This is a genomic window from Haloarcula ordinaria (assembly GCF_029338275.1).
Classification (GTDB): Archaea; Halobacteriota; Halobacteria; order Halobacteriales; family Haloarculaceae; genus Haloarcula; species Haloarcula ordinaria.
The window spans coordinates 1,172,443-1,227,019 of the sequence record NZ_CP119789.1 but is presented as its reverse complement, the minus strand read 5'-3'; the positions used below and the strand labels follow the sequence as shown (position 1 = coordinate 1,227,019).

Here is a 54,577-nt window from a genome sequence, read left to right as displayed (position 1 = left end):
GCAGATGAAGCTCGTCGAGCTGGCCCGGGCGATGCTGGCCGAGCCGGAGCTCCTCTTGCTGGACGAGCCGGCTGCCGGGGTCAACCCGACGCTGCGCAACAAGCTCGCAGAGCAGATCCAGCGACTCCACGAGCAGGGCACCACGTTCTTGCTCATCGAACACGACATGGACTTCGTGATGAAACTCGCCGACCCGGTCATCGTCTTAGACCAGGGCCACGTCCTCATGGAGGGGCCGCCGAGGGCGGTCCAGACCGACCAGCGCGTCATCGACGCCTATCTGGGAGGGAACGTATGAGCGACGCCCCCGTCCTCGAACTGACGCACGTCGACAGCGGCTACGGCGAGGTCCAGGTGCTCGACGACCTGACGCTCCATCTGAACCCGGAGGAAATCGTCTGTCTCATCGGCCCGAACGGCGCGGGGAAGTCCACCGTACTGAAGACAGCCTTCGGCATGTTGACCCCGTGGGAGGGGACCGTCACGTACCACGGCGACGAAATCGGCGGGATGGCCCCCGAGGACATCGTCCGCGAGGGTATCGGCTACGTCCCACAGACCGACAACGTGTTCGGGAGCCTCACCATCGAGGAGAACCTCCGGATGGGCGGCGTCGCCCGGAAAGACGGCCTCGAAGACGTCATCGACCGTCTGTACGACCGGTTCCCGCTGCTCGACGAGAAGCGCTCGGCGAACGCATCGACCCTCTCCGGTGGCCAGCGCCAGGTGCTCGCGTTCGCCCGCGCACTGGTGATGGAACCGGACGTGTTGCTCATCGACGAACCGTCGGCCGGCCTGGCACCGAACACCGCCGACGAGGTGTTCGGCCACGTCCAGGCGGTCAACGACCTCGAGACGGCCATCCTCATGGTCGAGCAGAACGCGACGAAGGGACTGGGCATCTCCGACCGCGGCTACGTCCTGGACCAGGGGACCGTCCGCTTCGAGGACGAGGCCTCGGCGCTGCTGGACAACGACGACGTCTCGAAGCTCTACCTCGGCGGCTGAGTCGGGTCGACGGTCCGCAGCCGGGACGCCTATTACCGACCCGGTGATTTTTCCGCGTATGTACGACACGATTCTACTCCCGACCGACGGGAGCGAGGGCATCGGAGCCGCAGCGAGACACGCCGCGGCCATCGCCGAGCGCTTCGGCGCCACCGTCCACGTCCTCTCGGTGGTCGACACGCGCAATCGCTTCGAGAGCCCGACGAGCGGTCTCTCGACGGACGCGTGGCTCGAGGCAGAGCGCGAGCGGTCGGCCCACGCGATCGCCGACACCGTCGACGCGCTCCCGGACGACATCGAAGTCGAGCAGGTCCGCCGCGAGGGGGTCCCCAAGTCGGTCATCGTCGACTACGTCGAAGAACAACCAGTCGACCTCGTGGTGATGGGGACCCACGGCCGGACCGGGCTGGACCACTACCTGGTGGGGAGCGTCGCGGAGGCGGTCGTCCGGCGCTCGCCGGTACCGGTCGTGACCGTCCGGTTGGACGAGAACTAGCGCTCGACGAACGCGACCAGGTCCTCGGTCGGGACGAAGCCGTCGGCCATGCGGTCGATCAGGTCGCCGTCGTCGAACAGCAGGAAGGTCGGGACGCTGCGCACGTCGAACTCGGCGACGGCGTCGAGGTCGGCTTTCGGGTTGAAATCAACCACCGCCACGTCCGTCGCGCGAGCGACGTTGTCGATGATGGGGTCCATCGACTTGCAGATGGCACAGCCGGCGGTCCGGACCATCACGAGCACCCGCGGGTTCGAGGCGAGCAGCTCGTCGAGTTCGGCGCGCGATTCGATCGTGACCGGTCGGTTCGCTTCGGCACGCGACATGCGCTATATACGTCATCGCAACAGTAAGCGTTGACGACCGCCGGTCGACCGCTACGAGCAGTCTGGATGCGACCGGGAGTGGACCGTGACGCGGACTTCGGCAGTCAGGCGCCCGTCGGCTGCGCGTGTCTGGACCAGCAGGTGGTCGACCGCCGACTCGAAGGTCACCGTCGCCTCGACCGTCTCGCCGGGCCAGACGAACCCGTCGAACGGTCGCGAAGCGTCCTGCCGCGGGACGAATCGTCCGTCGTCGAGTCCGGTGACCGTCGCGCCGTCGAGTGGGTCGTCCAGCCGGTTCGTGAGCCGGACTGCGACCGGATTGCCTCTGTTGGTCTGTGCTTTGGGTTGGCTGTTGGTCGATGCTTCGGACTGGCTGGTGGTCGGTGTTCTGGGCTGGCGCTGACAGGCGTTCGCACCGACGTAGGCCTCATCAGCGTCGACCACGCGGACGCTCACGTCGCGATCTGCGTCGACGGCACTGACGCCGCCAGTGCTGACGACGAGGGCGAGCGCCACGGCCACCGCGAGGGCACCGAACGCCCGCCGTCGCATCACTGACGCACCTCCGGCGGCTGGCTGTCCGAACCGAGTCGCATCCGGCGCGTGCGGAGGTAGTGAGCCACCGCCGAGACGGTCAGCGTGGTCAGGACGAACACCGTCCAGCCGCTGAACGGGACGGCCGCGAACGGTTCGACCCCGACGGCCGAGAGCGCGACCATGACGCTCCCGATGGCACTCAGTCCGACGTAGTAGAAGCTCCAGGGGATGTCGTAGCTGTCGACGACTTCGAGGTAGATGTCGAGGTCGGTCGCGGCCTCGGTGAGCGCCACCGTCCCCTCGCGGCTGTCGTAGCTGACCACGCCGATCTCGTCCATCTTCGGGAGGTGAAACTGCTGGAGCGACGTGTAGACGGTCTTGCGTTCGCTGGACGAGACCGCGTCCACGGTGGAGTCGTTCTCCCACGCGGCGACCTGTTCCGCGATTTCAGAGAGCGGCGCCGACTCGTCGGCGTCCTGGAGGTGATGCAGGACGAACCGCCGCCGCCGATTGCTGAGCGTCTCGAACACCTCGTCTCTGGAAAGTGTCTCGGACGCCGAATCCGACTGCGGCTCGGCTCGCACCTCGTCCCCCTGCTGTTCCCCGGCTCCTGCTGGATGTGACTGTGTCCTGCTCATGAAGTCGACCCACCCCCGTGGGTACCGTCTCCACGACAACCGTGGAGGATGTGGATTACGTTCCAATCGTCGAACTTCAGGCTATTAAACATATTGACGCTTCAATCGAATCCCGAGGCCGTCCGTCGATTGTTGAGCGAGTCCGGCGACGACGTGTCGGATTTGTCGCTACCTACAGAAATCAACAGTTTGAGCGGTTTCAATCACTGTTTTCCAGCCAGTCCCAAGAGCGCGACCGGCGGATAACAGTGATAGATGCCGGCGGTGGTCGGAGAAACGACTCTATGCGTCTGTTCAATCAGTGCCACCCGTCCTATCAAAGACATGACTACAACGGGGATGCCGCCACTGGGCTCAGATAGCACGTCCGACCCGCGGACGACTCGTGGGGGTGGGCGTGCAGGCGAGGTAGAACAATGAAACGACGCAAATTCCTCATCGGTGCGGGATCGCTCGCGGCCGGCTCGGCCGCTGCAATGGGTACTGGTGCGTATTCGTATGCCGAAGCCGACCGTACAGTTACGGTCGACACGACCGGCGACAATTCCGCGTATCTGAAACTCGATGGTGACGGCAAGTACGTCACCGACAACAACGGCGAGCTGACTATCAATCTCGGTGGCACGTCGAACAACGGCAACGGCGGTTCGGCGTTCAATCAAGATGCAGCGACGCGGGTCCTGGGAGTCGTGACCATTACGAACCAGGGGCCAAACTCGCTGACGGCCTCTGTTCAGGGTGATGGCGGAAACGTCCAGCAGGTCAACGACGTGGCCAACGTCGACCTGAGCGACGGCGAGGGCATCTACTTTGCCGTCCGCAACCCGACGATGGGGTCGGGCGGAACTGCGAATATCGACGTGGCCGTCGTCGAGTCACCAAACGATAGTAACGGCAACGTCGGAGGCGGCACGCTCACCATCAAGGCCGAGTGAGCAGTTCCGCTTTCGGGTTCATTGCTTCGCTGGGAGTCGGTCTGTACAGTCACGTCCCGACGGGACCCTGACACTCGTCGCGGACATCGGGTTCGTAACCGAACAGACCCTGTCGATTTTTTACAGGTCAGTACGATACAGTGTATGTCTGGGTGGCAGTTCAGGGATGGGGTCGAACGCTCGGAGCGCGCTCGTCGTCGGCGTGGAGGCAGTAGTCGCACTGACCGTCCTCGCGCTCGTCGCGGGGAGCGTCCTCGGCCAGCCGATTCTCCTCGGCTACGTCGAGACGGGGAGTATGTCGCCGACGCTAGAGCCGGGTGACGGCTTCGTGGCCGTGCCTGCGGACGTGGCAGGTGAGGTCGACCGGGGCGACGTCGTCGTCTTCGAGGCCGAAGAACTCAACGGGGGTGGGCTGACGACGCATCGCGTCGTCGGTGAGACGGACCGGGGGTTCGTCACGAAGGGCGACGCGAACCCCTTCACCGACCAGGAGGGCGACGAACCGCCGGTCAAGCGCGCACAGGTCGTCGCCGTCGCGTGGCGGGCCGGCGGCGACGTCGTGGTGATTCCGGAGCTCGGGACGGTCGTCGAGACCACTGGCGGCGCACTGACCGCCGTCCAGACGCGACTCGCGGCGGCGTTCGGGACCCGGTCGCTCCTCGGCGTCCAGGGGCTGGCGTACCTGCTGTTCGGCGCGTCGGTGCTCGCGTACGTCCTGCTCGGCCTGTTCGAGGACGGGACGGACCGCGAGCGGCAGCGACAGCGCGAGACCGGGACGAGCACGGTTCTCGTGGTCGTGGGGCTGATGGCGCTCGTCGTCGCGGGCGCGACCGCCGGCATGGTGGCACCGAGCGGGACACAGCAACTGGGCGTCGTGAGCGCCGAGTCCGATTCGCCGGGTGCGCGGGTCATCGCTGCCGGGACCAGCGAGACAGTCGAGTATTCGGTCCACAACGCCGGACTCGTCCCGGTCGACGTCTTCCTCGAGACGAGCGACGGCGCGACGGTCGCCCCGAACCAACTACGAGCGGGGTCGCAAACGACGGTCAACGCCACCCTGACCCTCTCGGCACCGCCGGAGACGGGCTACTATCGGCGGTTCGTGACCGAGTACCGGTACCTGTCGGTCCTCCCGCCAGCCCATCTCGAAGCGCTGTACGACGTCCATCCGTGGGCACCCATCGTCGTCATCGACGTCCTGCTCGCTGTTCCTGTCGGGATATTCGTCGGCACCGGCCTCGGGCGGAGCCGCCTCCGGACGCGCTCCCGGGAGAAGCAGTCGAGACTCCACCAACTCTACACTCGGGTCAGGTAGTATCGCAAACCAAATAATTACCAATCTGCAACCAGTAGTGGACACAACATGGGCTGGGGGAGGTGGCTCCGGAGAGCGGCGGCCGACAACCTCCGGGTCGTCGTCGTGGCCGTGGTTCTCGTCGCCGCACTGGGCGGGTATCTCACGTACGCGGCACACGTCGACCCGGGGAGCACGATGGAGACGCGGGAGACCGCGCGCTGGGAATCGAGCGGGGCGTTCGACCACCGCGCGACAGTCGTCAACGGCACGGACGTGTACGAGACGGGAACGGTCCTCGAGAACCGCTCGGTGTACTACACTCGGCTGACGCCGCGGCTGAACGGGAGTTTCACGTACGGCTACACGGCGAGCGATGGGGGCTCACTCGCCACCAACACGACCGTCTCGCTGGTCATGCGGTCGGTCTCGACCGACCGGGACGGCAACCGGACGGTCTACTGGTCGGTCGAAGAGCGGTTGAACCAGCGCCGGGCCGAGTCGCTCACGCCGGGTGACCGGGCGCGAACGCCGTTCTCGACGAACGTCACGGGGGCTATCGAGCGGGCACAGCGCATCGACGAACGACTGGGCGGGACGCCCGGCGACGTCGGCGTCGCGCTGGTCGCTCGGACGACGGTCACGGGGACCCGGAACGGGCAGCAGGTGGACGCGACCAGAACCTATCGGCTCCCCATCGTCGCGGAGGGCGGCACCTACCGGGTCGAGGACCCCGGGTTGGTGACCGAGTCGGAGGTCCAGACCGAGCGAGTGCGCGTCGCGGTAGACCGCGGGCCGCTGTGGACGGTCGGCGGGCCGCTGCTCGGTGTCCTCGCCGTCGGGGCACTCGCTGGCCTCGTGGTGGGGAAACGCCGCGGCACGTTGTCCGTGTCGACAGGGGAGCGAGCGTGGCTGGCCTACCGGTCGGAGCGTGACGAGTTCGACGAGTGGATCACCACCGGACGGGTCCCGGAGACCGCGGTCGGCTCGACGGTCGTCGACGTGGACTCGCTCGAGGGGCTCGTCGACGTGGCCATCGACACGAACAACCGCGTCATCGAGGACGAGCGACGGAACGCCTGTCTCGTCCTGACCGAGAACTGCTGGTACCGGTACGAGCGCCCGACGGAGCCCGACCGTGAGACGGCCAGCGACGAGCCGGCAGACCCACTGGACGACGCCGACCAGCACGAGGAGTGACCCGGCCGACCGTGGAGTATTTCCCCGCCGCAGTCAGGAAGTGACGTATGGACGCAGCGCTTGGCCCGCCCGAGCAGATGGCCGAGCTCGAGGACGAGCTGACGCCGATGATGGCACAGTACTTCGAGCTGTGCCGGCAGTACGACGAGTCGCTGGTGCTCTTCCAGGTCGGAGACTTCTACGAGGCCTTCTGTGACGCCGCCGAGCGGGTCGCCCGCCTGTGTGAGATTACGCTGACTCAGCGGACGGACTCGACCGGCGAGTATCCGATGGCGGGCATCCCCATCGACAACGCCGAGTCGTACATCGAGACGCTGCTGGACGCGGGCTACCGGGTGGCCGTCGCCGACCAGGTCGAAGATCCCGAGGCAGTCAGCGGCGTCGTCGAGCGGGCGGTGACCCGCATCGTCACGCCCGGGACGCTCACCGAGGCCGAACTGCTCGCCGGCGCGGACAACAACTACGTCGCCGCGCTGGCCGCCGGCGAGGACTACGGTCTGGCGCTGCTCGACGTCTCGACGGGGGACTGTTACGCGACCAGCGTCGGCAGCGAGACGGCGGCCGGCGACGAGCTGCGACGCTTCGGGCCCGCAGAGGCCATCGTCGGCCCCGATGTCGACGTCGACGAGGACGCCGTCTTCGGCCCGGCCTGTCTTGTGACCGCGTACGACGAGACGGCCTTCGGGCGCGAGCAGGCCGGCGAGCGCGTCGAGCGGTACTTCGGCCCGCCCGACCGGTTGCTCTCGGGCGACAGCGAGTTGCGGGCGACGGGCGCGCTGCTGGCCTACGCCGAGTACACCCGCGGGAGCGCCGGGGCGGTCGGGCCCGACGGCGAGCCGGTCGACCCCGATGCCGACCCCGAGCGGACGCTCGACTACCTCAACCACCTCACGCGCTACGACCCCCGCGAGTACATGCTGCTGGACGCCGTCGCCGTCGAGAGCCTGGAGCTGTTCGAGCGCCGGTCGGTCAGTGGCCACGAGAACCTGACGCTCGTCGAGACGCTGGACGAGACTGCCTGTGCGCTCGGCCGGCGGAAGCTCACCGACTGGCTCCGCCGGCCGCTGCTCGACGAACAGCGCATCGAGGCCCGCCACGGGGCCGTCGCGGAACTCCAGCGCGACCCGGCGACCCGCGAGCGCCTCCACGACCTGCTGACGGAGGTGTACGACCTCGAACGCCTCATCTCGCGGGTCTCGCGGGGGCGAGCCAACGCCCGTGACCTGCGCTCGCTCGCGTCGACGCTCGCCGTCGTCCCGGACGTGCGCGACGCTCTGGACGGGGCCGACGCCCGACTGCTCGCGGACCTGGGGGCGACGCTGGACCCGCTGGCCGAGACGCGTGAGGAGGTCGAGGCGGCCATCCGCCCGGACCCCCCACAGCAAGTGACCGAGGGCGGGGTCGTCCGCGAGGGGTACGACGACGAACTGGACGCGCTGCGCTCGACGGAACAATCGGGCAAACAGTGGATAGCCGACCTGGAGGAGAGCGAACGCGAGCGCACCGGCATCGATTCGCTGAAGGTCGGCCACAACAGCGTCCACGGCTACTACATCGAGGTGACCGACGCGAATCTCGATTCGGTGCCCGACGACTACCAGCGCCGCCAGACGCTCAAGAACAGCGAGCGGTACTACACGCCCGCGCTCAAGGAACGCGAGGACGAGATTCTGCGGGCCGAGACGGCCGCCGACGACCTGGAGTACGACATCTTCTGTGCGGTGCGCGACGACGTCGCCGCAGAGGCCGAGCGGGTGCAGGCGCTCGCCGCCCGGCTCGCTCGGCTCGACGTGCTGGTCTCCTTCGCCGAGGTGGCCGCCCGCTACGACTACTGCCGGCCGACGGTCGGGAGCGAGGGCATCGACATCACCGCGGGCCGTCACCCCGTCGTCGAGCGCACGCAGGACGCGTTCGTCCCGAACGACACCCACCTCGGGAGCGGCCCACGCGCCGACGGGGACGACCCGCAAGACCCCTTCTTCGCCGTCGTCACCGGCCCGAACATGAGCGGGAAATCGACCTACATGCGCCAGGTCGCCCTCGTCTGCCTGCTGGCCCAGGCCGGGAGTTTCGTCCCTGCGCAGTCGGCCGACCTCCCGATTCTGGACCGCATCTTCACCCGCGTCGGGGCCAGCGACGACATCGCCGGCGGCCGGTCGACGTTCATGATAGAGATGACCGAACTGGCGACCATCCTGGACGCGGCGACGGCCGATTCGCTCGTCTTGCTCGACGAGGTTGGTCGGGGCACCTCCACGGCCGACGGCCTGGCCATCGCCCGCGCAGTGACCGAGTACCTCCACGACGAGGTGGGGGCGTACACGTTGTTTGCGACCCACCACCACGACCTGACCGACACGGCCGCGGACCTGCCCGGCGCGACCAACCGGCACTTCGAGACGAGCCGAGAGGGAGGCGAGGTGGTCTTCGACCACGAGCTCGCGCCCGGCCCGGCGGCCGCCTCGTACGGCGTCGAGGTGGCGAGCATGGCCGGCGTCCCCCAGTCGGTCGTCGAGCGGTCCCGGGCGCTACTGGACGACGCTGCGGGGACGGACCCGGCGACGACCGGCGACGACAACACCCGGGCCGAATCAACCCCGGTCACCGAGGCAGCCGACAGCGTCGAGGCCGCCCTCCGCGAGGCCGACGTGGCGACGATGACGCCGCTCGAGGCGCTCAACACGCTGGCGGCGCTCAAAGACGACGTCGAGTGACTGGCCGGCGGGCGGAGCGGGTTCCGTGTGAGGTGAGTTAGTGGTATACGTCAGGTGGTAGCGTTCTGCATGGAACGAACATCGGAACACGAGTCGACGACAGCCCAGACCGACACCGAGCAAGGTCCCCCGCCCTCTGTCGCGGAAGCGGTCGTCAGGACAGTCGCCGACGTCACGGTCGACTGAGCCACCGTCGTTCGGTCGCTCCGTACTACCGACCGGGGGGTTCGACCGCGACGAACTCGAGCCCCTTCTCCGCCAGTAGCTGTCGCGCGCGGTCGGTGACCGACGGCGCGACCAGGATGCCACGGACGTCCGTATCGGCGTGTAAGTCCCGGCGGAGTGCGCCCACGTACCGGTCGAGCTGGCCGACGGCGTCCGGCCCCACCCGACGGCGTTTGAGTTCGACGACGACGGTCCGGCCGGCGTCGTCCTCGCCGTAGATGTCGACGGCTCCCGCCGGCGTCTCGCGTTCGGTCGCGAGCGGCGTGAACCCGGCCTCGACCAGCGCCGGGTCCTCGAGGATGCGGTCCTTCAGGTCCGCCTCGGTCCCGGTCAGCGCGAGGTCCTCCGGGTCGGTGCCGTCGAAGGCGGCGGCGTGGGTCACCGTCTCGAAGGTCACCTCGAGGTGCTCGTCGGGGGTCGACCGGTCGGAGGTGACGACCAGCGCGTCGTCGGCGAGGGCGACGGCGTGGTCACACCCCGGCGGCTGCCAGTTGACCGGCTGCTGACCCTCGTCGGTGTGGACCAGCGCCGCACCGTCGGGCTTGAGCATCACGTGGCGGTCGCCCGGGCCGAGCGAACTGGCCGCGCGGCCCTCGTACTCGACGGTGCAGGTGCCGAACAGCGTCACCAGCGCGCCGCGTTCGAGGCCGCGTTCCACGAGGTCCAGCGCCGTCGCTGGGGCGGGGTACGAGAGCGTCTCGACGGCCCGGTCGGCTGTCACGGCTGGCGGTTAGCGGTCGTCCCGTAAAAAGGACGCGTCGTCGACGTGGACGGCGTCGGCCCGGCGACGGAGCGCCGCGAGCAGCCCGGCGCGGGCGACCTCGGGGGCCACGCCCGCGGCGACGGCGTCGCAGGCGCGACTCTTCGCCACGGTCCACCAGTCCCGGAGAGCGTCGACGTCGTCGGTTCTGGCGAGTGCGACGTCGTCGAGGTCGGTCACCGCCGGGTCGAGCCAGCAGACGCAGTACGTCCGCATGTCCCCATCGAGGACCACCAGCGTCTCGACCGTCGCGTCGAGCGCGTCGCACACCTGTGAGGGGGACAGCCCGGTGTCGAGCGGGCGCGACTGAGCGACCGGGTCGGCGTCGACGCCCCAGTGAGCGAAGCGGCAGTCGAACCGGCCGTCGGCGCGGGCGACGGCGACGAGCGTCCGCGCCCCCATCAGTGACCACCGGCCGGTACGCGGTCGAGCATACGCGGCCCTGGTCCCGTCCCCGTACTTGAACGCTCGGCCGAGTGGCGGGCACACTACCCCCGACAGCAGCCCATGATAACACGGCACAACCCTCAAGTGTCGGCTCGTCGTACTATCACGTATCATGGTGAGCGAATGGCTGTACGGGGCGATCGCCCTCCTCGTCGGCGTCCACGTCCTGACCATGCTGTACGCCTACTGGCGGAACAGCGACGTCGCCGACACTGCTGCGCAAGCAGAGCCACGCCCCACCACGAGTGACGACCACAGCACAGAGCGCGTGACCTGTCCGCACTGTGGCGTTCCCAACCAGTCGGGCTACCGCTTTTGCAGGCAGTGCGTGTCGAACCTCGACAGCAAGACGGCAGCCCGGCCCCAGGTCGAGCAGGGACAGCCACACTGACGCCGTCCGCGGGATGTAGGGACGGCCGAACGCGAGGGCACCGCCGTCGCCGCTCGTGACGCGCTGGCCCGGAGCGCCCGGACCGGTGAGCCCGGCGACGTCACCGAGCCGGACCTATCGCCGGTCACCGGCTGGCGTGCCGACCGGGGCGTCGGCCGTCGGCTCGCTGCGACCGCTCGCACTGCCGCCGGCGGCCGACGCACTCGAGACGCCGAACCCGCCACCGCTGTTCTCGTCGCCGAAGTACCCGCCGACCAATCGGTCATCGTGGGTGATGACCAGGGTGTAATCCTGTGGTTGCGAGAGGTTCAGCGAGACGTTGTACCGGACCTCGAGGTGGCAGTCGGCCGTCTCCACGCCCGGCTCGCGGTCGACGGCGAGGACGTACCGTCCCGGTCCGAACTCGTGGAGGCGCACCGACACCGAGGAGTCGCGGGCGTCGACGGCGATGGTGTCGTTGATGCTCATCACGCGGCCGCCGGGGACCGGGTGGCTCCGGGTGGAACTGTTCGACGTGCGCGGGTCGCTGCAGTACGGGTCGGTCGTCTCGACCGAGCGAATCGACGTCTCCTCGAAGGCGGGGTCCTGGCCGAAGTCGGTGAGCATCACCGCCCCGACGGCAGCGGTCGCGAGGCCACCGAGCAGGAGGAGGGCAACGACTCCGAGGAGGGCGTGTTCGACTTCCATACGCGTCCCGTCTCGCGGACACCGAAAAGAGATAGCGAACGCTCAGATACGGTTTTGAGTCACTCGAAGGCCCCGAGCGTCGTATCGCGCGTGTCCCGCAGGTAGGCCCGCACCCGGTCGCGGTCCCAGCCCAGCGGCGAGACCACCTCGCCGGCCGCCCGGACGAGGCGCTCGCGGTAGAACCCGGCGTCGTAGTCGCCGCCGGCCTCGAAGTCCAGGCGGACCCGTTCGCGCGAGCGGACGCCGTCGTCGACGACGACGTAGCGGACGTCCTGGCCGGGGTGGCGCTCGATACCGTGGTCGCGGTAGCGTTCGAGCGCCGCGACCGTGCGAGAGCGGCGGTCGTACCCCTCGAGTGACTTCGAGACGCGCGTCCGGACGACGAGGTCCGCGGCGTCGACGGTCCCCGCTTCGAGGCGGGCGACGTGCCGGGCGAGGCGGTCACAGACAGCACCAGGGTCGCGGTGGGCGTCGAGCGTCCGCAGGAGGTCACGCTGGGCGGTCGCGACGAACCCGCAGATTGAGCGCCGGCGGGCGGCGAGTCCGCGAATCTTGAACTCGTCGCGGCCGGCGACCTTCCCGACGTAGCTGGTGAGCGACCCGCCGCGGCCGTCCTGTTTCGGAACGAACGCGACCCACGAGAAGTCGTTCTCGTGTTCCAGCGGGATGCCAGCGTCGGCGGAGATGGCGGTCGTGAGCTCGGCGATGGGCGTCGGGTCGGTGACTCGGGGCGTCACCCAGAGGCTGTCGACGATGCCGTGCAGGACGCGCCAGCCGCCGGCTTCCAGGGTGTCTTTCGCGTCCAGCAGCATCTCACGAGCGTGGGCATTGATGGCCTCGTGGCACTCGATGCGCCCGAACTTGCTGTTGCGATAGCCCTGGTAGCCGAAACAGGTCACGAGAATCCACTTCAGCGCGCCCGAGCGGGCCTCCAGTCCGTCGGCTTCCACCGAGTCGGGGTCGGCGTCGGCGAGGCGGGCCTTGATCTCGGCCCGGTCGTCGAGGATGGGGCGGAGGACCGAGGGGACGAAACCGGGGTCGCCACAGACGCTGTAGCCCAAGCCCGGCACGTCCGACTCGTCGTGGCAGTCACACCGGACCGTCTCGGGACTGAGGTTGTACTCGCACATGATACGGGGGTACAGCGAGGCGAAGTCCACCTCGACGACGTCCTCGTGAAATCCGACGTGGGGTTCGAACGTGAACCCGCCGCGGTCGGCGTCGTGGAGCGTCCGGGCGTCCTTGAACGCCTCCGGTTCCCAGGCCCGCCAGGGGACCAGCACACCACGCTCGAAGGCCTCACGAATCTGGATGCCGGTGAACACCGTCCCGATAGAGGAGCGCGAGAGCGCCTGCAACGGGAGCCACGACCGTTCGACGAGGTCCAGTAATCCCGGTAAGCCGCCCTCGTCCCAGAGAAAGCTGTTCGAGCGATCGACGATGGCCCGGCCTGGGACCGCGTACCGCGCCGGCGAGTGCCCGACGCGGCCGTAGCTCTGGTAGGTGTTCGCGCCGGCGAGTCGCCGGTAGCCCGGTTGTCGGCCCAGCGAGACGTCGACACCCTGTTCGTCGGCCCGGTCGGAAAGCAGGGGGACGAGGTCGGCGCTCGACAGCACCAGCACGTCGGGGTCCCGCGTGGCGAGGCTGTCGGCGAGCGCCCGGAGCACGGCCCGGTCGCTGGTGGCGTCGGGAGCCAGCGCCTCGCTCTCGCAGGTCAGCGCCGTCAGGTCCCCGTCGGCCAGCGCGGCCGTCGGCAGCGACAGCGAGAGCGAGCGGAGGTCGGCCTCGGGGACCGGACTCGTCTCCGTCTCGAGACAGTAGCGGGCGGTCGGGTCCAGGTCGACGTTGTACAGGCAAACAGTCCCGGGCGCCCACGCGTCGGGTTCGTGGACGCAGCGTATCTCGCGGGCGACCTGCCGAACCGACCCTGGCACGGTGTCGACCCGGAGAACGTCGCTCGGCGCGTCGTCCCGGAGCGAGGTGTACCGGGACGCGACGCTCGTGGCCTCGACTTTCGGGTCGCGGGCCAGGCGCGCCTCGAGGGTCGTCAGGGCGTCGTCGGGCCCGGCGGCGAACAGCGAGGGGCGATACGCGCGGTCGGTCCGGACGGTGGCGTCCTCGTCGGGGTCGCGGCTCCAGACGCGGACGCCGTCGGCGGTCACCTCGAAGGCAAACGCCATCGGTTGTCACGCCCCATCGTCGCCCTCAGCGGCCGCCTCGAGGGCCACCACCCGCTCCCGGAGCCGCCGGAGTTCCGTCTCGTGGGCCAGCAGCATCGAGACGACGACCAGCAGTTCCCGGTCGGGGTCGTTGGCGTACCCCGCCGCGTCGGCGTGCCGTCGGGCGCGCTCGAACAGGCGGTCGAAGTCCTCGCCGGTCTCGTGGCGCAGCGCGCGGCGGTAGTCACGCCAGCGGCCCTCGTAGTCGGACAGGAAGTCACGGAAGGTGGGATTCGTCCGGCCCATCGTCACTCGACGGCGAGCGCCACGGGGTCGGCCGTGGTCGCCTCGACGTGGTCGACGGCCCCACACACCTCGACCCAGTAGGGGATGGTCGTCTGCCACCAGCCCGCGCCCCAGTAGCCCGACTGGGTGAACCCCGGCGCGTCGACGGCGTAACCGAACGCCGTCGGCCGGCACGTGATTTCGTGAGCAGACCGCTCGCGGAGCGTCTCGCGGTGGGCGTCGGTGGCGTCGGGCGCGCCGGTCAGGACCGGTATCTCCATCGACGCTGCGAGCGCGGCGAGCAGCGAGCAGGTGGCCTCGTACAGGCGGTCGCGTTCGGACTCGGGGCCGTCGGCCGCCTCGTACAGCGCCGCGAGGTTCGGGGCGACGAGGAGGTCGGTCCGCGCCGAGGCGGCGTCGACGGTCCGGCTGACGAGTTCGTGGTGCTGGTGGGCGGTGAACGCGCGGGCGACCCGGAGCCCGCGGAGCGCGCCCCGGTCGGCGTCGGCGGTCAACGCGTAGGTTGACGCCGCCCCGCGGGCGTCGACCCACAGCGTCTCGGTGGCGTCGGCGTGCCGGGCGAGTGCCGCGACTCCCCCGCGCCCGTCGGGCTGGGCGACGAACGTCAGTCCCGGTTCGAGTGAGGGCATCTCCATAGTCGGTCGGCCGGTTTCGACCCGACGGCCCTAAAGTCGAGCCATGGATGGGGAGCGGAAGTGAAAGTGGAACGGGCGGCGAGCCCAACGGTTTTGACTGCGGGGGGTGTGGCCACGGATATGACGCAACTGACGAAGACACTACCGAGCGGTGACGAACTGCCGATGGTCGGACTGGGCACGTGGAACATCGGCGGGGAGACCGTCAAGGACTCCGTGCGAGCCGGGCTCGACGCCGGCTACACCCACATCGACACGGCCGAGGGGTACAAGAACGAGGCCGAGATCGGCGAGGTACTGGCCGATTACGACCGTGAGGAGCTCTTTCTCACCTCGAAGGTGCTACCGAAGAACCTCGACTACGAGTCGGTCATCGCCTCCTGTGAAGCCTCGCTGGAGCGACTGGGCACCGACTACCTCGACCTCTACCTGGTCCACTGGCCCAACCCGGCCATCTCGCTGCGGGAGACGCTGAACGCGATGGCCCACCTCCACGAGGAGGGGCTGGTCCGGAACGTCGGCGTCTCGAACTTCAGCGCCTACCAGCTGAGCGCGGCCCACCACGTCTCGGACGTGCCCATCGCCGTCAACCAGATCGAGTACCAGCCCTGGCACACCCAGGACGACGTCGTCGAGTACTGCGATGAGACCGACACCGTCGTCGAGGCCGCCGCGCCGCTGGGCCGGACCGAGGTGCTGGGCGACGAGACGGTCCAGGACATCGCCGAGCAGTACGACAAGTCGCCGGCCCAGGTCGTCCTCCGGTGGGCCGTCGAGAACGACGTGGTCGTCCTGCCGAAGTCGACCTCGGCCGAGCACATCGAGCAGAACCTCGACGTCTTCGACTGGGAACTGGACGACGCCGACCACCAGCGCATCGACGACATCGACCGGGAACAGCCGGTGTACGCTACGCCCGCCCGCGACTGGACGGGGAGTACGTACGGTATCTCGCAGTAGGGAGATGGTCTCGCCGCCGGGCCTGAGTCGGTACGACTACGCGGCCGCCGCCAGCATCGGCGGCCTGCTCCTCGTCGCGTACGTCCTCGTCCCGACACCGACGGTCCAGTACACCGCCTGGCTCGCCGTCTTCTGTGTCTGGATGGCCTGGTTCGTCTCCTACGGCGCGAAGTGGCTCTACCGCGCGAACTGACGAGACGTACACGGAACTGAGTGAACTTCTTCGTGAGCGATACCCGACAGACAGCGTCGGGTTCGGTGTGTCCGCGTCGAATCGTTTACTCGCTTCCGTGTCAGATACAATTTATGTTCCCACAGTCAGTATGGACAGGTGATGCCCCGAATCGATGTCCCGGAGAACCTGTACCGACAGATCGAGAGCGAGGCGACCGACGGCGATCTCAACGACACCCTCTGGAAGATGGTCGGCACCTACCGGCGGACGAACAACCCCGAAGCCGACCAGACCTGAGACGGTACGCACTGTTCTCCGACGGACTCGCCGAGCAGTCGGGCAGTGGCGACGAGTCGCGTGGTACCGGTCCTGGTAACACCGATGTCAGCACGAATTGAAGTCCGTCCAGCCCGTACTACGGGTGATGACTGACCCGAACACCACACCCGGTATCCACCACGTCACCTGCATCGCGGGCGACCCACAGCGGAACATGGACTTCTGGGTCGAGACGCTCGGCCTCCGGCTGGTCAAGCGCTCGATCAACCAGGACGACCCCGGCACCTACCACTTCTTCTTCGCGGACGCCGAGGGCACCCCCGGAACGAGCATGACGTTCTTCCCCTGGGAAGGCATGCGCCAGGGGAAGGTCGGTTCCGGCCAAGTCTCCAGAACGGCCTTCCGCGTCCCCGAGGGCAGCCTGGACTACTGGGAGGACCGCTTCGACGAGTACGGCGTAGACTACGACGAGCGCGTCGAGCGGTTCGGTGGCGAGTCGCATCGCGACTCGGGAGACGCGAGCGGTGACGAACCGCGAGCAGAGACGGTCCTGCCCTTCCGTGACCCCGACGGCCTCCCGGTCGAGCTGGTGGCAGTCGAGATTCCCGACGACGACCCGACGGTCCCCTGGACCGAGTTCGTCCCCGAAGAACACGCTATCCGCGGGTTCCACTCCGTGACGCTCTGGCTGCCCGACCCCGAGCGGACGGTCGAGGTCCTAGAGACGATGGGGCTCGAAGAAGTCGGCACCGAGGAGTCGCCGGGTGACACGCCGGGCGACGAGCGGACGCGCTTCGCCGCCGCGGGCCCGGTCGGCAAGTACGTCGACGTCCTCCCAACCATCCAGGGCGGCCGCCAGGGCCACGGCACCGTCCACCACGTCGCCTTCCAGACGCCGACCGACGAGGACCAGACGGCGATGCGCGACGCCATCCAGTCGCTCGGCCTGCGGCCGACGAACCAGATCGACCGCCACTGGTTCCGCTCGGTCTACGTCCGGGAGTTCAACGGCGTCCTCTTCGAACTGGCGACGAGCGGCCCGGGCTACACCAGCGACGAGCCGCTGGACGACCTCGGTGGCCGGCTCGTCCTCCCCGGGCAGTTCGGGGACCGCCGCGAGGAGATCGAGGCCGGACTGACCGACGTGACGGTGCCGCGTGCGGAGTCGGCCGAAGCCGACGACTGACGCCGCCGAGACCGCTCTTTTCAGACGTCCAGATGCGTCGTATCCCCCGAGAAGTCGAGTCGCCAGCCGTCGCCGTCGCGTTCCAGTCGGGTGAGTCCACAGAGCGGTGCATCGGCCCCGTCGGCCGACCCGACCAGCCCCTGGACGACGCCGCCGATAGTGAGACCGTGGCCGACGAGGAGGAGTGTCCCCGGGACGTGGTCGGCGAGCGAGCGGGCGGTTTCGCCGGCCCGGTCCATCGCCTCGGCGTGGCTCTCGGGGAACTCGGGTCGGAGATAGGGGTCGTGGTCCAGTCGAACCGGGTCGAACCGCTCGGCTAACTGCTCGTGGGACAGGGTCTCGGGCTCGGCGTCGAACCACTCGGGATTGCGGTGCTCCCCGAGCCCGGGTTCGAGCCACATCTCGTGACCGGTCTCGGCACAGATCTCCGCGGCCGTCTCGACGGTCCGGAGGAACGGCGAGGCGAACACGGCGTCGAACCGCGGGCCCGCGTCGGCGAACCGGCGACCGACTCGCCACGCCGCCCAGCGACCCAGTTCCGTCAGCGGTGGGTCGTGGAGTCGCCCGGCGTGGTCCGCCCAGTTCGGGTCGACGGTGTCCTGTCGTTCGCCGTGCCGGACCGCCCAGACGACGTCTGCCATACCTGTCACCAGCAGCGCCGGATAGATGGCTCTGTTGAAACCCTCAGTTGGGGATAGGTTTCAGGAGTCGTGCTGAATATAGGGCACGAGTCGGTCATTCTGGTTGGTACGGATTGGTAGCAGTATCGAGGCGGTAGACGTCCTCAGCAGCGTCGAAGTCGTCGTCGAACGCATAGAGGTAGCCGAGTCCTTCGGTCTGCATGTAGGCGACGATGCAGGCATCGACGAACGAAAACTGCTCGTACCGCCGGAAGAGTGCTTTTCCCGTCGCGAAGGCGTCCCCCGTGAGTGAGTCGATGTGGAACCGGGTATTTTCCTCGATTCGGTCGAGGAAGTCCGTCGCGGCATCGTGACTTGCGTGCGTCGTCAACCCGTTGAGCGTCTCCGCAAGGACGTAATCGAGGACCACCGCTTCGGGGAGGTCGGCAGCATCAATGCCCCGAAGAATTGGGACCGCGTCGTCGTGTGCGCTGTCGGGACGATACGCCGCAGCAAAGAGAAGGGTCGTATCTACGAGTGCCCGTGGCATCTATTCGACGTCGACACCCCAGGCATCGTGGTCGGTCGTAACTGCGGTTTCTTCGTCACCGTCGTAGCCGTCGAAGTCACCGAACGTACCACGACGTTGCTGAATAACTGTGACTCGGAGGGTTCCATCGTCCTCGATACACCAACGAAGTTTGTCACCATCGTCGATATCGAGCTCTCGACGGATGCGAGCAGGAATATTCGCTTGATTCCCAGAGACCTTGCTCTCGGAATCGACGCGCTCACTACTCATGTTTGGGAGTAAGAGACCGCACCTCATAAATGATAGTGTGTGCGCACACTACTTTGGCTGGCGTGCTGCATACATCCTCTATACTCAGCAGGACGGTTGTATCAGTTAGTCAGTATTTCAGCAGCGCCGGCTAGCTAGGTCTCGCGGTGGCCGGCCCGAAGCCGGCTTACGGCGTCGGGACCCAGACCGCCGACTCGAAGACGCCGGCCATCGCGAGGACGGCGATGAGGAGGGAGGTGACGACGATGCTCGCCGCGGGCGGGTCGAGGTGGGTATCGGCGTGTGCGTAGAAGACACGCTGGAGCACCTCGCCGAACAGCGCACCGACGATACCGAACAGCGCACCGACGAGCAACGCCACGGTGAGCGGGACACTCTCCGTGACGAGCGAGGGCGTCAACGCGCCGAACGGCGCGTCGATAAGTGCCAGGACCGCCGTGCTGGCGGGGAGGACCATGTGGTGCGTGGCCGGAATCTCGGCGACGCCCGCGCTCAGCAGGAACAGCGCGACGACGGCGATGCCGAAGGCGAGGAACGGACTGGCGGTGACGTACGCGACGTAACCCCCCAGGACACCCATCACGAGACCGAGGACGGCGACGTCGCCCCACTCGTACTGGTAGGGGAGCCAGAGGTCGACCGACGGGGTGCCGCCGTCGGGAGCGAGGTCCTCCGGGGTCGGCTCACGGGCTCGCGTGGCGGGTGTCATGTCGAACCACTGGCGCGGGCCAGCGCCGACGAGCGGGTAGCCGAAGGCGAGCCGGTGGGCGAGCGCCGAGACGACGACGCCCAGCGCGACGGGGTCGACCGGTATCGTGAGGCTACTCGAGAGCGTCGCGACCCAGTAGCCGAGGACGCCGAAGACGCCGCCGACGACGAGCACGTCGGCTTTGCTCCCGAGGCCGCGGGTGACATCCTTGGCCGGGTAGTGCTCGCCGTCGCTGTCGACGTACCCGCGCTTCGACGCGTAGGCCAGCGCCGCCGCACCGCCGCCGAAGGCGACGTGTGGGCCCAGCACCACGCCGAAACCGATGGCGTTCGTGATATCCACCGGCAGCGCGTCGACCCCGACGGTCTTGCCGACCAGTGTGTACAGTTCGCCGACGATGACCAGCAGCCCCGCGAGCGAGAACGAGGGGAGCGCCCCGACCGACGCGCCGAAGGCACCGCCCGCGAACGCCGCGAGAATCATGCCGACGGCCCACAGTTCAGAGACGGCCATCAGGCCTCCTCCCGCGTCGCGTCGAGGGCCGCGAGCAGCGCGTCGGCCCGCTCGGTCGTGGCGTAGTAGCGCCAGGTCCCCTCCTTCCGACGCGTGACCAGCCCCGCGTCGTAGAGGTCCGAGAGCGCGTGGCTGACCGCGCTGTCGCTGACGTCGAAGAGTGGATTAATCTCACAGACACACAGCTCCCGGTCGGCCGTAGCCAGCAGGCTGACGATGGCGTACCGGGTCTCGTTCCCGAGGGTCTGCAGCGCGCTCCGGTCGGCCGCCGTGTCGGCCGGAACCGAGTCGCGATAGCCCGCCAGCGAGTCGAGTCGCTCGTCTACGTCCCCGTCGCAGCACTCGCCGCACTCCTCGGTGATGAGCCGCTCGAGCCGGTCCGTCTGTCCCATGTACGCAGTAGTTGAACAACTCTTCAGATAAGCCTGTGGAATCGCCGCAGCGCGCGGTCCGGGCACTCACACGGCGGGCGTCCAGCCGAAAGAGAAGCAGCCTCGACGACGCGGACACGCCGGGCCGCTCACTCGGTGGGCGCGTCGTCGAGTTCCTGGCGGAGCTCCGACCGTCGGGTGAGGTCGCGACCGAGGTGCTTCGAGACCGTCACGAGGAAGCCCAGGCCGGCCTGGACCTCCGGATCGCGCAGGGCGCGCAGGAGGCCGACGATGCCCACCCGCTCGGGCGGTTCCTCGAGGTCGCCGGTCGCGTCGCCGACGGCGTGGAGCAGCGACTCCACGCCCCGGACGGTCGCCGGTTCAGCGGCAGCGTCGGCCAGTGCGCCGAGGTTGCCCCCGGTCGCGGCGAGCGTCTGGACCATCTCGTCGTCCATCGCGCCCGTGCCGAGCGCGAGGACGTCGAGCAGGTCGTTGACCTCGTCGAGGCGGTCGAGCAGTTCGGCGAGTTCGGCCTCGTTACCGTCGACCGACGCGGCGAGTTCAGCCAGCTGTTCGGCGTCTGCGGACGGGTCGGCCGGAGACTCGTCCCCGGTCGCCGCGTCCTGTTGTTCCTGTTCACTCATGGTGCCACCTCACAGGAGCCCCCTGGCGGTCAGCCAGTAGGCCTCGTTGTAGGCCAGTTTCCCCCAGTGGACGTACTGGTTCGGGTCCCGGGGTTCGGGCTGGCGGTCGTAGCTGAACTCGAGGAACGCCGCCTCGTCGGTCCCGGACTCGACGAAACACATCGTCTTGCCGTCGTACTCGGCGGTCGGGACCTGTCCCCGGACCTGGCTTGCGAGTCGGTCGGCGACCGCGCCGGCCTGGTAGTGGGCGACGCTGCCGGCCTTGCTCGTGGGGACGTCGGCGGCGTCGCCGATTGCGTAGACGTCCTCGGCGTGTTCGGCCTCGAGCGTCCGGTTGTCGACGGCGACCCAGCCGCCGTCGCCCAGCCCCGCGTCCTCGACCAGCGGCGACCCGCCGTGTGGCGGGATGGCCACGAGGAGGTCGTAGTCCAGTTCGGTGCCTTCCATCGTCTCGATGACCCGCTCGTCGGGGTCGACCGACTCGGGGTTGAAGAACGTCTCGGCCTCGATACCCCGTTCGTCGAACAGCGGCTGGGCCCACTCCGCGACGGGCGCGAGCCCGTGGATGCGTTGGATGGGGTACGTGTACGTGATGTCCACGTCCTCGCGGCGGCCGCGTTCGCGCAGCCACTCATCGACCATCAGCACGAACTCCACCGGTGCAGCCGGACACATGTGGGGGACGCCGATGACCGAGAGGACGAGGTGGCCCGCCTCGAACTCGGCGAGTGCGTCACGCAGCCGCTCGGCGCCCGCGGCATCGTAGAAGTGGTGCCCGCCCTCGACTAAGCCCGGGACCTCGTCGGGTTCGAGGGTCGCGCCGGTCGCGAGCACGAGGTAGTCGTACTCGAGGGCACCGTCGCGCTGGAGGTCCAGGCGCTTGGCGTCGGTGTCGATGGCCGTCACTCGGTCGACGCGGAAGTCGACCGTGCGGTCGACGAGGTCCACGATGGGCTGACGGGCGTCCTCGGGGGTGGCCTCGCCGAACGGGATGTACAGGAACGTCGGCTTGTACACCTGGTCGGGGCCGTCGTTGACGAGCGTCACCTCGACGTCGCCACGCTTCATCTCGGGGGCGAGTTTGTCGGCGAGGCGGTTCGCGAGAACCGTCCCACCGGTGCCCCCGCCGACGATGACGATTCGGGTCATGGCGTGCTCACTCCCTCGTCTCGACGAAGATGGACCAGTACTCCCCGTCGCCGTGTTCGACGACGTCGAGCAGCTCGTGGCCGGCCTTCTCGACCCACTCGGGGACGTCGTGGCTGGACGAGCTGTCGTTGGTCTGTAGTTCGAACACCGTGCCCGAATCGGCCTGTTTGATCTTGCCGATGAGGTCCATCAGCGGACCCGGGCAGGCGGCGCCGCGCGAATCGACCGTCACGTCGGGGGAAATGGATTCACTCATTGTAGTCACCTCAGACGAACAGCACCTGTTTGTCTTCGGCCATGGTCAGGAACCCCGAGACGCCGAGCACGTCGTCGAAGAGGTTCGCGTACTGGTATAGGTCCTTGCCCAGCATGTCCATCGACAGCTCGCAGGCGTAGACACTGACGGGACCGATCTCCTTGGCCTGGCCGATGGACTCGTAGAACATCGGCATCTTCGTCGACTCGGAGTTCATCATGGCCTCCGCGATGGCACCCATCTCGAAGTCGCCGTTCTCGATGGTCTCAACGTCGAACGCTTCGAGTCCGTCCATCGTCGCGAAGATGTCGACGGGGACGTCCGAGGCCCCGGCGACGGCCGCGATGTTCGCTACTGCCTGTAACCGCTCTAGCTTGCCCGAGGCAAGCACGATTGCGTATCCGGTCATTGGTCGTTCACCACAGGTGAGGATACGACCGTCGGGGCTATAATATTGTATAGTAATTCCAAGTTTGTGAGAAAAGGTCTGACGAGTTAGACTGGACAGAAGAGTTTTAGGTGGGTTTCCATCGGATATTGTACGCGTTAGGGAGAACTAGCGAGAGTCGATTCGTGAATTTAACACAATACTGAGGTCGCTCACCGGTCGAGAGGCCGTCGGACACTTGGGACGTTTCGACCCGGCGGCGCTGTGTCAGCGTGGAGTCCGCCGGTGGCGCCCAGGACACGTGGAACAGTTGTATCGTGTCAACCTATCGATAATCCCACGCCATGGGTAGTTCGGTTCGGGATACTTAGCACCACCCCGGTCGGAGCCGACACACTGGGTCGCGGTCGAGAAAAGTTCGACAATCGAGCAAAGTACTTGTGTTCGGACGAAGATTCGGTTCCGGATTAGACAATCTTAACACTGGATAGTGCCAACCGGCCGAACATGACGAGGTCCAACCAGGAGTGGTGGCCGAACCAGCTGAACTTACAGATTCTCGACCAGAACGCTCGCCAGGTCGACCCGATGGGCGAGGAGTTCGACTACGCCGAGGCGTTCGAGTCGCTCGACCTCGAGGCCGTGAAATCGGACCTCGAGGAACTGATGACGGACTCGAAGGACTGGTGGCCGGCCGACTACGGCCACTACGGGCCGCTGTTCATCCGGATGGCGTGGCACAGCGCCGGGACGTACCGCACCAGCGACGGTCGGGGCGGCGCAGGCGGCGGGCGACAGCGGTTCGCGCCCATCAACAGCTGGCCCGACAACGCGAACCTGGACAAGGCGCGGCGACTGCTCTGGCCCGTCAAGCAGAAGTACGGGCGCAAGCTCTCGTGGGCCGACCTGCTGATTCTGGCCGGGAACGTCGCCATGGAGTCGATGGGGTTCAAGACGTTCGGCTTCGCCGGCGGCCGCGAGGACGCCCTCGAGCCCGACGAGGCCGCCGACTGGGGGCCCGAAGCGGAGATGGAGGCCTCCGAGCGGTTCGACGAGGACGGGGAGCTCCAGGAGGGACTGGGCGCGACCGTGATGGGACTCATCTACGTGAACCCGGAGGGCCCGGACGGCCAGCCCGACCCGATGGCCTCGGCGAAGAACATCCGGGAGTCGTTCGGCCGGATGGCGATGAACGACGAGGAGACCGTCGCGCTCATCGCCGGCGGCCACACGTTCGGGAAGGTCCACGGCGCGGACTCCTCCGAGAACCTCGGCCCCGAGCCCGAGGCGGCCCCCATCGAGGACCAGGGCTTCGGGTGGGAGAACGAGCACGGCAGCGGCATGGGCGCTGACACCATCACCAGCGGCATCGAGGGGCCGTGGACGGAGGCGCCCATCGAGTGGGACATGGGGTACCTCGACAACCTGCTCGACTACGAGTGGGAGCCCGAGAAGGGGCCCGGCGGTGCGTGGCAGTGGACGCCGAAGAGCGAGGACCTGGTCGAGAGCGTCCCCGACGCCCACGAGTCGTCGGAGAAGGTCACGCCGATGATGCTCACGACGGACATCGCGCTGAAGCGCGACCCCGACTACCGGGAGATCGTCGAGCGGTTCCAGGAGAACCCCATGGCGTTCGGGATAGCCTTCGCGAAGGCCTGGTATAAACTCACGCACCGCGACATGGGCCCGCCGTCCCGGTTCCTCGGGCCGGAGGTCCCCGACGAGGAGATGCTCTGGCAGGACCCGCTGCCGGACGCCGACTACGAGGTCATCGACGAGGACGCGGCCGCCGACCTGAAGGCGGAGATCCTCGAATCCGACCTCTCGGTCGCCCAGCTGGTCAAGACCGCCTGGGCGTCGGCCTCGACGTACCGCGACAGCGACAAGCGGGGCGGTGCGAACGGCGCCCGCATCCGCCTCGAACCCCAGAAGAGCTGGGAGGTCAACGAGCCCGAGCAGCTGACGACCGTGCTCGAGACCCTCGAAGGGATTCAGGCGGAGTTCAACGACTCACGGTCCGACGGGACGAGAGTCTCGCTCGCGGACCTCATCGTGCTCGGCGGGGCCGCCGCCGTCGAGCAGGCGGCCGCGGACGCCGGCTACGACGTCGACGTGTCGTTCGAGCCCGGCCGGACGGACGCCACGCAGGAGCAGACCGACGTCGAGTCGTTCGAGGCGCTCAAGCCGAGAGCCGACGGGTTCCGGAACTACCAGCCGGACGACACCGACCTGCCGGCGGAGGAGCTGCTCGTCGACAGGGCCGAACTGCTGAACCTGACGCCGGCCGAGATGACGGCGCTGGTCGGCGGTATGCGGGTGCTGGGCGCGACTTACCAGCAGTCCGACTTCGGCGTCTTCACCGACGAACCGGGGACGCTGACCAACGACTTCTTCGTGAACCTGCTCGAGATGGACACGGAGTGGGAGGCGGTCGACGACGCCGACGAACTGTTCGAGGCGCGCGACCGTGACACCGGCGACGTCGAGTGGCAGGGGTCCCGCGTCGACCTCATCTTCGGGTCGAACGCCCGACTCCGCGCCATCGCGGAAGTGTACGGCGCCGACGATGGGGAAGAGCAGTTCGTCCACGACTTCGTCGACGCGTGGGAGAAGGTGATGCGGCTCGACCGCTTCGACCTCGAATAAGGCGGTTGCGGGCCGTCTACCGCGACGGCGTACAGGACGGCGCTCTCTTTTCGGACTGACTCCGTTCGAGTGCGAGGTTGTCCCTTAGCGGACGCGCGAACCGGTCTGCGCCAGACGGTCCCGAACGAGTCGCCGAATCCGCTGATGGAACCGGTCGGCAGCGAACCGGTCCGGCGAGAGACGTGGCCTGGCGTCCCGTTCGACGGCGTCGACCAGCAGTTCGACAGCCGCCTCGACGGTCCCGTATAGCCGGTCTGCGGCGTCGTCGACGACGTCTCGCTGGCCACCCGAGTCGTGGGCGAACGGGACCATCCCGGCCGCGACGTACTCGGCGAGCGCCATCCCGAAGTGCTCCCCGTGTTTCGGGTTGAGGCCGTAGCGGTGGCCGCCGAGCAAGGCTTCGAGCCGGTCGCGCGGCAGGTCACGGTGGAGGGTGACGTAGTCGCGGGCGGCGACGGCCCGCTCGACGCGGTCGACGTAGGACTGGTACGCGTCGGCCGTGGACCCGACGAGGTGGAGGTGGAGGTCGAGGCCGCGCTCCCGGGCGCCGTCGACGACGCGAACGGCGTCGAGCGTCCGGTTGTCGGGCGCGATGCGGCCGACGGTGACGACGCCTCGCTCGCGGGCCGACCACGGCTCGCCGGGAATAGGGTCGACGGGAGGATGGAGGACCTCGGGGGTTCGCCCGTAGCGAGCCGCCACGTGTGCGGCCGTGTACTGGGAGTTGGCGACCAGCGTCGCGTCGGCCGGGAGCGTCCGGTCGGCGAGGTCGGCGACGCGAGTCCACAGCCGGTTGGGCAGCGACGCCCCGTGGGTTCCGTCCGGGCCGGGGACCGCGGCGTTGAACTGCGGGAAGTGGACGTACTGGACCGACGGGACGGACAGCTGGAACTCGTTTGCGGTGCTGACGACGAGGTCGAACGCCGCGGCGTGGCGCCGGAGCCACCGGGTCAGGAACGCGCTCCGGAGCGGGAGCTGCGGGCCGAACCAGTCGTCGGCCCGCGAGAGCGCGCCGGCGAGCTGGTGGCCGGCTGGTGGCGCCAGGACGGGCACGCTCGCGTCGGTCCCGAACATGTCGTTGAGCGTGGCGAGCGACGTCCGGGAGACGGTGACCAGCGTCACGTCGTGGTCGTCCTGGAGCGCCTCACAGACGTGGGCGCAGACGGCGTCGGCGCCGCCGCGGAGGTCGAGCGTGTTGTGCAGCACGGCCAGCCGGGCCATACCGCCGGTTCGTCGGGATAGACTAAAACCCATCTCTGTTTGGTTTCACGTTTATGAGCGAGGCGGTCGCACTGAGCGCATGGACCAGCCGGGAGGCCGTAAAGAGCGGGGAAGGCGGCCGTGTGCCGACGGGTCTGCCGGACGGGAGGGTCCCCGATGAGTTACGACTCCACAGGCGAGCTGTTCGCCGGTCGTCGACTCACGGTCGAGGGGGTCGCCGTCGCCGCGGTGGCCGTCTGCCTCCTGGCCGGTGGTTACCGGTGGGTCGCCGAGGTGGCGACCCGCGCGGCCGCCGTCCGCTGGCTCGTGCCCGCGATACTCGTCGTCGGGTTCGTCTCCGTCTACCTCTGGCGCCACCGCGGTTCGCTCCGGCGACGGAACGGCACGCAGCTCGACTCGCTCGGGGTCGCCAACGGAATCACGCTCGCGCGCGCCGCCCTCGTCGCCGGCGTCGCGGGGTTCGCGTTCGTGGACGGCGCAGGCGTCCTCGCGTGGCTCCCGGCGGTGGGCTACGGGACGGCCGTGGCCCTCGACGCGTTCGACGGGGCGGTCGCCCGGTCGGTCGGCGTCGAGACACGGCTGGGCGAGCGCCTCGACATGGCCGTCGACACCACCGGCTTCCTCGTCGCACCGGTCGTCGCCGTCGCGTGGGGCTTGCTCCCGACGTGGTACCTGTCCCTGTCGGCCGCCCGGTACTGCTATCTGGGCGGCTGTGCCCTCTGGCGTCGCCGCGGCGGCACCGTCGGCGACCTCCCGCCGAGTCGCCTTCGACGGCCGCTGGCGGCGCTCCAGATGGTGTTCATCACGTGGGCGCTCGTTCCGGTCGCGCCGACACCGCTCGTCCGGACGCTGGCACCGGTCGTGTTGCTCCCGTCGCTCGCGGTGTTCGCCCGCGACTGGCTCGCAGTGACGGTGCGAACGTCCGAAGAATGATACGTGCGCGAACCAACGAAAGTCTGTGACAGGGAGATCAGAGTCCGTCGTCCAGCTGTCCTTAGTCCAGCTCGACGACTACGGTCCATGGACCGTGACACCGGAACCGCGACCGGAACCCGCGCTGCAAGCCCTGCAATCGCGGCTGTACGCAGACCTCGCGGATTTCGTCGGGAGCCGCGACGGCTACGTCTTTCCGGGGCGCTTCGACAACATGGTCGCGGTGACGAACCGCATCGCGCCGAGCGAGCACCAGCGGTTTCAGGAGCTCGTCCGCCACCAGTATCCGGTGACGGCGAGCGTCGGCGTCGGGACCGGCGGGACGCCGGCCGCGGCGCTGGGGGCCGCGACCGAGGCGCTGCAGTCGACCGGGAGCGCACAGGACGCGGACAGGACCGAGCGGCTGGCGACGGCCTGTGAGCGCGAGCCGACGGGTCCGCTCTCGGTGGCGCACTTCGACGTCGTCGACGCGACCGGACAGTACACCGACAGCCAGCACGCCTTCGACGCCGAGCGACGCATCAGGCGGGCGGCCGTGGAACTGGCCGACCAGATGCGCGACCACGGTGCCGTCACGTCCTTCGTCGGCGGCGACAACGCCATCTCAGTCTGTCCTCGGCTCCCACAGCGCGCCTACGACGACGTGCTCGAAGGGGTCCGAGAGGCCGTCGGTGTGGAGATGCGCGTCGGCGTCGGGACCGGCGAGACGGCCCAGCTGGCGGGCCGAGAGGCGAAACACGCACTCGAGACGGGGCGTGCGACCGGGGAGTGGGTGACGGCGGCGGCCGAGGCGGGTGGCGATGACTGAGCGCGCACGAGCGCTCTACTTCCAGCGACCCCGGGAAGTGACGACCGAACCGACGCCGAAGCCGGCGCCCGGCCCCGACGAACTGCTGGTCGAGACGGCTGCCTCGGGCGTGAGCCCCGGGACGGAACTGCTCGTCTACGACGGCAAGGTGCCCACGGAGATGGCCGTCGACGAGACCATCGATACCCTCGACGGCACGTTCGACTACCCGGTCAAGTACGGCTACGCAGCTGTGGGGCGCGTCGTCGAGACCGGAGCGCGCGTCGACCCCGACTGGCGGGGCGAACGCGTGTTCGCCTTCAACCCGCACGAGAGCTACTTCTGTGCGGACCCGGCGGACGTGTACCGGGTGCCCAGCGACGTCGACACCGAGACGGCGACGCTCTTTCCGACGGCGGAGACGGCGGTGAACTTCGTCCTCGACGCGACGCCCCGCGTGGGCGAACGCGTCGTGGTCTTCGGTGCGGGTCCCGTTGGCCTGGCGACGACGGCGGTGCTCTCGTCGTTCCCGCTGGAGTCGCTGGTCGTCGTCGACCCCGTCGTGACCCGCCGAGACCTCGCGCGGGAGCTGGGCGCGACGGAGACGGTGACGCCCGAAGGTGTGGCCGAACTAGCGTGGGACGGCGACCCGGCGGGTGCCGACCTCTGTTTCGAAGTGTCGGGGAACCCGGCAGCGCTGAACGACGCCATCGAGACAGTCGGCTACGACGGGCGCGTCGTCGTCGGCTCCTGGTACGGGACCAAGCCGGCCGAACTCGACCTCGGCGGCCACTTCCACCGCGGCCGTGTCGACCTGCTCTCGAGCCAGGTAAGCACGATATCGCCCGAGCGCCGCGGCCGGTGGACGAAGGAGCGCCGGATGGACCGCGCCGTCGAGGCGGTCAAGCGCCACGACCTCGGCCGTCTCGTCACCGACCGGGTGCCGTTCGACGACGCGGCGACCGCGTACCAGCTGTTGACCAGAGACACCGACGTCCTGACGACCGTCTTCACGTACGACCGACCCTAAGCCATGCCCATGTACGAACTGTCCGTCTCGCGTGACTTCGTCGCACAGCACTACCTCACCGTCCCGGACCCGGGACCGGAGGGGGAGGTCCACAGCCACCACTACGAGGCCCACGTGCGGTTCGCCGGCCCGGACCTCAACGAGTACGGCTACCTCGTCGACATCGACGACGTCGAGGCGGTCCTCGACACGCTGGCCGACCGGTACCGCGACGAGTTGCTCAACGACCTACCCGCGTTCGACGGGAACCCGAGCGTCGAACGCTTCGCACGGATATTCGCCGACGAGGTGGCCGAGCGACTCGACGCGCCGACGCCCGACCGCCTCACCGTCCGCATGTGGGAGGACGACGTGGGGTGGGCGAGCTACGAGCGGTCGCTGTGACGATGGACCACGCTCGCGTGCGGTATCTCGAGGCCAAACGCACCGTCGACGACCGGGCGCTGAACCGTCGGGTCCGCGAGCGGCTCCTCGAGGCCCTCCCGCCCGACCCCGAAATCGTCGAGTTCGCCGCTGGAACCGGCGTGACCGTGCCGAGACTGCTGGAGTGGGGTGTCACGCACGGTCGGTACTGGGGCGTCGACCAGGACGCCGACCTGGTGGCGTACGCCGGACGGCAGCGGGCGGCGGACCTCCGCGACGCCGGATACGCGGTCACGCGCACCGGCGATGGGTTCCGCGTCGGCAGCGACGACGCGCTCTCGGTGTCGTTCACCGCCGGCGACGCGCTGGCCTGCGAACGGACGGGCGCCGACCTCGTCGTCGCACAGGCGTTCGCCGACCTCGTCTCGCTCGAAGACCTCCTCGACGCTCTGGAGCGGACGCTCGCGCCCGGCAGCGTGGCGTACCTCCCGATTACCTTCGACGGCGGGACGCTGTTCCAGCCGGACCACCCCGCCGACGACAGGGTCGAGCGGGCCTACCACGACAGCATCGCCGCGCGACCGGGACGGGATCCACGGGCCGGCCGCCACCTGCTGGACCGGTTCCGGACCGCCGACGGCCGCCTGCTCGCCGCCGGTGCCTCGGACTGGGTCGTCAGACCGGTCGACGGCGGCTACCCGGCCGACGAGCGGTACTTCTTAGAGTGTATCCTCGATTTCGTGGCCGACGCGCTCGCCGACCGGCCCGTCGACGGCGTCGGCGACTGGCTCGAAACGCGCCGCGAGCAACTGGCTGCCGGCGAACTGACCTACGTGGCCCATCAGTACGACCTGCTGTACGCCGTGTGAGGTCCCGCTGGGGACTCCGAGAGACTACTCGCGCATGAGGAGGAGGACCAGGACGACGAGCAGTCCCACCTGTGCGAGCTTGTCGACCGCGCCGAGTGCGCCCACGTCGGCGGGGAACGACTTCGGCCCGGCGGCGAAGTTCAAGACGTACCAGATGACGATCTGCCCGGCCGTAAAGGGGATGCCGAGTCGGTAGAGCAGTCCCCGACGGTAGTTCGTCGCGACGCCGACGCTGGCGAGCAGGAACACGACGCCCGCGAAGAGAAAGGAAAATCCGAGCGGTGACGGGACGAAACTGATGCCGAGCCAGAGGTGGATGACGCCGCTGAGAGCGGCCAGCACGATGCCGAGGTAGTGCAGCGGTTCCAGCCCCTCCAGGTTCATCGAACCGGATTCCGTGGCGGTGCTCATACAGAGTAGTCGACCCACGGGAAAATAAATTACTGGCCCGACGTCACTCGCAGGTATCGCAGTCTGGGACGCCGCCACGTCGGCGTGCCGGAGGCCAAACGTAGATTACCGCGAACGGCCTACTGGAGGGTATGCTGTTTCCGACCCATCTCGCAGTGGCCGCGCTCCTCGGGCGCTGGTCGCGGTTCTCGTCGGCGTGGCTGGTCGCCGGGGCCGCCCTCCCGGACCTCGTCGACAAGCCGCTCGGGATGCTCGGGGTGTTCGACCTGTTCCAGACGGTCGGTCACTCGGCGCTGACGCTGGCCGTCCTCGCGGTGCCACTCGCTCGCCACAGCCGGGCCGGCCGCGCACTCGTAGTTGGGTGGGTGTCACACCTCCTCCTCGACGCGGTACACATGGTCGTCAACGGTCGCCCCGAGCACACGGTGTTCCTGGCCTGGCCGCTCGCGGTCCCGGCGTCACCGCTCACGCTCCCGCCGGTCGAGTTCTTCTTCTACTACCTCTGGACGCCGTCGTTCTACCTCGAGGTCGGCATCTGGCTCGCCGTCGTAGCCGCGTTCGTCCCGGCACTACGGACGCGGCTGGACGGGTGGCGAGAGGCCCACTGACTGCGCTTGGCTCCTCGCGGCCGACGACTGTCACCGAGAGTTCCGGCTGCCGACACATGCGCACCCGAATTTATGTCCGGGCCGACCCTGGTACGGCCGTGAACTGTCTGTTCGTCGGCGCCGGGTCGGTCGCCCACCAGTACGCTGACGCCCTCCCGGGGAGTCCGTTGTCGCTAGCTGGCGTGTGTGACACCGACGCCGAGCGAGCCGCTGACTTCGGCGAGAAACACGACGCTGCCGCCTTCACCGACCTGGAGCGGGCGCTTTCGACGTGTGACGCCGACATCGCCGTCAACCTGACAAGTCACACGGCCCACGCGACGGTGACGCGGCAGTGTCTCGAGGCCGGACGTCACGTCTACAGCGAGAAGCCGCTCGCGCTCGACGGCGAGACGGCCGCGGACCTGCTGGCGGTCGCCGACCGCGCGGACCGGGGACTGGCCTGTGCACCGGTCACGCCCGAGGCCGACGCCCAGCGGCTGGCCGGGCGGGCACTCGCCGACGGCCGGTTGGGTCGCGTCGGACTCGTGTACGCCCACGCCCACGTCGGTCGGGTGACGGACTGGCACGACCGTCCCGACGCCTTCCTGTCGGTCGGGCCGCTGTACGACGGGGCAGTGTACCCGCTCAGCCTGCTCGTGGCGTGGTTCGGCCCCGTCGCAGAGGTGCGCGTCGCGGACGCGCTCGACGTCTGGCCGGCTCGCGAGGACCGACGGCCGTCGGCGCCCAGCCACGTCGAAGCGACGCTCGACTTCGCCGACGGCCCGGTCGCGCGCCTGACTGCCAGTTTCTACGCCCCGCACCGCGCCCGCGAGTTCTACGGACTGGAACTGCACGGCGACGACGGGTCGCTGTACCTCGAGGACGCCGGCGCGCTCTCGGCAGACCGGACGTCGGTGTCGTTCGGGCGCGTCGACCGCGAGTACACGCCGATGCCCCCACAGACGCCCGGACGCGAGACGGTGTACCTCGACGGTGTCGAGCGGTTCGCGGCGGCGCTCGCCGACGGGCACCAGCCGCGCGAGACGGCCCGCCGGGGGGCACACGTCGTCGCAGTGTGTGCGGCCATCGAACGAGCCGCCGCGGATGGTGGGTCGGTGTCGGTCCTCGACTGCGGCGCGACGGCCGACCCCGTGCCCCGGCCCATCGTCCGTCCGGACCCCGACCGGCATGTGAGACACGGCAACGCTGAGGGGGACCCCCCGGGGACTGCCGCCATCAGGCTGCCCCCTGTCGGCTTCGGGTGCTCGCGCTACCGGGGCGACGGCGAGTACGTCGACCGGGACGAGAGCATCGCGACGGCGCTCGACGCCGGCTACCGGCTCGTCGACGTGGCCGAGCTGTACGGCAACGAACACCGAATCGGCGAGCTGCTGGCCGCGCCGGGGTCGCCCGACCGCGAGACGCTGTTCCTGCTCGGGAAGGTGTGGAACACCAACCACGGGCACGTTGTCGAGGCGTGTACGGGGAGCCTCGAGGAGCTCGGCGTCGACGCCTTCGACTGCTACGCGCTCCACTGGCCCGACGCCTGGCAGTACCAGGGCCCGCTCGAACGGCTCGCCGAGCGCCCTACGGCCGAGGCGGAGGCACTGACCTTCCCGACGGACGACCGGGGCGACCGGGCGACGGCGGACCTCTCGCTCACGGAGTCGTGGGCGCACCTCGAGACGGCCTACGAGCGCGGTTTGACCCGAACTCTCGGGGTCTGTAACGTCTCGCTGGCGCAACTGCGGACAGTTCTCGACGTCGCCACGGTGCCGCCGGCACTCGTTCAGGTCGAGCGCCACCCCTACCAGCCACGGACCGACCTCGTCCAGTTCTGCCACGAGCGGGGTATCAGGGTCGTCGCCCACTCGCCGCTGTCGGCCCCGGGGTTGCTGGACGAACCGGTGCTGACGGACATCGCCGCCGAGCGGGGCCGGTCGCCGGCCGAGGTCGTCGTCGCGTGGAACGTGAGCGAGGGTGTGGTCCCGATTCCGTCGAGTACCGACGCCGACCACGTCGTCGCGAACCTCGCCGCCGCCGGGCTGCGCCTGGACGCAGCGGAACGAGAGCGAATCGCCACGCTCGAGGACCCGTCGTTCGAGCGGTGAGCAGTCGAAGGGGCGAGAGTCGAGACGCCAGGCCGTGCAGACCCAGAGTCCAGACCACGTTGCTCAGTCGGAGGGCCGCACCGTAGAACAGTGAGCAGTGACGTCGCGGTTCACGACGAGATGCGTCCGTCACCACCGTCGCGGAGCCGCGCAGTTCGGGTCTCGAACTCCCCGTCAGTAGGTTCTGCGGGTACAGTCCGGCGGGTAGTGCGACCGTCAGAACGCGCCGTCGGTGACTGAGACGTCGGCGTGTAACCCCTCACGTAACGCCGATTGAACGTGGCAGATGTCTTGTGCGTACTCGACGATGGCGTCGGCCTGCTCGCCGAGTGTCGCCTCGACGTGGAGGTCGAAGCTGATACTGGACAGGTCGTCGTTCTCGTCGAGCGTGGCCGCCACTTCGATTCTGACCTGGCCGAGGTCGTCGATGCCGTTCTCACGGGCACTGACGCGCAGTGCCGGGATGAAACAGGACGCGTAGTTGGTTACCAGCAGTTTCTCAAACCAGATATCCTGTTGTTCTGTAACGTCCGACAGGACCACAACGACACGTTGGGCAAGCGGCGACAGACCATCGCTCGCTCGTTCGCCCGGTCCGTACCGGAGGGGTGTCACGTCATCAACGCCGAACAACACGGTGTCATCCACGAGTACCTCACGGAGGAGGTCGAGGCACGAGGCGCCACGATAGAGCAGGTCGACGTCCCCGACCACCATCGTGACCTCATCGGTGCCGAGACAGTGCACGCGCTGAACCACATTCTGACACACCTCGACGAGCCGCCCCTCCCGGACGCCGAACTCCAGCGGATGCTCGATACCATCCAGCCCGAATGGGTCGACCTCCCCGGGGGTCGCGTGTTCAACGGGGCCAAGGTCAACGAGATCGAGAGCACTGAGCTGTTCCGGCGGCAGCTGGTCGGGACGGGGGACGACGCCGAACTGGTCTGTCCGTTCGTGTTCCTCCGTCACGACCGCCGTGGTCGGACTGCGTCGTTCGTCGAGTACATCAACATCCTCGCCGACCGCGGGCTCATCGACCGCCTCCACGTCGGCGGGTCGTACACCGGTGTCTTCGCGCGGCGCGTCGACGTTCCGGCGACAGCGCACGATACCGACGCGACGAGCGCAAGCGAGGTGCTCGATCGCCTGCTCGCGACGGACCAGCCGGTCATCTTCATGGCGAATACTGTGCATCCGTTCATGCGCGACCTCGCTGACGAGGTGGCGTTCCGGGAGCGCGGTGGACCAGCGCCGCTTCCGGATTACTGAAAGCGACCGGCTTAGTAGCGCTCCCGAAGGCGAGTTGACATAGTCTTTCGTCCCGGCGCCAGCGAGCAGTCCTCGTGGACTGGTCGCTTCGCAGGTTCGGCGTCGCTACGGCGCCAGCCACCCCAGGGTGTCACCACGCACGAACTCGTCGTCCTCGGCCTTGACAACCTCCACGAGGGTGCCGTCGACCGGCGCGTAGACGTCGAGGCTCACCTTCTCGATCTGGACCTCACACAGGCTGGCCGAGGCCTCGACGGCCGCGCCCTCACGGACGAACCAGTTGACCACGACCCCCTCCTCGCTGTCCGCGTCGTCCGGCCACTCCTCGAGCGTGACCGCCACGCGGTCCGAGCCGTCCGTCATCACTGTGTGCGCTCGACAGCAGCGGCGATGTCGTCGACGTCCGGGATGACCTCCTGTTCCAGGGGGCGAGCGTAGGGAATCGGGACGTCGGGGACGGCGACCCGCTCGACGGCGTCGAGAGCGGCGAGTGACTCGTCGGCGACAGTGGCGACGATTTCGCCGGTCACACCGAACGAGCGGTAGTCCTCGTCGACGACGACCAGCCGCCCGGTCTTCTCGACGGACCCCACGATGGTGTCGGTGTCCAGCGGGACGAGCGACCGCAGGTCGACGACCTCGGCGTCGACACCGTCGTCGGCCAGTTGCTCGGCCGCCTCCAGTGCACGATGGACGTGCAGGCCGAGCGTGACGATGGTGACGTCCTCGCCCTCGCGTTTCACGTCGGCGCTGCCGAAGGGGATAGTGTAATCTTCCTCGGGAACGGGCGTCTTCGGACCGTCGGGCGCGGGCATCCAGCCGATGCCCATCAGTCGCTTGTGGAACATGTACAGCACCGGGTCGTCGTCGCGGATGGCGTTGTGCATCAGCCCCTTGGCGTCGTAGGCCGTCGACGGGACGACTACCTTGATGCCGGGGACGTGCGCGAAGGTCCCGTACAGCGTCTGGGAGTGCTGGGCGGCGTCGTTGTAGGTGCCGCCGACCGCGGCGGTCAGCACCATCGGGACCGAGACGTTCCCGCCGCTCATGTAGGTGTTCTTCGCCATCTGGTTGTAGATCTGGTCCATCGCGACGCCGAAGAAATCGACGAACATCAGCTCCGCGATGGGCCGCATCCCCTCCTGGGCGGCACCGACCGCCGCGCCGAGGTAGGCCGTCTCGCTGATGGGGACGTCCATGATTCGGTCGTAGCCGAACTCGTCGAGGAGGCCCTGGGTGGAGTCGAAGATGCCGCCGTAGTCGGCGACGTCCTCGCCCATGTAGAACACCTCGTCGTTCTCACGCATCTCGTGGGCGATGGCCTCCACCATCCCCCGGCTCATCGTCAGGTCGCGCTCGACCCGCTGGCTCTGCTTCGACATCAGTCGTCACCTCCTGCGAGATCGTACTCCGGCTCTGTGTCCGTCACCCCACTGGGTGGGTTCACCCACACGTCCTCGTGTGCTGCCTCGGGCTCGGGCTGGGGCTGCTCTTTCGCCCACTCGATTGCCTCCTCGACGCGGTCGTGTGCCGCCTCGCGCAGCGAGTCGATGGTCGCATCGTCGACACCGTGCCCCCGAAGCGTCTCGGCCAGGCGCTCGATGGAGTCCCGTGCCTGAGCGGCGTCCTGGTCCTCGTCCGAGCGGTAGGTCTCCGGGTCGCCCATGAAGTGGCCCATGCGGCGGTGGACCTGGAGTTCCAGCACCGACGGCCCGTTCCGGTCACGGGCCCGACCGATGGCCTCACCGGCGGCCTCGTAGACCGCGACGGCATCGTCGCTATCGACACGGACGCCGGGCATGTCGAACCCCTTCGCGCGCTGTGATCCGTCCTGAACGTCGGTCACTCGCTCCTTGGGCATGCTGATGGCCCAGTCGTTGTCCTCGATGACAAAGACGACCGGCAGGTCGTGAACAGCGGCGAGGTTCAGCGACTCGAGGAACGCGCCCTGGTCGATGGCACCCTCTCCCAGGAAGGCGACAGCGACACTGTCCGTGTTCCGTTTTTTCGCCGCCATAGCTGCGCCGGCAGCAGGCGGACAGCCCTCGGCAATGATACCGCTGCAGGCGAACTTGACCTCAGGATCGAAAAGGTGCATGTGGCCACCCTTCCCCTTGCCGAGACCGATCTCGCGTCCGAATATCTCTGCGGTCATCCGCTTGAGGTCGACCCCCTTCGCGATGGCGACGTGGTGCGGTCGGTGCGGGGCTGTCACCGTATCGTCGTCCCGGAGGTGCTGACAGACGCCAGCGCCCGAGGCCTCGTGGCCCGCGGCGAGATGCAACTCGCCGGGAATCGGTCCCGCCGAGATGTCGAAGGCCGGTTGTTTCCCCTCCAGATACTCCTCCTGCAGGCGCTCTTCGTAGTGCCGCGCCGTCACCATATCGGCATACATTTCTTGTAGGTCGCTAACAGGTACCATGCTAATCCGCCTTTACTGTTGGAATCCCGCATATATAACCATGAGGGTAATTCACTTCCAGCGGAGTGTCTTCGCGAAGTACAGTTAGTCGGGGACTGCGGGGTGACGATCGTGTCGCCGCGAGCGTCGAGTCAGTAATCACTTCCACAGATCGAGAGTGTATCCCGTATCTGTCAGTACCGGTGTGCGAGATACAGGGGAGTGTAGTCAGCAGCATGCTATATCTTCTTTATTTCCCTAGGACCCCATCTACCGCCCAGTGAAATTACGACCCAATCAGCCAGTGAACGAGCACATCTGTTCGTACACGGTTCTGTCACATCCTTCCCTGAGATAAGCATGGTCTAGTGAACTCTGAGCTGTTGTTCGGCCTAATGTTCGATATATGAGACTGTTTTTCCGAAGGCGTTATTAGATGGTACTAATATATACCTTGAATCGACATATCTGACCAAATCTATATTATACAGAGTCCATTTGTCTCTGTAAAGGGACAGGTTGATGTTTATGGTTCCAAATCAGGTATCGGCGGTCGCATCGACAGTCGACTCGGGCTGTGGCTCACTCTCTACGTCGTGGGACTCTTCGGACCGGGAGTGCAGATCAGCGAGGATGAACTCGATCGAGATCAGCGCAGACGCCGCGAGCAAGACGAGAAACTGTGCGACGCCGTCGAGGAACGGCTCGATGTCCACGATCGGGATCACCTGTGAATCGAGGAGGAGATTTACGACGAAGACCACCACGAGCACGCCGCTCAGATACCGACCGAATTTGGCGAGCGTATTGGTATCTACCATCACGAACATCTTTACCAATCAAATATAAAAAAGTACTGGTTCGGTGGAGGCCCCCGACTGTACTGCCTGCAAATGCCGTCGAGCGGTGCTAGATTCCCCACATGGAGAGCACGGGGATCCACGCGATCAACAGGATGATCGCCAGCATGGCGATCATGAACGGCACGGCGGTCTTCGCGATGTCGGTGATGGACTCCCCACTGACGCCGGACATCACGTACAGGTTGAGGCCGATTGGTGGCGTGATGAACCCGACAGCCAATGCCGAGATGAAGAACACGCTGAAGTGGACCGGATGCATCCCGACCCGCTGGGCGACCGGCAACAGCAACGGGCCGAGTACGAGGATGTTCGGCGTCGTTTCCATGATCGCCCCCGCGACGAACAGGAAGACGATCATGATTATCGTCACGAGGTAGAAGTTGCTGGTCGTCCCGATGATTGCACTCACGAGCGCTTCCGGAATCCCGAGTGCCGAGAGCGCCTGACTGAACAGCAGGGCGATCGCGATGATCGGCGAGATCACGCCGTTGACGAGCGCGCTTCGCTCCAACATCTCCGGGAACTGGGGGAGCGAGAGGGTTTGGATGCCGATGCCGATCAGGATCGTCGTGATGACGGCGACCGCCGAAGCTTCCGTTGGCGTGAACGTCCCGCTGTAGATGCCGCCGAGGATGATGAAGGGGATCAACAGACCGTATTTCGCATCCCAGAGACTCCACCCAACTTCCGACACTTCCGGGTGCTCAGTCCCCGTTTCGTACCCCTTCCGTCTGTTGACCAGGATATTCATCACGACCATCCCCAGCAAAATCGCCACACCTGGGATGAGCGCCGCCAGGAACAGGGTGGACGCGGAAATCCCGAAGACCAGCCCGACGATGATATAGGAGATGCTCGGAGGGATGAGAATACCAGTTGACGCACCGCTGGCCACGATCGAACAGCCGTAGGGCCGCGGGTATCCACGGTCCTCGAGTCGGTCGAGCGTGATACGACCGAGCGCTGCCGCGTCCGACGCGTTGGAGCCGCTGATGGCCGCAAACAGGCCACAGCCGAACAACGTGGCCGTTCCCATTCCGGTCCGGAAGCCACCGAAGACGCTCTCGGTGAAGTTCAACAGCTTGTGTGAGAGCCCTGTCTCGACGATGGCGTCGCCGGTGAGGATGAACAGCGGCACCGCGATGAGCGCGAATGCGTCGAGGCCCGTGAACAGGGTCTGACCGAACAGGGTCTTTGGCAGCACGTTCGTCACGTCCAGGAGCAGATAACTCCCGATACCAAGAGAGGCGAAGATAGGGATCCCGATGAGGATCAGCACCGCGGTGAGGATCAGGATACCGATGACAGCTGTCGAGACCATGGTTACGCGAACAGCTGTTCCCCCTTGTAGACGGCGCGGCCGGCGCGGACGTCCTGTACGTCACGATATAGCGCCTGCAAGATGCGGACCGTCATCAGTCCCATCCCGATCGGGATCGCCATCTGGAAGAATATCTTGTTGACCCGGAGCGCTGAAGTGACGGCCCCGAACTCCAGTAACGTCTGGAGCTGTGGGATGGTCCATTGAACCGCAACGACGACGAAGGCGAGCATGACCAGGTCTCCGAGGATGTAAAGGAAACCCGTCGCGCGCTCTGAGATGTACTGGTGGAGGATGTCGATCCGAATGTGGAGGCGCTTGTGGACGCCCCAGCTGGCGCCGATCCACGTCAGATAGATGAACATGAACCGAGCAGTCTCCTCACCCCAGAGGCTGGCGTTGTCGAGGAGGAACCGGCGAAAGACCTCGACCCCGATTATCGAGATGATGTAGACGTAGATCGAGAGCAGGAGATAGCGTTCGAGGTTCTCGTTTAATAGACGGAGCACTGGTGTTGTCCGCTCGACGATGCTGTTATCGGTAACGTTGATCGGGATGTTGTTCATCATGATAGTGAGACTGCTCGGAGTGTGAAAATCTGTGTTGGCGCTCAGTTCGGGACTTCGAACTCGCTTTGCTGGGTCGTGGCCTTCTCGAGTTGTTTGAAAGTCTCCATGTCACCAGCGAGTTCCTTCTTCCAGCTATCCCACTCCGAGCGCTGGTAGCCGACGGTGTCCTTCCACTCTTGCAGCTGTGAGTCAGAGGGGTCATGGACCTTGACGCCGGCTTCCTCGAGTTTCGCCATCGAGTTCTCGCGCGATTTCGGAACCTGCTTGAGGTTCTGCCGGAACGTCTTGTCGGCGGCCTCGTCGACCGACGACTGCAGGTTGCTTGGTAGGTCGTCGTACCATTGCTTGTTCATCGCGTACACCTGCGCGTCCTCCACCATATTGATCCGGGTGATGTGCGAGACGAGGTCGGTGAACCCGAACGTCACGAAGGCTTCGATAGAGACGTGGAGCGAATCTGCCACGCCCTCTTCAATTGCGGATGGCGTCTCGCCCCACGCGATTGGCGTCGGATTCGCACCGGCCATCTTCCACGCTTCCTCGAGTATCTGTGATCCTGGAATGCGGTGTTTGTAGCCCTTCATGTCCGACGGCGTCATCACTTGGCCTGCGCCCTTCCCGACACCGAGCGCTCGCGGATCGATGACGAGGTAGAACAGTGGTTCGAACCCGTTGGAACGGACCTTCTCGTGAACGTTTGTCTCCCAGGTGTCGCTCGTGACGAGGTTCACGAACTGCTGATTGTTGCCGGCGAAGTACGGCAGGTTGACCAGATCGACTGCCGACGCGTACGGCGAGAAGTTCGAGAAGGAGAACTGGGCGGCCTGGACCGTCCCTGACTGGACCTTCTCGGCGAGCTGGGTCCCTGCTCCGAGCACCCCGTTGGGATGGAGCTTAACCTCAATCTGCCCGTCACTGGCTTCTTCGACGTTCTTCTTGAACGCCTGTTGCATGACGGGATATTCCTTGGTCGTGCCGATCTTGTAGGCCGTCGCGACGTCCATTTTGTACGTGTTGCCCCCGGCGCCTGACGTGGACGTACCGTCCTGCGAGCCGCCACTGTTCCCGTCGCCACTGCTACCGTCGCCCTCACCACCGCCGCCGTCGCCCCCGCTGCATCCGGCTAGAGCGACGACGCTACTTGCAACACCTACGCTCTTGATGTACTGCCTCCTGCTGACATGCGGCATGATTCAACCCATAAGAGCATACTATTAATAGATAACGATTATTTAGAATGTTCCGCCCAGTCTGACCACTCCGCTTAGTCAGTAACGGGACAAAACCACCGTTCCGGACGCGTGGTTCGGTGTCGCTCGCCTCTGCCGGTTGGCTACCGCCTGCCAGTCCTCGAACTGTCGTCGTACTCAGTCGTCCGTCACCGGTCGGTACTCCGCCGAGAGCTGGTGACCGTGCATCCCTTCCATCTCTGAGATGCGAGCGGCGTAGTCCGAGAGATGCGCTGCCCCCTCCGGCGTGAGTTCCTGGTGCGTGACGGTCTTCATGTACGAACTAATCCAGCACCCACCGTTGAACCGCGCCGTCCCGTGCGTCGGGAGGATGTGGTCGGGACCGGTGACCTTGTCGCCGAAGGAGACCGGTGCGTTGTCGCCGAGGAATGCACCACCGTAATTGCTGATCCGGCTGAGCATGTCACGGGGGTCTTCGGTCATGATCTGGACGTGCTCCAGGGCGTACTCGTCGGCCACGGTCGCCGCCTCCGCGTCGTCCTCGACCAGCACGACCTGCCCGTTCTGCTCCCAGCACTTGCGAGCAGTCTCTTCGGTCTCCAGTTGCGGGAGCCAGGACTCGATCTCTTCGAGCGTCCGTTCGCCCAGTTCCCGGTCGGTCGTGATGAGGACTGGCTGTGACGTCTCGGTGTGTTCGGCCTGCGAGAGGAGGTCGAGTGCGACGAGTTCCGGGTCCGCGGTCTCGTCGGCGATGATGAGCACCTCGGTCGGTCCAGGAAGCAGGTCGAGGTCGACCTCGCCAAATACCTGGCGTTTAGCCTCGAAGACGAAGACGTTGCCCGGTCCCGTGACGACGTCGACTGCGTCGATCGTCTCGGTCCCGTACGCCATGGCCCCGATGGCCTGGGCGCCACCGACCTTGTAAATCTCGTCGGCGCCAGACTGGTCCATCGCGTAGAGCTGGTAGGCGTTCGCCGACCCGTCCGGGCGCGGCGGCGTACAGGTGATGACCCGGTCGACGCCGGCCACGCGGGCCGGAACAATCGACATCGGTGCGGTCGCGATATGGGTAAAGTGCCCACCGGGGACGTACGTGCCAGCGGCTTCCACGGGGAGTGTCCGCTGCCCACAGCGGATGCCGTCACCGAACTCTTGCTCGAAGTCGTTGTCTATCGCCTCCTTCTGCGCCTGTGCGAAGTCACGGACACGCTCGATGCTGTAGTCGATCCGCTCTTTCTCTTCGTCGGTCAGTTGCTCGTGTGCATCCTGGATCTCCTCGTCGGTGACGCGGAACTCGTCGAGCTCGACACCGTCGAACTTCGCGGTCAGCGTCCGGATTGCCTCGTCCTGTTCTTCACGGATCTGTGATAGGATGTCGTAAACGCTGTCACGCACTTCTTTCGAGATCTCCGTCGACTGTTCCGGTGCGTCCTTGAGGTATGTTCTCTCGGTCCCCATACAACGGGGTGGTCGTCGAATGTATATAAATCTTTGTTAGCGTTTATTCAATTTTCTCTATTTATTTGTAAATAAAGAGGCCAGATTACCCAGCCAGACGCGCGCCGCCGGGAGGTTCAGGTCGAGGGGCCGATGCGGTGGATGGCGAACTGGCTCTCGCCCATCGCCTCGCTCAGCGTCACCTGGCCGTTGACGACCTTCTCGATCTCGTCCCACAGCTGGTCGCCGGCCCAGTCGAAGGTCTCGTCACCGACCAGTGCTTCGCTGACGTCGACGTCGGTCTGTTCGGGGACGCGCTCGGCGCTGCCGGGGTTCCCGGTGATCTTGATGGTCGGCATGATGGCGTTCGACAGCGTGTGGCCCTGGCCCGTCGAGATGACCATGAAGTGGGCGCCGCCCGCGCCGATGCCGGTCACGGACTCGGCACCGTGGCCCGGCGTGTCCATGATGTACATCCCCGAGTCGTCAGGGATCTTCGCGCCGTAGTCGATGATGTCCTGAATCGGACCGTCGCCGGATTTCACCAGCGCACCCAGCGACTTCTCCTCGATGGTGGTGAGTCCGCCGTCCATGTTGTCCGGCGTCGGCTGGGCACCGCGGACGTCGTAACCCGTCGCCTGCAGTCGCTTGTCCCAGTTGTCGACGCGTTCGAGAATCTCGTCTCGAACCTCGTCGTTGACCGCCCGCTCGGAGAGCTCGTTCTCGCCGCCGAAGAACTCCGGCGTCTCGGCGAAACAGCCCCGGCCGCCGTGCTCGTCGATGAGCCGCCAGACCGCTCGGGCCGTCGCCTTGTGCTGACAGAGACCGCTCGTCGTGTCCGACGTCGCGCAGTTGATACCGAAGGTGAGGTTCGACATGTCCGCGGGGACGCGGCGCTGGGCGCTGGCTTCCTGAACCATGTCACGCGCGGAGTCCACGGTGCGCTTCAGTGCGTTCATGACGCCTTTCTCGGCGTGGATGTTGACCGAGTCGCTCGGGCGACCGGTCTCGGCGACGTCCGCGGCCAGCTCGTCACCGTCGACGATCTCGCCGGCGTGGGCGACGACGACGGTGCCGTAGACGTTCGGGTGTGTCCCGTAGCCCAGCAGCGTCCGGTAGGTCTGGAACACGTCGGGCTTGGTCTGACAGCGGCCCAGCGGGTGCGTGATGGGGACCGCCCCGTCGATGATGTCCGCAGCGCGCTTGACCGTGTCGTTGGCGTACGGCGCCGTCGAGATAATCGCCACGTGGTTTCGAATGCCGACACTCCCATCGTCCCGTTCGTATCCGAGGAATTCGCTCATGATTACTCACTCACCGTCGCGGTCTGTTCGTCGCCGGCGAGGTCGCCCCGGCCGTAGTTGCTCTCGACGTTCTGGACGTGGACCCACGTGCCAGCTGGGATGTCCTCGGTCGCGTTGCCGATGGACTTCCCGTACTTCGTGATGGTCTCGCCCGACGCGATGTCCTCGACGGCGATCTTGTGTCCGAAGATGACGTCCTCCTGTACCTCGATTGTTCGTTCCTCGTCGCCGACGGCGACCGTGACTGTCTCGCCTGCCTCCAGTTCACGGAGCGCCGTCGCGACGTTGTCCGACGGTTCGACTACCTGTAAGTATCGATCCGGCATGCAGAATGGGAGTCTACCTGCCCAGATATAAACATTTGGGTGGAGACTCAGAAGAGCGAGAGGACCAGCGAGAGCGTGAGCACGCTGACCGTGACGAGATGCACTAACACGAGGAGCACTGGCCGAATTCCAGTGGCACGCAGCTCGTCGACGTCGATGTCGAAGCCGAGCCCGACGAACGCCAGCAGGAACAGCCAGTCGCGAATCGTCCCGATAGAGGCGACGGCGGTGGTCGAAGGCCCGCTCAGGTTCACGATGAGAACGACGACCAGGAAGCCAAAGAGGAATTTGGGGAACCGGCCCCAGATCTGTGCCACGTTCAGTTGGTTCGTCTCAGTGGTCGCGTATCGGACGGCGTACCCGACGACGATGATTCCGATGAACGTGTTCCGAGCGAGCTTCGTGATTGTCGCCCACTGGCCGGCGGTCTCCGAGACGGCGAAGCCGACTGCCGCCGTCGGGCCGGTACTGAACAGACTCAGGCCTGCCCAGATACCGAACTGCTTGCCCGAAATCTGGAGGAGGTCGCCGACGAGCGGAAAGACGACGAGCGTGATGGCGTCGAACAGGAGGATCGTGGCGACGGCGTAGGTGATGTCCGTCTCGTCGACGTCGATGCTCCCCGCCACGGCCAAGACGGCAGAGACGCCACAGACGCTCGCACCGGCCGCGAGCAGCGACGTCGTGCGCTTGCCAACGTCGAAGAGCCGGCCGACGACCGTTTCCATGTAGAGGACACCGAAGACCACCATGAACGCTGCCAACGCGGCCACCATCGGACCGGTCTCGATGACCTGCGCAATCGTCAGCCGCACTCCCAAGAGCACGATGCCCGTCTCCAGGAGGAGTTTGTGGTTGTCGAGCCCCGGACGGACCCAGTCGGGAACGCCCGTGGTGTTGGCCACGAGCGCACCGCATCCGATAGCGACGATCAGGGGGCTCATCGCGGGCACGACGGTCGCAAAGCCCCGCGAGAACAGGGCAATCCCGAACAGGACGAGCACGCCCGGTGCAAGCGTCCGTGCTCGCGCCGCCAGCGACATCATCAGGGGAGAACTCCCGAGAGGTGCGGGAGAACGATGAGGATGCCGAAAAGAGCGGCTTTCCAGCCACGGTCGAGCGCGTCCCACCACTGCAATACGGCGTCGCGATAGGTCGCCGAACGAGGCGACTGCTGGTCGAACATGGTAATTGGTTCCAGAGTTGCGGATTATTTATGTCTACTGGATGGGGTCTCATAGCACCACGTGGTCACACCGCGACCACCAAAAGTATCGAGCGATGGCGTGTCGAGTGTGACCGCCAGCCCGCTCAGACGATGGAGAATCCGCCGTCGGTGATGAGGACGTGCCCGTTGACGTAACTCGCCATATCCGAGGCGAGGAACGTCGCCACGTCGGCTATCTCGTCGGGTTCGGCCAACCGGCGAAGCGGCGTCGCGTCCTCCAGATACTCCTGGCGCTCCTCGCTCATGACCTCGTGGACCATCGCGGTCAGCGTGCCACCGGGACCGATGGCGTTGACCCGGATCCCCTCTGGTCCGTAGTCGATGGCGTTCTGTCGGGTCATCATCGTCACCGCACCCTTCGACGCGCAGTAGGCGGGCGCGTTCGCACGACCGATCTTCCCGCTTATCGACGAGATGTTGACGATGCTGCCGCTGTCCTGGTCGATCATGTGGTCGACGGCGGCTTTCGTCCCGTAGTAGACGCCGTCCACGTTGATGCGCATCAGTTCTTCCCAGTCATCGGCTGGCGTCTCGTGTAAGAGCGACTGCTGGAGGATACCGGCGTTGTTGACCATTACATCGAGCGAGCCGTATTCCTCGACCGCCGAATCGACGAGATGGCGCACGTCGTCGTAGTCTGTGACGTCGGTGTCGACGTACATCGCCTCCCCGTTTTCGTCGGCGATCACTTCGTCGGTGGGCTCCCCGCCCATGCGTGGGTCGCGGCTGATGTCACCGATGACGACGTTCGCCCCCTGGTCAGCGTACTCTTTCGCGATTGCACGTCCGATGCCGCTAGCACCACCAGTTACGACGGCAGTTTTGCTGTCAAGCATCACACGTCAGTCATGCCCGACCCGGCTATATAAATCTAGTTCCCGGGGAGCGTCGCGCGCCCTCTGTTGGCACAGCGGCGGGAGCAGCTCGAGCGAGACGATACCGATCTGAGAGAGGTCTACGAAGACGACGATTCTGCTCTCCCGTCCGTATCTTCGCCAGGTACGAGACCCTTTAATTCATCTAAACGGCTTCTGTGGAGGCGGTTCCCCGCTCGTCCTTTTCAGTGCCCGAAAGAGCATAGGACAGCCAGAGCGAACCACTCGTGCTGTTCGAGAATCACTGTCGGCAAATCATGGTAAGTTGTGACAACCCATGTTCGACTCAATCGAATATATTTGCCAAAAGGGAAACCGGGATATCCGTCGTCTAGCGGGAACCCGATACTCCGGATACCGTGCGACGGTGGGGATTCGCGGGGAGCGAGTCCAGTGCTGCGGCCTGTCGTCTGTTCTCAAGAACTGTTCGTCTGAGTTGAACAACATTTATAATGAGTGACCATGATGGATTAGTATGGCCGGAGAAAACGAACATACGGGTCGGACGACGAGGAAGTTGTTAGACATCATCTCCGACCTCGACGAACACGGCGCACAGGGTGTAACCGAACTTGCCAACCGTCTCGACATCCCGAAGAGCACGATTCACTACCACCTGCAGGTACTCCGGGACTCGGGATACGTCGTCCAGGACGAGAAAAAATACCGTCTCGGACTGCGCTTTCTCCAGGTGGGAGACCGGACCCGCCGAAGAATCCCCCTCTTCAAAGCTGCTAGGGAGGAGATCAACGACCTCGCTGCGGTCACGGGAGAGCTGGCCATTCTGATGATCGAAGAGCAGGGGCTGGGAGTGATACTCTATAAGCAGGCCGGCGACAACGCTGTGGACATGGATGCTTCCATCGGCCGGCGCGCTCGTCTCCACGACAGAGCACTTGGAAAAGCGATTCTCGCGCATCTCCCGAAGGAGAGAGTCGAGGAAATCATCCAGGAACATGGACTCCGACAGACGACAGCGCGAACAATCCACCAGCCCGAAGAATTGTTCGAGACAATTGAACATATTCGGGAGCAGGGTATCGCGTACAATAGGGGTGAAGCCGTCAGAGGTCTCAATGGAATCGCCGTACCAATCCTCGACGACGACGAGAAGCTGCTCGGGGCGATAAGTATCGCGGGGCCAGCGACACACCTCGAAGACGATGAGGTCGTCGACGAGATCGAAAACCATCTCTTCCAGGCCAAGAACGTGATCGAACTCAAGCTCAAGCGGGGCATCTAGGTCGCGACGAACCAGGCTGGTCCGTGCCTGCCGAATAGATTCAGATATCAAGTGTACACATGTTATTATTTCCAAAGGCTGTAGTCGACTCGTTTTCGTTCCGGCTTCTCGCCGTCGAGCGTCGCGGGCAGTACTGGGAAGGTTGTCTCGCGGACGGTTCAAGAATCTCTGGAAAATTGTAGGAGAGTGTGAATTAGATGGGGTTTCCCCATACTATATTTATATCCAATTCACTGGCTTTATATTTAGCAATTCAGAATGGATGTAGAGATATATTGTTTTTAAGTGTCTTTTTTAACTATATTTACCCAGTATTGGTAGTTATAATGTAGTATACACCTCCAAATGGATGATTATGATTTCATATAGTGATATTAGACACCATTTTTTTGGCCTATACGTTCATTTTATCGTTACATGGGGAGAGAGCGCTGTGGACATCAAATATAAAGCAGGAACCGACGTGATGAATTCGTTGTGTCCCCGCTCGGGTTGTGCTCTCGAGGGACCCGACGTACACAACCCGGCCGACCCCGTGAAAGGCAAACGTCTTTGAGGTCTTATTCGGCGCCTTTGCACAACGGAGAAAGTGTACGTTTCGTGACCGACTTGCGCCCTATATTCAGCACGACCGAGAGAATCCACTTGATTCCTGTCAGTACCGGCGTGCGAGATACAGAGGGTGTGTTCAGCAAACTAGAATACTGACAAACGAACTGTGGTTGATATACCGGCTTATTTCTGTGCGGGAAATCCATCGATATCGTCACATTCGATGTCGAACTGCTCGATGGGATCACAGGCGGAACGGCCACGAAACTCAGCAAACGAACGAATATCGTTGTACCGTGGGGACGGACGGCCCAGTGTGAGGGGGATTAGTTGACCTGTCCCGACAGCTCTGCTCCCGCTTTGAACTTCACCTCGTTCGACACCTCACCTGCGTTCACCAAGTGAAGGGCGGTTCCGAATCGAATTGGTAGCCACTAGCAACCATCACGGGACTGCACCGATGTCGCTTCCAGTCTCAGTCGCACCGAGTGGAACGTCACCGGAGAATTCAATCTCGTCGTACCAGATGGTCGGACGTTTCGCACGCCCATCCTCTTCCAGTTCGATGAGCCCGTAGTCCGCAAGTTCGTGAACGTTCTCCGTGACCTCTGGTGGGTGGCGATCCACGACTCGAGCAAGTTCGCGGATACTGTCCGGTTCGTGTTCGACGATCGCGTCCAGTAGTTCGAGATTCGTCGGCCGGAAGATCCGTCCGAACGTCGCGAGACTCTCGATGGTGAGTCGAGAGGGACGGGGCTCGACGTCCTCGCCCGCGTCGATGGAACCGAGCGTCTCTTCGAGGTCGCTTCGGTCGGGACGAGTGCCGATAGTGATGTGGAGTGTACGGGTCATAGTGTGATGTGTTCGTGTGAATGGCTTGTTACCAGTCGGCTCGTTTCTCGGGTGGGAGCGCAGCGCGCCATGCGCGGTACAGGGCTCGCAGTCCGGGGAACTCGATCTCCAGTACCTGCCCGGCGATGTGGAGTTCGTGCGGACCGTGGTGATTATCGAACCGGACGATGGGTTCACCTGCGCCGGCTTCACCGTAGTGGAACGCGTACTTGATCCCGGCCGGGAATCGACCGGACTCCGGAACGTCGAGGACGCGGATCCGAGCGACAGTGCCGTCGTCGTAGGCCTGAATCTCGTCTTCCAACACCGCAACGTCGTCGCCCATCGATGAATGTTAGTTTGCACCCTAACACATTGAATGTTAGGGTTGTGGCTAACAGTCAGTGGTGATGATTAAATCGAATTCGTCACGCACCGTGATTAGGTCTAACCGGTTCCACCATAACCCTCATAAAATGCCAATAAAAGTGCTCTAACGGCGGTACAGCGATGAATGGACTCGCCGGGAGACGATGACGCCGCGTGAAAGAATCGATTGAATCCCAGCACCTTCTGGCGGTTTCAGGAACAGTCTCAGCAACAGTGGGAGGTCAATACCGGGACCGGCGACTTGTACTGACAGAGACCGAATGGCTATCCAGTATCTGTCAGATACGCCGTGACCGATACAGAGGGTATTATCGTGCGATAAAACGATGGTTTTCACATCGAATTGCGGGTCAAAGATCGGCTGAGCTCAGAATAATTGCAGTAATCCAGCTTGCAATTGTGGCAACAAAAAGGATTGCTGTGATCATAACTAGTCTATCAAACTCCGGCTGGGTTATCTGTCCGTCAAGAATGGAGCTAAAAAAATATAGTGCGGTCACCACAAGAGCGAATATAAACACAGTCGTGACCATCGTAGCATAGGGATGGTTGTAGACACCTGTTCGCAGATCCATCATCTTCCAGTAGTCCTTACAAATGGCAAATTCGGGAACTGGCTTGAATCATTCGCCTCAGAGTCACTTGTCTCTGTCACTTGTAGATTCGCTTCGAGATATTCCAGTCGGCAAAACTGTTTGTAATTGATGTCGATCCAACTATATCCGTTTCATCTTCAGTAACGTTCTCGCCGGAGTGGCTGTAGGCGTCGCGATAACGCAGCTAGCTCTCCGCTCCCCGATTATAACCCCCAAAAGAATGCGATTCCGACTGTGGTAACGACGGTGAGTATCAGTTGTAACGGTGCGCCAACGCGTGTGAAATCCGTGAATTTGTACCCGCCTGGACCGTAAACCATGAGGTTCGTCTGGTAGCCTACGGGGGTCAGTAGCGGTGTGCTGGCCGCGAATGTCACGGCCATCACGAACGCGAAGGGATTGACGCCGAGCTGGCCGGCAACCTCGACCCCGATCGGTAGCAACAACACGACGCTGGCGGAGTTGCTGACCATCTCCGTGATGATCGCGGTCCCCAGGTAGAACAGCCCCAGGACCGCGATCACAGGAAGGAGAACGCTGACGGAAACGACGAGGTCGGCGATGAGGGCCGCCGTCCCGGAGGCCTCGACCGCGATGCCGAGTGGGATCACACCCGCCACCATGAAGATCACCTCCCAGTCGACGGCCTCGTATGCCTCCTCGGGTGTGAGGATGCCAGTGAAGAACATCGCCGCGACGCCCGTCAGCGCACTCACCATGAGCGTGAGAACGTCGAGTGCCGCGAGTCCGAGAGCACCGGCGAGGATCCCCAGCGCGATTGGGATCTTCGACCGGTCGAAGTCCTCCCATCTGTCCTCGCCCGCGATGGCGACGTTCGTGTCCCTCGCGATGCGGTCGAGCATTTGGTCGGGCGCCTGGACGAGGATGACGTCGCCAGCCTGCAACCGGACCTCTCGGAGACGCTGACGGATTACCTCGTCGCCGCGCCGGATCGCCAGCACTGTCACGTCGTAGTCGCGCTCGAAGTCTGTGACACCGCTGCGCCGACTCGACCAGGGACCGGGCAACAGCACGACTTCGGTGAGTTCGTCCTCCTCGTCGGAGGCCTCCTCGGCCGTCTCGTCGCCGTCTTCCTCCGTATCTTCGCTCGACGCCTCGTCCTCGACCAGAGAGTCGCTCCGCTCCGCGGTGAACGACTCCCAGTCGTGACGCCGTGGCGAGAAGCCGGGTGGGAGGGGTGCATCGTCTTCCGTGGCCGCCTCCATGACCTCCGGTAACAGCTGCAGGTGGTCCTGCTCGATGACCTCCTGGAGGGTTTCCTGGTCGGCCCTGACGGAGAGGACGTCGCCCGCCTGGATCCGTTCCGATCCGAGTCCACGGGCGATCGTCCGGTCGCCACGGACGATCTGGAACACGTCGAGGTCGAGGTCCCTCTCGTTCAGTTCCGTGACCCGGGAACCCACGACCGGCGAGTCCTCCATGACGACGACGTCGGTGAGGTAGTCGGTCATGCCGAACGCGTCGGTGGGCGACTCCGCCGGATCGATCCGTGCTGGAGTGAGGTATCGACCGACGGTGAGCAAGTACACGAGCCCCACGAGCAAGACGATGGCGCCCAGGTGCGTGAACTCGAGGAGGGCAAACGGCTCTGCGTCGGGACCGCCGACCTGGACCCACACCTCGCTCGCCAGGAGATTCGTTATCGTCCCGACGACGGTGAGCATGCCACCGAGCATCGAGGCGAACGACAGTGGTATCAGGAGCTTCGAGGGCGACGTCTTCGTCTGCCGGGCGAGGTTCATTATCGCAGGTATCAACACGGCGACGACCGAGACGTTGCTGACGACCCCGCCCGGCGGCCCGGAAAGCGTGACCGTGGCGAGCAACTGTTTGAACTCGTTGTCCCCAGCAAACGCGATCAGTTTCCGCGTGAGGATCTGGATGACGCCGGTCCGTCGGACGCCCTCACTCAGGACGAACATCGCCAGTACGGTGAGCGTCGCGGGGTTCGAGAAGCCCGACACGCCCTGCTCCGGCGAGACGCCCGTCCACTCGCCGAGGAGGACGAGTGCGACCATGAGGCCGACCGCGGTGGCGTCGATTGGTACTGGCTGGGTGACGAAGAGGACGAAGACGGTGGCGATGATCGCCAGTACGACGACTACGTCGAACGAGACCGGAAGCTGCACGGGGAGTTGTTGTAGAGGGAAACTATTGTTCCATGAAAAAAGAAAAAAGAGAGGACTCATCGATTCACGCTTCACCGAGAATACCTCGACTGACCACATAGAATTTGTGCTACATATTCAGCACGGATATCCAAACACGACAGCGATGCAGCATTCCCGATAGACCGCCTGCCAGGCTTGCCATCATTGACTGAGCCCTCCAGAAATACGGCGAGAAGCTGCGCTCCCTGAGTTAGCACGGCCAGTTCCGGGAGCACACAGCAGAAACACGAGAAGTCAGTGGTGGCCTGTCTCATGCGCGGTGAGGAAGCGGACCGTGCGGCGGGCAGACGCAAAGCGTACGGCATCCCCCAACTACTTCGAGCCGGCCAGAGCAGTTCCCAGCCTCGAAGCACTTGCTGACTATCGAGACGTCACGGAACGCGAATACGAGCAGCCGGCAGCGTTCGAGGAGGAACGGGCGGTTCTCCGACTACTGGGATACGGCGTTTCACCAAGAGCGAGTCACCAGACCCCTCGCCTGGCCCCTACCCGCCGTGACCGACCGTGATGACGGGCACTGGCGCAGACCGGACGGTCTTTTCGGCGACACTCCCGAGTAGGATTCGATCAGCCCCGCGTCTCCCCGTTGTCCCCATCACGACGGCGTGAATATCGTTCGATTCGATGACATTGAGGATCATCTCGACGGGCGCGCCGTGTTCGATGTGTCGTACGGTGTTTTCAACCCCGTACGTCTCTGCCTCGGACACGACGTCCTCGACGGCATCGGTCGCGGCCTGTTCTCTGTCCAGCTCGGGAACGGCCGAGCGAACGTCCGGATCTAGCGACGTATCGTCCACGACAGACAGCACGTGAACCGTCGCGTCGAGAGACGCTGCAAGGGAGATACCGTGCTCGGTAGCACAGGTAGCACCAGTGCTCCCGTCTGTCGGTATGAGGATGTTCTCGTAGGGGAATATCAGTTGTTCGTCGGGCTGCATCCGCGCCGTAAGAACGGGGACAGAAGACAGACGGACGACCTTCTCCGTGACGCTTCCGAGAAGGTACCGTGAAACTCCTTCACGACCGTGAGTCGGCATCACGATTAGGTCGTGGTCGTATCGCTCGGCGTACTCGACGATTGTCGGCGCTGGATTCCCCTGGACGACGTCAGAATCATAGTCCACCCCGAGCGTGCGCAGTGTCTTCTCGGCGTCCTCCACGATGTCCTCGCCCTGCTGGACGAGGGCGTCAACGACCTGGGTTTCGACGACGGTGACACTATCGCGTGTCGTATCTGCTACAAAGAGGACGTGGATAGTGGCGTTGGCCCAGTGAGCGATTTCGGCAGCGTGATGCAGTGCCTCCGCAGCTCCATCACTCCCATCGAACGGAAGCAGAACGTCGTTGTACATACCACTTCAAGCGACTACGACGGATGTCCCCTAATGGTTTGTCACCATCTCGGCTTCGGGACCCGACTCTAGAGGCCCACAAGTGGCTTACGGCGATGATTTGCGAACCCACATCACCTGACGGGCAACGTACGGCTGAGTTCCCGGTTATGCCACTCGTCACGTCTCGGCTAAAATCGGTCTTGGCGTGTACACTATTACGGCTCCGGAGCGTGACAGCAGTCGTTGTTGTCCACCGAGAATGCTGGTTTCGAGCAGCGTCACGAGTCGGACGTCCCGGATCGCCGTCGGAATTCGCGCTCTATCTGTCCGAGCACGAGGGGTAGTAGACTCATCCCGAACACGAGCAGCCACCCCTCGAACCCAATCGGGGTTGTGCTCAGCGCCAGGGAGATGCCGGGCAGGTAGACTGCGCCGAAGAGGATTACCGACGAGAGGCCAAGTGCCCCCCACACGTACAGGTTTTCCGTGACTTCATTTCTGACGAGACCGGACGTGATATCCCGGACGTTAAACACGTGCCAGAGTTGGGCGAAGGCCAGTGTGAGGAACGAAATCGTGACGGCCTCATCGGTGTCCATACCGCCGGCGTACATCCCACCGCCGATGATGAATGCACCGATAACCGCGGCTGAAATCAGTATCCCAAACAGCCCCAGTTCGGTCCAGTTGGTTCGCGTCATAATCGATTCTTCGGGATCCCGAGGTGGACGGTCCATGATGTCGGTGCTGCCGCCACAGGCACCGAGTGCGAATGCCGGGAAAATGTCGGTCACAACGTTGAGGAAGAGAATTTGCAGGGGGAGCAAGGGCAGAGGAAAGCCGAGGAGCGCGGCGATCAGAATGACGAGCAGTTCGCTG

61 protein-coding genes (2 of these 61 running past the window's edge) are annotated in these 54,577 nt (G+C 65.4%); 22 read left to right on the top strand and 39 right to left on the bottom strand.

Annotated features, from left to right (window positions below):
• The 3 genes in view from P1L41_RS06475 to P1L41_RS06465 are tightly spaced (at most 58 nt apart) and all read left to right on the top strand, a layout consistent with a single transcriptional unit that may run on beyond the window.
• Positions 1-298, top strand: the 3' portion of a protein-coding gene (locus P1L41_RS06475; RefSeq protein WP_276298047.1) for an ABC transporter ATP-binding protein. 524 nt of this gene lie to the left of the window's left edge; only the last 298 of its 822 coding nucleotides appear in the window; its start codon lies beyond the left edge, outside the window; it ends in the stop codon at positions 296-298.
• On the top strand, positions 295-1,008 hold the full coding sequence (locus P1L41_RS06470; RefSeq protein ID WP_276298046.1) for an ABC transporter ATP-binding protein: 714 nt from the start codon (positions 295-297) through the stop codon (positions 1,006-1,008). The genes P1L41_RS06475 and P1L41_RS06470 overlap by 4 nt, the downstream gene beginning before the upstream one ends.
• Before the next feature lie 58 nt (positions 1,009-1,066).
• Positions 1,067-1,504 carry a universal stress protein gene (locus tag P1L41_RS06465; protein ID WP_276298045.1) on the top strand — a complete coding sequence of 146 codons (438 nt, stop codon included), beginning with the start codon at positions 1,067-1,069 and terminating at the stop codon, positions 1,502-1,504.
• On the opposite strand, the gene P1L41_RS06460 is transcribed toward P1L41_RS06465, so the two are convergent.
• The 3 genes from P1L41_RS06460 to P1L41_RS06450 are packed head-to-tail and all read right to left on the bottom strand — an operon-like array spanning position 1,501 to position 3,005.
• The gene (locus P1L41_RS06460) at positions 1,501-1,830 is read right to left on the bottom strand and encodes a thioredoxin family protein (protein WP_276298044.1); all 330 of its coding nucleotides are present in this window, start codon (positions 1,828-1,830) and stop codon (positions 1,501-1,503) included. The two genes, P1L41_RS06465 and P1L41_RS06460, sit on opposite strands and share 4 nt — an antisense overlap.
• 51 nt (positions 1,831-1,881) lie before the next feature.
• Positions 1,882-2,382 (bottom strand): hypothetical protein, encoded by a 501-nt coding sequence (locus tag P1L41_RS06455; protein WP_276298043.1) that lies wholly within the window; start codon positions 2,380-2,382, stop codon positions 1,882-1,884.
• Complete coding sequence (locus tag P1L41_RS06450) at positions 2,382-3,005, bottom strand: DUF7344 domain-containing protein (RefSeq protein WP_276298042.1); 624 nt, start codon at positions 3,003-3,005, stop codon at positions 2,382-2,384. Before P1L41_RS06450 ends, P1L41_RS06455 begins: the two co-directional genes overlap by 1 nt.
• A 416-nt stretch (positions 3,006-3,421) precedes the next feature.
• On the opposite strand from P1L41_RS06450, the gene P1L41_RS06445 reads away from it, so the two are divergent.
• From P1L41_RS06445 to mutS, 4 genes are all read left to right on the top strand, one after another.
• Entirely contained in the window at positions 3,422-3,940 is a 519-nt protein-coding gene (locus P1L41_RS06445; protein WP_276298041.1) for a hypothetical protein, read from the top strand.
• Positions 3,941-4,106: 166 nt separating this feature from the next.
• Positions 4,107-5,255 (top strand): signal peptidase I, encoded by a 1,149-nt coding sequence (locus tag P1L41_RS06440; RefSeq protein WP_276298040.1) that lies wholly within the window; start codon positions 4,107-4,109, stop codon positions 5,253-5,255.
• A gap of 48 nt (positions 5,256-5,303) precedes the next feature.
• On the top strand, positions 5,304-6,434 hold the full coding sequence (locus P1L41_RS06435; RefSeq protein ID WP_276298039.1) for a DUF5305 domain-containing protein: 1,131 nt from the start codon (positions 5,304-5,306) through the stop codon (positions 6,432-6,434).
• A gap of 47 nt (positions 6,435-6,481) precedes the next feature.
• Positions 6,482-9,148, top strand: coding sequence for a DNA mismatch repair protein MutS (mutS, locus tag P1L41_RS06430; protein ID WP_276298038.1), 2,667 nt, complete (start codon positions 6,482-6,484; stop codon positions 9,146-9,148).
• 211 nt (positions 9,149-9,359) lie between these two features.
• On the opposite strand, the gene nucS is transcribed toward mutS, so the two are convergent.
• Positions 9,360-10,094 carry an endonuclease NucS gene (gene nucS / locus P1L41_RS06425; RefSeq protein ID WP_276298037.1) on the bottom strand — a complete coding sequence of 245 codons (735 nt, stop codon included), beginning with the start codon at positions 10,092-10,094 and terminating at the stop codon, positions 9,360-9,362.
• A 9-nt stretch (positions 10,095-10,103) separates the two neighbouring features.
• A complete protein-coding gene (locus tag P1L41_RS06420) occupies positions 10,104-10,535 on the bottom strand; it encodes a hypothetical protein (RefSeq protein WP_276298036.1) in 432 nt (143 codons plus the stop codon).
• Between the two features lie 157 nt (positions 10,536-10,692).
• On the opposite strand from P1L41_RS06420, the gene P1L41_RS06415 reads away from it, so the two are divergent.
• Positions 10,693-10,971: a DUF7577 domain-containing protein gene (locus P1L41_RS06415; RefSeq protein WP_276298035.1), complete on the top strand. Its 279-nt coding sequence runs from the start codon at positions 10,693-10,695 to the stop codon at positions 10,969-10,971.
• Between the two features lie 114 nt (positions 10,972-11,085).
• Here the strand turns inward: P1L41_RS06415 and P1L41_RS06410 are convergent, their stop codons facing one another.
• Genes P1L41_RS06410 through P1L41_RS06395 form a run of 4 tightly spaced genes read right to left on the bottom strand, consistent with a single transcriptional unit; the run spans position 11,086 to position 14,752 of the window.
• Positions 11,086-11,658, bottom strand: coding sequence for a hypothetical protein (locus P1L41_RS06410; RefSeq protein ID WP_276298034.1), 573 nt, complete (start codon positions 11,656-11,658; stop codon positions 11,086-11,088).
• A gap of 59 nt (positions 11,659-11,717) precedes the next feature.
• Positions 11,718-13,838, bottom strand: a complete 2,121-nt coding sequence (locus P1L41_RS06405; protein ID WP_276298033.1) for a type B DNA-directed DNA polymerase — start codon at positions 13,836-13,838, stop codon at positions 11,718-11,720.
• Positions 13,839-13,844: 6 nt separating this feature from the next.
• Positions 13,845-14,123 carry a DUF8156 family protein gene (locus P1L41_RS06400; protein WP_276298032.1) on the bottom strand — a complete coding sequence of 93 codons (279 nt, stop codon included), beginning with the start codon at positions 14,121-14,123 and terminating at the stop codon, positions 13,845-13,847.
• Between the two features lie 2 nt (positions 14,124-14,125).
• Positions 14,126-14,752, bottom strand: coding sequence for a hypothetical protein (locus tag P1L41_RS06395; protein ID WP_276298031.1), 627 nt, complete (start codon positions 14,750-14,752; stop codon positions 14,126-14,128).
• 126 nt (positions 14,753-14,878) lie between these two features.
• On the opposite strand from P1L41_RS06395, the gene P1L41_RS06390 reads away from it, so the two are divergent.
• The 4 genes from P1L41_RS06390 (at position 14,879) to P1L41_RS06375 (ending at position 17,358) form a co-directional block, all read left to right on the top strand.
• A complete protein-coding gene (locus P1L41_RS06390) occupies positions 14,879-15,718 on the top strand; it encodes an aldo/keto reductase (RefSeq protein ID WP_276298030.1) in 840 nt (279 codons plus the stop codon).
• Positions 15,719-15,722: 4 nt separating this feature from the next.
• The gene (locus P1L41_RS06385; protein ID WP_276298029.1) at positions 15,723-15,911 is read left to right on the top strand and encodes a hypothetical protein; all 189 of its coding nucleotides are present in this window, start codon (positions 15,723-15,725) and stop codon (positions 15,909-15,911) included.
• Positions 15,912-16,052: 141 nt separating this feature from the next.
• Complete coding sequence (locus tag P1L41_RS06380) at positions 16,053-16,190, top strand: hypothetical protein (RefSeq protein ID WP_276298028.1); 138 nt, start codon at positions 16,053-16,055, stop codon at positions 16,188-16,190.
• Positions 16,191-16,317: 127 nt separating this feature from the next.
• Positions 16,318-17,358: a VOC family protein gene (locus P1L41_RS06375; protein WP_276298027.1), complete on the top strand. Its 1,041-nt coding sequence runs from the start codon at positions 16,318-16,320 to the stop codon at positions 17,356-17,358.
• A 20-nt stretch (positions 17,359-17,378) separates the two neighbouring features.
• Here the strand turns inward: P1L41_RS06375 and P1L41_RS06370 are convergent, their stop codons facing one another.
• The 9 genes from P1L41_RS06370 to P1L41_RS06330 form a co-directional block, all read right to left on the bottom strand.
• Positions 17,379-17,999 (bottom strand): histidine phosphatase family protein, encoded by a 621-nt coding sequence (locus P1L41_RS06370; protein WP_276298026.1) that lies wholly within the window; start codon positions 17,997-17,999, stop codon positions 17,379-17,381.
• A gap of 94 nt (positions 18,000-18,093) precedes the next feature.
• Positions 18,094-18,528: a PIN domain-containing protein gene (locus tag P1L41_RS06365; RefSeq protein ID WP_276298025.1), complete on the bottom strand. Its 435-nt coding sequence runs from the start codon at positions 18,526-18,528 to the stop codon at positions 18,094-18,096.
• Entirely contained in the window at positions 18,529-18,780 is a 252-nt protein-coding gene (locus P1L41_RS06360) for an AbrB/MazE/SpoVT family DNA-binding domain-containing protein (protein WP_276298024.1), read from the bottom strand. It abuts the gene before it with no gap.
• 166 nt (positions 18,781-18,946) lie between these two features.
• Positions 18,947-20,002: a DUF7973 family transport facilitator gene (locus tag P1L41_RS06355; protein WP_276298023.1), complete on the bottom strand. Its 1,056-nt coding sequence runs from the start codon at positions 20,000-20,002 to the stop codon at positions 18,947-18,949.
• A complete protein-coding gene (locus P1L41_RS06350; protein WP_276298022.1) occupies positions 20,002-20,394 on the bottom strand; it encodes an ArsR/SmtB family transcription factor in 393 nt (130 codons plus the stop codon). Before P1L41_RS06350 ends, P1L41_RS06355 begins: the two co-directional genes overlap by 1 nt.
• A 128-nt stretch (positions 20,395-20,522) precedes the next feature.
• A complete protein-coding gene (locus tag P1L41_RS06345; RefSeq protein ID WP_276298021.1) occupies positions 20,523-21,017 on the bottom strand; it encodes a helical membrane plugin domain-containing protein in 495 nt (164 codons plus the stop codon).
• A gap of 9 nt (positions 21,018-21,026) precedes the next feature.
• A complete protein-coding gene (locus P1L41_RS06340; RefSeq protein ID WP_276298020.1) occupies positions 21,027-22,166 on the bottom strand; it encodes an NAD(P)/FAD-dependent oxidoreductase in 1,140 nt (379 codons plus the stop codon).
• 7 nt (positions 22,167-22,173) lie between these two features.
• Positions 22,174-22,422 (bottom strand): sulfurtransferase TusA family protein, encoded by a 249-nt coding sequence (locus P1L41_RS06335; protein ID WP_276298019.1) that lies wholly within the window; start codon positions 22,420-22,422, stop codon positions 22,174-22,176.
• Between the two features lie 10 nt (positions 22,423-22,432).
• Positions 22,433-22,831, bottom strand: coding sequence for a hypothetical protein (locus P1L41_RS06330; RefSeq protein WP_276298018.1), 399 nt, complete (start codon positions 22,829-22,831; stop codon positions 22,433-22,435).
• 486 nt (positions 22,832-23,317) lie between these two features.
• Here P1L41_RS06330 and katG point away from each other — a divergent pair, with 486 nt between their 5' ends.
• Positions 23,318-25,456: a catalase/peroxidase HPI gene (gene katG / locus P1L41_RS06325; RefSeq protein WP_276298017.1), complete on the top strand. Its 2,139-nt coding sequence runs from the start codon at positions 23,318-23,320 to the stop codon at positions 25,454-25,456.
• An 84-nt stretch (positions 25,457-25,540) separates the two neighbouring features.
• On the opposite strand, the gene P1L41_RS06320 is transcribed toward katG, so the two are convergent.
• Positions 25,541-26,677, bottom strand: a complete 1,137-nt coding sequence (locus P1L41_RS06320) for a glycosyltransferase (RefSeq protein ID WP_276298016.1) — start codon at positions 26,675-26,677, stop codon at positions 25,541-25,543.
• A gap of 156 nt (positions 26,678-26,833) precedes the next feature.
• Here P1L41_RS06320 and P1L41_RS06315 point away from each other — a divergent pair, with 156 nt between their 5' ends.
• From P1L41_RS06315 to P1L41_RS06295, 5 genes are read left to right on the top strand one after another with little or no spacing between them, the layout of a single operon-like run.
• A complete protein-coding gene (locus P1L41_RS06315; protein WP_276298015.1) occupies positions 26,834-27,610 on the top strand; it encodes a CDP-alcohol phosphatidyltransferase family protein in 777 nt (258 codons plus the stop codon).
• Between the two features lie 55 nt (positions 27,611-27,665).
• A complete protein-coding gene (locus tag P1L41_RS06310; RefSeq protein WP_276298441.1) occupies positions 27,666-28,418 on the top strand; it encodes a GTP cyclohydrolase IIa in 753 nt (250 codons plus the stop codon).
• Entirely contained in the window at positions 28,411-29,427 is a 1,017-nt protein-coding gene (locus tag P1L41_RS06305) for a zinc-dependent alcohol dehydrogenase (protein ID WP_276298014.1), read from the top strand. The genes P1L41_RS06310 and P1L41_RS06305 overlap by 8 nt, the downstream gene beginning before the upstream one ends.
• Before the next feature lie 9 nt (positions 29,428-29,436).
• Positions 29,437-29,811: a 6-pyruvoyl trahydropterin synthase family protein gene (locus P1L41_RS06300; protein ID WP_276298013.1), complete on the top strand. Its 375-nt coding sequence runs from the start codon at positions 29,437-29,439 to the stop codon at positions 29,809-29,811.
• Between the two features lie 2 nt (positions 29,812-29,813).
• Entirely contained in the window at positions 29,814-30,659 is an 846-nt protein-coding gene (locus P1L41_RS06295) for a class I SAM-dependent methyltransferase (protein ID WP_379789149.1), read from the top strand.
• Positions 30,660-30,683: 24 nt separating this feature from the next.
• On the opposite strand, the gene P1L41_RS06290 is transcribed toward P1L41_RS06295, so the two are convergent.
• Positions 30,684-31,070, bottom strand: coding sequence for a hypothetical protein (locus P1L41_RS06290; RefSeq protein ID WP_276298011.1), 387 nt, complete (start codon positions 31,068-31,070; stop codon positions 30,684-30,686).
• 131 nt (positions 31,071-31,201) lie between these two features.
• Here P1L41_RS06290 and P1L41_RS06285 point away from each other — a divergent pair, with 131 nt between their 5' ends.
• Together P1L41_RS06285 and P1L41_RS06280 are read left to right on the top strand one after the other, a co-directional pair.
• Complete coding sequence (locus tag P1L41_RS06285) at positions 31,202-31,678, top strand: metal-dependent hydrolase (RefSeq protein ID WP_276298010.1); 477 nt, start codon at positions 31,202-31,204, stop codon at positions 31,676-31,678.
• A gap of 98 nt (positions 31,679-31,776) precedes the next feature.
• Positions 31,777-33,771, top strand: a complete 1,995-nt coding sequence (locus P1L41_RS06280) for an aldo/keto reductase (protein WP_276298009.1) — start codon at positions 31,777-31,779, stop codon at positions 33,769-33,771.
• Between the two features lie 216 nt (positions 33,772-33,987).
• Here the strand turns inward: P1L41_RS06280 and P1L41_RS06275 are convergent, their stop codons facing one another.
• A complete protein-coding gene (locus tag P1L41_RS06275; protein ID WP_276298008.1) occupies positions 33,988-34,314 on the bottom strand; it encodes an OsmC family protein in 327 nt (108 codons plus the stop codon).
• Between P1L41_RS06275 and P1L41_RS06270 the strand changes: the two genes are divergently transcribed.
• Positions 34,288-35,043, top strand: a complete 756-nt coding sequence (locus P1L41_RS06270; protein ID WP_276298007.1) for a hypothetical protein — start codon at positions 34,288-34,290, stop codon at positions 35,041-35,043. The genes P1L41_RS06275 and P1L41_RS06270 overlap by 27 nt on opposite strands.
• Positions 35,044-35,148: 105 nt before the next feature.
• On the opposite strand, the gene P1L41_RS06265 is transcribed toward P1L41_RS06270, so the two are convergent.
• The 13 genes from P1L41_RS06265 to P1L41_RS06205 all read right to left on the bottom strand — a co-directional run bounded on the left by P1L41_RS06265 (position 35,149) and on the right by P1L41_RS06205 (position 46,518).
• Complete coding sequence (locus P1L41_RS06265) at positions 35,149-35,406, bottom strand: lipoyl domain-containing protein (RefSeq protein WP_276298006.1); 258 nt, start codon at positions 35,404-35,406, stop codon at positions 35,149-35,151.
• Positions 35,406-36,425 carry an alpha-ketoacid dehydrogenase subunit beta gene (locus tag P1L41_RS06260; RefSeq protein WP_276298005.1) on the bottom strand — a complete coding sequence of 340 codons (1,020 nt, stop codon included), beginning with the start codon at positions 36,423-36,425 and terminating at the stop codon, positions 35,406-35,408. Before P1L41_RS06260 ends, P1L41_RS06265 begins: the two co-directional genes overlap by 1 nt.
• The gene (locus tag P1L41_RS06255) at positions 36,425-37,438 is read right to left on the bottom strand and encodes a thiamine pyrophosphate-dependent dehydrogenase E1 component subunit alpha (RefSeq protein ID WP_379789147.1); all 1,014 of its coding nucleotides are present in this window, start codon (positions 37,436-37,438) and stop codon (positions 36,425-36,427) included. The genes P1L41_RS06260 and P1L41_RS06255 overlap by 1 nt, the downstream gene beginning before the upstream one ends.
• A 545-nt stretch (positions 37,439-37,983) precedes the next feature.
• Positions 37,984-38,265, bottom strand: a complete 282-nt coding sequence (locus P1L41_RS06250) for a hypothetical protein (protein ID WP_276298003.1) — start codon at positions 38,263-38,265, stop codon at positions 37,984-37,986.
• An 88-nt stretch (positions 38,266-38,353) separates the two neighbouring features.
• Complete coding sequence (locus P1L41_RS06245; protein WP_276298002.1) at positions 38,354-39,628, bottom strand: TRAP transporter large permease; 1,275 nt, start codon at positions 39,626-39,628, stop codon at positions 38,354-38,356.
• A 2-nt stretch (positions 39,629-39,630) separates the two neighbouring features.
• Positions 39,631-40,197: a TRAP transporter small permease gene (locus P1L41_RS06240; RefSeq protein WP_276298001.1), complete on the bottom strand. Its 567-nt coding sequence runs from the start codon at positions 40,195-40,197 to the stop codon at positions 39,631-39,633.
• A 41-nt stretch (positions 40,198-40,238) separates the two neighbouring features.
• Positions 40,239-41,387, bottom strand: a complete 1,149-nt coding sequence (locus P1L41_RS06235) for a TRAP transporter substrate-binding protein (RefSeq protein WP_276298000.1) — start codon at positions 41,385-41,387, stop codon at positions 40,239-40,241.
• 177 nt (positions 41,388-41,564) lie between these two features.
• The gene (gene hisD / locus P1L41_RS06230; RefSeq protein WP_276297999.1) at positions 41,565-42,845 is read right to left on the bottom strand and encodes a histidinol dehydrogenase; all 1,281 of its coding nucleotides are present in this window, start codon (positions 42,843-42,845) and stop codon (positions 41,565-41,567) included.
• 116 nt (positions 42,846-42,961) lie between these two features.
• Complete coding sequence (locus P1L41_RS06225; RefSeq protein ID WP_276297826.1) at positions 42,962-44,128, bottom strand: UxaA family hydrolase; 1,167 nt, start codon at positions 44,126-44,128, stop codon at positions 42,962-42,964.
• Positions 44,129-44,130: 2 nt separating this feature from the next.
• Positions 44,131-44,454 carry a UxaA family hydrolase gene (locus P1L41_RS06220; RefSeq protein ID WP_276297998.1) on the bottom strand — a complete coding sequence of 108 codons (324 nt, stop codon included), beginning with the start codon at positions 44,452-44,454 and terminating at the stop codon, positions 44,131-44,133.
• A 47-nt stretch (positions 44,455-44,501) separates the two neighbouring features.
• A complete protein-coding gene (locus P1L41_RS06215; RefSeq protein WP_276297997.1) occupies positions 44,502-45,500 on the bottom strand; it encodes a YeiH family protein in 999 nt (332 codons plus the stop codon).
• Positions 45,500-45,640: a hypothetical protein gene (locus P1L41_RS06210; protein ID WP_276297996.1), complete on the bottom strand. Its 141-nt coding sequence runs from the start codon at positions 45,638-45,640 to the stop codon at positions 45,500-45,502. The genes P1L41_RS06215 and P1L41_RS06210 overlap by 1 nt, the downstream gene beginning before the upstream one ends.
• A 125-nt stretch (positions 45,641-45,765) precedes the next feature.
• The gene (locus tag P1L41_RS06205) at positions 45,766-46,518 is read right to left on the bottom strand and encodes an SDR family NAD(P)-dependent oxidoreductase (RefSeq protein WP_276297995.1); all 753 of its coding nucleotides are present in this window, start codon (positions 46,516-46,518) and stop codon (positions 45,766-45,768) included.
• Between the two features lie 514 nt (positions 46,519-47,032).
• Here P1L41_RS06205 and P1L41_RS06200 point away from each other — a divergent pair.
• Positions 47,033-47,800, top strand: a complete 768-nt coding sequence (locus tag P1L41_RS06200) for an IclR family transcriptional regulator (protein WP_276297994.1) — start codon at positions 47,033-47,035, stop codon at positions 47,798-47,800.
• Between the two features lie 996 nt (positions 47,801-48,796).
• On the opposite strand, the gene P1L41_RS06195 is transcribed toward P1L41_RS06200, so the two are convergent.
• The 5 genes from P1L41_RS06195 to P1L41_RS06175 form a co-directional block, all read right to left on the bottom strand.
• Positions 48,797-49,204 carry an HVO_A0114 family putative DNA-binding protein gene (locus P1L41_RS06195; RefSeq protein ID WP_276297993.1) on the bottom strand — a complete coding sequence of 136 codons (408 nt, stop codon included), beginning with the start codon at positions 49,202-49,204 and terminating at the stop codon, positions 48,797-48,799.
• 28 nt (positions 49,205-49,232) lie between these two features.
• Positions 49,233-49,529: a toxin-antitoxin system TumE family protein gene (locus P1L41_RS06190; RefSeq protein WP_276297992.1), complete on the bottom strand. Its 297-nt coding sequence runs from the start codon at positions 49,527-49,529 to the stop codon at positions 49,233-49,235.
• Between the two features lie 843 nt (positions 49,530-50,372).
• On the bottom strand, positions 50,373-52,379 hold the full coding sequence (locus tag P1L41_RS06185) for an SLC13 family permease (protein WP_379788566.1): 2,007 nt from the start codon (positions 52,377-52,379) through the stop codon (positions 50,373-50,375).
• Positions 52,380-52,846: 467 nt separating this feature from the next.
• Entirely contained in the window at positions 52,847-53,716 is an 870-nt protein-coding gene (locus P1L41_RS06180) for a universal stress protein (RefSeq protein ID WP_276297990.1), read from the bottom strand.
• Positions 53,717-53,976: 260 nt separating this feature from the next.
• On the bottom strand, positions 53,977-54,577 hold the 3' portion of the coding sequence (locus P1L41_RS06175; protein ID WP_276297989.1) for a cation-translocating P-type ATPase. Its footprint extends 2,114 nt past the window's final position; the window shows 601 of its 2,715 coding nt (coding positions 2,115-2,715); its start codon lies off the right edge, out of view; the stop codon is at positions 53,977-53,979.

Bases quoted from the DNA above. Each gene is read 5' to 3' on its own strand.
- P1L41_RS06320 (WP_276298016.1), bottom strand. From the start codon at position 26,677: ATGGCCCGGCTGGCCGTGCTGCACAACACGCTCGACCTCCGCGGCGGC.
- P1L41_RS06195 (WP_276297993.1), bottom strand. From the start codon at position 49,204: ATGACCCGTACACTCCACATCACTATCGGCACTCGTCCCGACCGAAGC.
- P1L41_RS06460 (WP_276298044.1), bottom strand. From the start codon at position 1,830: ATGTCGCGTGCCGAAGCGAACCGACCGGTCACGATCGAATCGCGCGCC.
- P1L41_RS06190 (WP_276297992.1), bottom strand. From the start codon at position 49,529: ATGGGCGACGACGTTGCGGTGTTGGAAGACGAGATTCAGGCCTACGAC.
- katG (WP_276298017.1), top strand. From the start codon at position 23,318: ATGACGAGGTCCAACCAGGAGTGGTGGCCGAACCAGCTGAACTTACAG.
- P1L41_RS06260 (WP_276298005.1), bottom strand. From the start codon at position 36,425: ATGTCGAAGCAGAGCCAGCGGGTCGAGCGCGACCTGACGATGAGCCGG.
- P1L41_RS06440 (WP_276298040.1), top strand. From the start codon at position 4,107: ATGGGGTCGAACGCTCGGAGCGCGCTCGTCGTCGGCGTGGAGGCAGTA.
- P1L41_RS06345 (WP_276298021.1), bottom strand. From the start codon at position 21,017: ATGAGTGAACAGGAACAACAGGACGCGGCGACCGGGGACGAGTCTCCG.
- P1L41_RS06375 (WP_276298027.1), top strand. From the start codon at position 16,318: ATGACTGACCCGAACACCACACCCGGTATCCACCACGTCACCTGCATC.
- P1L41_RS06265 (WP_276298006.1), bottom strand. From the start codon at position 35,406: ATGACGGACGGCTCGGACCGCGTGGCGGTCACGCTCGAGGAGTGGCCG.
- P1L41_RS06470 (WP_276298046.1), top strand. From the start codon at position 295: ATGAGCGACGCCCCCGTCCTCGAACTGACGCACGTCGACAGCGGCTAC.
- P1L41_RS06205 (WP_276297995.1), bottom strand. From the start codon at position 46,518: ATGCTTGACAGCAAAACTGCCGTCGTAACTGGTGGTGCTAGCGGCATC.
- P1L41_RS06395 (WP_276298031.1), bottom strand. From the start codon at position 14,752: ATGCCCTCACTCGAACCGGGACTGACGTTCGTCGCCCAGCCCGACGGG.
- mutS (WP_276298038.1), top strand. From the start codon at position 6,482: ATGGACGCAGCGCTTGGCCCGCCCGAGCAGATGGCCGAGCTCGAGGAC.
- P1L41_RS06185 (WP_379788566.1), bottom strand. From the start codon at position 52,379: ATGAGTCCTCTCTTTTTTCTTTTTTCATGGAACAATAGTTTCCCTCTA.
- P1L41_RS06410 (WP_276298034.1), bottom strand. From the start codon at position 11,658: ATGGAAGTCGAACACGCCCTCCTCGGAGTCGTTGCCCTCCTCCTGCTC.
- P1L41_RS06420 (WP_276298036.1), bottom strand. From the start codon at position 10,535: ATGGGGGCGCGGACGCTCGTCGCCGTCGCCCGCGCCGACGGCCGGTTC.
- P1L41_RS06295 (WP_379789149.1), top strand. From the start codon at position 29,814: ATGGACCACGCTCGCGTGCGGTATCTCGAGGCCAAACGCACCGTCGAC.
- P1L41_RS06405 (WP_276298033.1), bottom strand. From the start codon at position 13,838: ATGGCGTTTGCCTTCGAGGTGACCGCCGACGGCGTCCGCGTCTGGAGC.
- P1L41_RS06360 (WP_276298024.1), bottom strand. From the start codon at position 18,780: ATGAGTAGTGAGCGCGTCGATTCCGAGAGCAAGGTCTCTGGGAATCAA.
- P1L41_RS06445 (WP_276298041.1), top strand. From the start codon at position 3,422: ATGAAACGACGCAAATTCCTCATCGGTGCGGGATCGCTCGCGGCCGGC.
- P1L41_RS06385 (WP_276298029.1), top strand. From the start codon at position 15,723: ATGGTCTCGCCGCCGGGCCTGAGTCGGTACGACTACGCGGCCGCCGCC.
- P1L41_RS06315 (WP_276298015.1), top strand. From the start codon at position 26,834: ATGAGTTACGACTCCACAGGCGAGCTGTTCGCCGGTCGTCGACTCACG.
- P1L41_RS06210 (WP_276297996.1), bottom strand. From the start codon at position 45,640: ATGTTCGACCAGCAGTCGCCTCGTTCGGCGACCTATCGCGACGCCGTA.
- hisD (WP_276297999.1), bottom strand. From the start codon at position 42,845: ATGGGGACCGAGAGAACATACCTCAAGGACGCACCGGAACAGTCGACG.
- P1L41_RS06465 (WP_276298045.1), top strand. From the start codon at position 1,067: ATGTACGACACGATTCTACTCCCGACCGACGGGAGCGAGGGCATCGGA.
- P1L41_RS06330 (WP_276298018.1), bottom strand. From the start codon at position 22,831: ATGACCGGATACGCAATCGTGCTTGCCTCGGGCAAGCTAGAGCGGTTA.
- P1L41_RS06240 (WP_276298001.1), bottom strand. From the start codon at position 40,197: ATGATGAACAACATCCCGATCAACGTTACCGATAACAGCATCGTCGAG.
- P1L41_RS06450 (WP_276298042.1), bottom strand. From the start codon at position 3,005: ATGAGCAGGACACAGTCACATCCAGCAGGAGCCGGGGAACAGCAGGGG.
- P1L41_RS06255 (WP_379789147.1), bottom strand. From the start codon at position 37,438: ATGTATGCCGATATGGTGACGGCGCGGCACTACGAAGAGCGCCTGCAG.
- P1L41_RS06180 (WP_276297990.1), bottom strand. From the start codon at position 53,716: ATGTACAACGACGTTCTGCTTCCGTTCGATGGGAGTGATGGAGCTGCG.
- P1L41_RS06335 (WP_276298019.1), bottom strand. From the start codon at position 22,422: ATGAGTGAATCCATTTCCCCCGACGTGACGGTCGATTCGCGCGGCGCC.
- P1L41_RS06415 (WP_276298035.1), top strand. From the start codon at position 10,693: ATGGTGAGCGAATGGCTGTACGGGGCGATCGCCCTCCTCGTCGGCGTC.
- P1L41_RS06435 (WP_276298039.1), top strand. From the start codon at position 5,304: ATGGGCTGGGGGAGGTGGCTCCGGAGAGCGGCGGCCGACAACCTCCGG.
- P1L41_RS06225 (WP_276297826.1), bottom strand. From the start codon at position 44,128: ATGAGCGAATTCCTCGGATACGAACGGGACGATGGGAGTGTCGGCATT.
- P1L41_RS06250 (WP_276298003.1), bottom strand. From the start codon at position 38,265: ATGGTAGATACCAATACGCTCGCCAAATTCGGTCGGTATCTGAGCGGC.
- P1L41_RS06245 (WP_276298002.1), bottom strand. From the start codon at position 39,628: ATGGTCTCGACAGCTGTCATCGGTATCCTGATCCTCACCGCGGTGCTG.
- P1L41_RS06200 (WP_276297994.1), top strand. From the start codon at position 47,033: ATGGCCGGAGAAAACGAACATACGGGTCGGACGACGAGGAAGTTGTTA.
- P1L41_RS06305 (WP_276298014.1), top strand. From the start codon at position 28,411: ATGACTGAGCGCGCACGAGCGCTCTACTTCCAGCGACCCCGGGAAGTG.
- P1L41_RS06455 (WP_276298043.1), bottom strand. From the start codon at position 2,382: ATGCGACGGCGGGCGTTCGGTGCCCTCGCGGTGGCCGTGGCGCTCGCC.
- P1L41_RS06370 (WP_276298026.1), bottom strand. From the start codon at position 17,999: ATGGCAGACGTCGTCTGGGCGGTCCGGCACGGCGAACGACAGGACACC.
- P1L41_RS06220 (WP_276297998.1), bottom strand. From the start codon at position 44,454: ATGCCGGATCGATACTTACAGGTAGTCGAACCGTCGGACAACGTCGCG.
- P1L41_RS06235 (WP_276298000.1), bottom strand. From the start codon at position 41,387: ATGCCGCATGTCAGCAGGAGGCAGTACATCAAGAGCGTAGGTGTTGCA.
- P1L41_RS06400 (WP_276298032.1), bottom strand. From the start codon at position 14,123: ATGGGCCGGACGAATCCCACCTTCCGTGACTTCCTGTCCGACTACGAG.
- P1L41_RS06340 (WP_276298020.1), bottom strand. From the start codon at position 22,166: ATGACCCGAATCGTCATCGTCGGCGGGGGCACCGGTGGGACGGTTCTC.
- P1L41_RS06365 (WP_276298025.1), bottom strand. From the start codon at position 18,528: ATGCCACGGGCACTCGTAGATACGACCCTTCTCTTTGCTGCGGCGTAT.
- P1L41_RS06300 (WP_276298013.1), top strand. From the start codon at position 29,437: ATGTACGAACTGTCCGTCTCGCGTGACTTCGTCGCACAGCACTACCTC.
- P1L41_RS06285 (WP_276298010.1), top strand. From the start codon at position 31,202: ATGCTGTTTCCGACCCATCTCGCAGTGGCCGCGCTCCTCGGGCGCTGG.
- P1L41_RS06380 (WP_276298028.1), top strand. From the start codon at position 16,053: ATGCCCCGAATCGATGTCCCGGAGAACCTGTACCGACAGATCGAGAGC.
- P1L41_RS06290 (WP_276298011.1), bottom strand. From the start codon at position 31,070: ATGAGCACCGCCACGGAATCCGGTTCGATGAACCTGGAGGGGCTGGAA.
- P1L41_RS06350 (WP_276298022.1), bottom strand. From the start codon at position 20,394: ATGGGACAGACGGACCGGCTCGAGCGGCTCATCACCGAGGAGTGCGGC.
- P1L41_RS06215 (WP_276297997.1), bottom strand. From the start codon at position 45,500: ATGATGTCGCTGGCGGCGCGAGCACGGACGCTTGCACCGGGCGTGCTC.
- P1L41_RS06390 (WP_276298030.1), top strand. From the start codon at position 14,879: ATGACGCAACTGACGAAGACACTACCGAGCGGTGACGAACTGCCGATG.
- P1L41_RS06355 (WP_276298023.1), bottom strand. From the start codon at position 20,002: ATGGCCGTCTCTGAACTGTGGGCCGTCGGCATGATTCTCGCGGCGTTC.